55 protein-coding genes (1 of these 55 only partly in view) are annotated in these 57,671 nt (G+C 50.1%); 40 read left to right on the top strand and 15 right to left on the bottom strand.

All coding sequences use genetic code 11. The features are described 5' to 3' along the window. From Q0499_RS02325 to Q0499_RS02290, 8 genes are all read right to left on the bottom strand, one after another. A protein-coding gene (locus tag Q0499_RS02325) for an AMP-binding protein (protein WP_299195619.1) crosses the window boundary here: on the bottom strand, positions 1–1,502 show its 5' portion. The gene continues 190 nt to the left of window position 1, outside the view; only the first 1,502 of its 1,692 coding nucleotides appear in the window; it begins with the start codon at positions 1,500–1,502; the stop codon falls past the left edge of the window. Positions 1,503–1,588: 86 nt separating this feature from the next. Beyond that, positions 1,589–2,167, bottom strand: a complete 579-nt coding sequence (locus tag Q0499_RS02320; protein ID WP_299195616.1) for a peroxidase-related enzyme — start codon at positions 2,165–2,167, stop codon at positions 1,589–1,591. A gap of 159 nt (positions 2,168–2,326) precedes the next feature. Continuing rightward, positions 2,327–3,229, bottom strand: coding sequence for a hydroxymethylglutaryl-CoA lyase (locus Q0499_RS02315; RefSeq protein WP_299195612.1), 903 nt, complete (start codon positions 3,227–3,229; stop codon positions 2,327–2,329). A gap of 2 nt (positions 3,230–3,231) precedes the next feature. Continuing rightward, complete coding sequence (locus tag Q0499_RS02310) at positions 3,232–5,223, bottom strand: acetyl/propionyl/methylcrotonyl-CoA carboxylase subunit alpha (protein WP_299195607.1); 1,992 nt, start codon at positions 5,221–5,223, stop codon at positions 3,232–3,234. 5 nt (positions 5,224–5,228) lie between these two features. Beyond that, entirely contained in the window at positions 5,229–6,032 is an 804-nt protein-coding gene (locus tag Q0499_RS02305; protein ID WP_299195604.1) for an enoyl-CoA hydratase/isomerase family protein, read from the bottom strand. A 14-nt stretch (positions 6,033–6,046) separates the two neighbouring features. Then, a complete protein-coding gene (locus tag Q0499_RS02300; RefSeq protein ID WP_299195601.1) occupies positions 6,047–7,654 on the bottom strand; it encodes a carboxyl transferase domain-containing protein in 1,608 nt (535 codons plus the stop codon). Positions 7,655–7,835: 181 nt separating this feature from the next. Continuing rightward, positions 7,836–9,002, bottom strand: coding sequence for an isovaleryl-CoA dehydrogenase (locus Q0499_RS02295; RefSeq protein ID WP_299195598.1), 1,167 nt, complete (start codon positions 9,000–9,002; stop codon positions 7,836–7,838). A gap of 137 nt (positions 9,003–9,139) precedes the next feature. Continuing rightward, on the bottom strand, positions 9,140–9,535 hold the full coding sequence (locus Q0499_RS02290) for a MerR family DNA-binding transcriptional regulator (protein WP_299195595.1): 396 nt from the start codon (positions 9,533–9,535) through the stop codon (positions 9,140–9,142). A 287-nt stretch (positions 9,536–9,822) separates the two neighbouring features. Here Q0499_RS02290 and Q0499_RS02285 point away from each other — a divergent pair, with 287 nt between their 5' ends. From Q0499_RS02285 to Q0499_RS02255, 7 genes are all read left to right on the top strand, one after another. Next, positions 9,823–10,647 (top strand): ABC transporter ATP-binding protein, encoded by an 825-nt coding sequence (locus tag Q0499_RS02285; protein WP_299195593.1) that lies wholly within the window; start codon positions 9,823–9,825, stop codon positions 10,645–10,647. Beyond that, positions 10,644–11,354 carry an ABC transporter ATP-binding protein gene (locus Q0499_RS02280; RefSeq protein WP_299195591.1) on the top strand — a complete coding sequence of 237 codons (711 nt, stop codon included), beginning with the start codon at positions 10,644–10,646 and terminating at the stop codon, positions 11,352–11,354. The genes Q0499_RS02285 and Q0499_RS02280 overlap by 4 nt, the downstream gene beginning before the upstream one ends. Positions 11,355–11,435: 81 nt before the next feature. Further along, on the top strand, positions 11,436–12,653 hold the full coding sequence (locus tag Q0499_RS02275) for an ABC transporter substrate-binding protein (protein ID WP_299195589.1): 1,218 nt from the start codon (positions 11,436–11,438) through the stop codon (positions 12,651–12,653). A gap of 89 nt (positions 12,654–12,742) precedes the next feature. Further along, positions 12,743–13,630 carry a branched-chain amino acid ABC transporter permease gene (locus tag Q0499_RS02270; RefSeq protein WP_299195586.1) on the top strand — a complete coding sequence of 296 codons (888 nt, stop codon included), beginning with the start codon at positions 12,743–12,745 and terminating at the stop codon, positions 13,628–13,630. 9 nt (positions 13,631–13,639) lie between these two features. Next, positions 13,640–14,566 carry a branched-chain amino acid ABC transporter permease gene (locus tag Q0499_RS02265; protein ID WP_299195583.1) on the top strand — a complete coding sequence of 309 codons (927 nt, stop codon included), beginning with the start codon at positions 13,640–13,642 and terminating at the stop codon, positions 14,564–14,566. An 83-nt stretch (positions 14,567–14,649) separates the two neighbouring features. Then, positions 14,650–15,831: an acetyl-CoA C-acyltransferase gene (locus tag Q0499_RS02260; RefSeq protein WP_299195580.1), complete on the top strand. Its 1,182-nt coding sequence runs from the start codon at positions 14,650–14,652 to the stop codon at positions 15,829–15,831. Positions 15,832–16,340: 509 nt separating this feature from the next. Next, the gene (locus tag Q0499_RS02255) at positions 16,341–17,978 is read left to right on the top strand and encodes a hypothetical protein (RefSeq protein WP_299195577.1); all 1,638 of its coding nucleotides are present in this window, start codon (positions 16,341–16,343) and stop codon (positions 17,976–17,978) included. 329 nt (positions 17,979–18,307) lie between these two features. Here Q0499_RS02255 and Q0499_RS02250 read toward each other — a convergent pair whose 3' ends face one another. Further along, on the bottom strand, positions 18,308–18,460 hold the full coding sequence (locus Q0499_RS02250; RefSeq protein ID WP_299195574.1) for a hypothetical protein: 153 nt from the start codon (positions 18,458–18,460) through the stop codon (positions 18,308–18,310). 116 nt (positions 18,461–18,576) lie between these two features. Between Q0499_RS02250 and Q0499_RS02245 the strand changes: the two genes are divergently transcribed. The 11 genes from Q0499_RS02245 (at position 18,577) to Q0499_RS02195 (ending at position 26,482) form a co-directional block, all read left to right on the top strand. After that, entirely contained in the window at positions 18,577–19,119 is a 543-nt protein-coding gene (locus Q0499_RS02245; RefSeq protein WP_299195572.1) for a hypothetical protein, read from the top strand. Between the two features lie 590 nt (positions 19,120–19,709). Continuing rightward, a complete protein-coding gene (locus Q0499_RS02240; protein WP_299195570.1) occupies positions 19,710–20,042 on the top strand; it encodes a hypothetical protein in 333 nt (110 codons plus the stop codon). Positions 20,043–20,160: 118 nt separating this feature from the next. Next, on the top strand, positions 20,161–20,733 hold the full coding sequence (locus tag Q0499_RS02235) for a YdeI/OmpD-associated family protein (protein ID WP_299195566.1): 573 nt from the start codon (positions 20,161–20,163) through the stop codon (positions 20,731–20,733). A 213-nt stretch (positions 20,734–20,946) separates the two neighbouring features. Then, positions 20,947–22,494, top strand: a complete 1,548-nt coding sequence (locus tag Q0499_RS02230) for a sensor domain-containing diguanylate cyclase (RefSeq protein ID WP_299195563.1) — start codon at positions 20,947–20,949, stop codon at positions 22,492–22,494. 266 nt (positions 22,495–22,760) lie between these two features. After that, positions 22,761–23,090: a rhodanese-like domain-containing protein gene (locus Q0499_RS02225; protein WP_299195561.1), complete on the top strand. Its 330-nt coding sequence runs from the start codon at positions 22,761–22,763 to the stop codon at positions 23,088–23,090. 41 nt (positions 23,091–23,131) lie between these two features. Then, positions 23,132–23,479, top strand: coding sequence for a DUF1801 domain-containing protein (locus Q0499_RS02220; RefSeq protein ID WP_299195559.1), 348 nt, complete (start codon positions 23,132–23,134; stop codon positions 23,477–23,479). Between the two features lie 254 nt (positions 23,480–23,733). Continuing rightward, positions 23,734–24,141 (top strand): hypothetical protein, encoded by a 408-nt coding sequence (locus Q0499_RS02215; protein WP_299195556.1) that lies wholly within the window; start codon positions 23,734–23,736, stop codon positions 24,139–24,141. A gap of 506 nt (positions 24,142–24,647) precedes the next feature. Beyond that, positions 24,648–24,998, top strand: a complete 351-nt coding sequence (locus tag Q0499_RS02210; protein ID WP_299195554.1) for an antibiotic biosynthesis monooxygenase — start codon at positions 24,648–24,650, stop codon at positions 24,996–24,998. Between the two features lie 5 nt (positions 24,999–25,003). After that, on the top strand, positions 25,004–25,588 hold the full coding sequence (locus Q0499_RS02205; RefSeq protein WP_299195551.1) for a hypothetical protein: 585 nt from the start codon (positions 25,004–25,006) through the stop codon (positions 25,586–25,588). An 11-nt stretch (positions 25,589–25,599) separates the two neighbouring features. After that, complete coding sequence (locus Q0499_RS02200; protein ID WP_299195548.1) at positions 25,600–25,953, top strand: MerR family transcriptional regulator; 354 nt, start codon at positions 25,600–25,602, stop codon at positions 25,951–25,953. A 130-nt stretch (positions 25,954–26,083) separates the two neighbouring features. Next, positions 26,084–26,482 carry a carboxymuconolactone decarboxylase family protein gene (locus Q0499_RS02195; protein WP_299195545.1) on the top strand — a complete coding sequence of 133 codons (399 nt, stop codon included), beginning with the start codon at positions 26,084–26,086 and terminating at the stop codon, positions 26,480–26,482. 66 nt (positions 26,483–26,548) lie between these two features. Here Q0499_RS02195 and Q0499_RS02190 read toward each other — a convergent pair whose 3' ends face one another. Then, entirely contained in the window at positions 26,549–27,145 is a 597-nt protein-coding gene (locus Q0499_RS02190) for an XRE family transcriptional regulator (protein ID WP_299195542.1), read from the bottom strand. A gap of 274 nt (positions 27,146–27,419) precedes the next feature. Between Q0499_RS02190 and glnT the strand changes: the two genes are divergently transcribed. From glnT to Q0499_RS02100, 18 genes are all read left to right on the top strand, one after another. After that, the gene (gene glnT / locus Q0499_RS02185; protein WP_299195539.1) at positions 27,420–28,751 is read left to right on the top strand and encodes a type III glutamate--ammonia ligase; all 1,332 of its coding nucleotides are present in this window, start codon (positions 27,420–27,422) and stop codon (positions 28,749–28,751) included. 40 nt (positions 28,752–28,791) lie between these two features. Then, a complete protein-coding gene (locus Q0499_RS02180) occupies positions 28,792–29,697 on the top strand; it encodes a glutamine amidotransferase family protein (RefSeq protein ID WP_299195536.1) in 906 nt (301 codons plus the stop codon). A gap of 11 nt (positions 29,698–29,708) precedes the next feature. Beyond that, a complete protein-coding gene (locus tag Q0499_RS02175) occupies positions 29,709–30,392 on the top strand; it encodes a protein glxC (RefSeq protein WP_299195534.1) in 684 nt (227 codons plus the stop codon). Between the two features lie 22 nt (positions 30,393–30,414). Further along, a complete protein-coding gene (locus Q0499_RS02170) occupies positions 30,415–31,743 on the top strand; it encodes an FMN-binding glutamate synthase family protein (protein WP_299195532.1) in 1,329 nt (442 codons plus the stop codon). A gap of 184 nt (positions 31,744–31,927) precedes the next feature. Next, entirely contained in the window at positions 31,928–32,797 is an 870-nt protein-coding gene (gene purU, locus Q0499_RS02165; RefSeq protein WP_299195530.1) for a formyltetrahydrofolate deformylase, read from the top strand. A 9-nt stretch (positions 32,798–32,806) separates the two neighbouring features. Continuing rightward, positions 32,807–33,670 (top strand): bifunctional methylenetetrahydrofolate dehydrogenase/methenyltetrahydrofolate cyclohydrolase FolD, encoded by an 864-nt coding sequence (gene folD / locus Q0499_RS02160; RefSeq protein WP_299195528.1) that lies wholly within the window; start codon positions 32,807–32,809, stop codon positions 33,668–33,670. Between the two features lie 77 nt (positions 33,671–33,747). Continuing rightward, positions 33,748–34,992, top strand: a complete 1,245-nt coding sequence (locus Q0499_RS02155; protein ID WP_299195526.1) for an FAD-dependent oxidoreductase — start codon at positions 33,748–33,750, stop codon at positions 34,990–34,992. A gap of 10 nt (positions 34,993–35,002) precedes the next feature. Next, positions 35,003–35,320 (top strand): sarcosine oxidase subunit delta, encoded by a 318-nt coding sequence (locus Q0499_RS02150; protein WP_299195524.1) that lies wholly within the window; start codon positions 35,003–35,005, stop codon positions 35,318–35,320. Next, positions 35,317–38,217, top strand: coding sequence for a 2Fe-2S iron-sulfur cluster-binding protein (locus Q0499_RS02145; protein WP_299195522.1), 2,901 nt, complete (start codon positions 35,317–35,319; stop codon positions 38,215–38,217). The genes Q0499_RS02150 and Q0499_RS02145 overlap by 4 nt, the downstream gene beginning before the upstream one ends. A gap of 2 nt (positions 38,218–38,219) precedes the next feature. Next, positions 38,220–38,897, top strand: a complete 678-nt coding sequence (locus Q0499_RS02140; RefSeq protein ID WP_299195520.1) for a sarcosine oxidase subunit gamma family protein — start codon at positions 38,220–38,222, stop codon at positions 38,895–38,897. 204 nt (positions 38,898–39,101) lie between these two features. Further along, entirely contained in the window at positions 39,102–39,896 is a 795-nt protein-coding gene (locus tag Q0499_RS02135; protein ID WP_299195518.1) for a hypothetical protein, read from the top strand. A 40-nt stretch (positions 39,897–39,936) separates the two neighbouring features. Then, a complete protein-coding gene (locus Q0499_RS02130) occupies positions 39,937–40,182 on the top strand; it encodes a GlsB/YeaQ/YmgE family stress response membrane protein (RefSeq protein WP_299195516.1) in 246 nt (81 codons plus the stop codon). Between the two features lie 46 nt (positions 40,183–40,228). Beyond that, complete coding sequence (locus Q0499_RS02125) at positions 40,229–41,173, top strand: glyoxylate/hydroxypyruvate reductase A (RefSeq protein WP_299195514.1); 945 nt, start codon at positions 40,229–40,231, stop codon at positions 41,171–41,173. 93 nt (positions 41,174–41,266) lie between these two features. After that, on the top strand, positions 41,267–42,034 hold the full coding sequence (locus Q0499_RS23645; protein ID WP_363317764.1) for a DUF1456 family protein: 768 nt from the start codon (positions 41,267–41,269) through the stop codon (positions 42,032–42,034). Positions 42,035–42,039: 5 nt separating this feature from the next. After that, on the top strand, positions 42,040–42,669 hold the full coding sequence (locus Q0499_RS02115) for a 3'-5' exonuclease (protein ID WP_299195512.1): 630 nt from the start codon (positions 42,040–42,042) through the stop codon (positions 42,667–42,669). Positions 42,670–42,707: 38 nt separating this feature from the next. After that, positions 42,708–43,124: a hypothetical protein gene (locus tag Q0499_RS02110; RefSeq protein WP_299195510.1), complete on the top strand. Its 417-nt coding sequence runs from the start codon at positions 42,708–42,710 to the stop codon at positions 43,122–43,124. A 501-nt stretch (positions 43,125–43,625) separates the two neighbouring features. Then, positions 43,626–43,871, top strand: coding sequence for a hypothetical protein (locus tag Q0499_RS02105; RefSeq protein ID WP_299195508.1), 246 nt, complete (start codon positions 43,626–43,628; stop codon positions 43,869–43,871). Between the two features lie 244 nt (positions 43,872–44,115). Continuing rightward, positions 44,116–45,096 (top strand): GGDEF domain-containing protein, encoded by a 981-nt coding sequence (locus tag Q0499_RS02100; protein ID WP_299195506.1) that lies wholly within the window; start codon positions 44,116–44,118, stop codon positions 45,094–45,096. A 9-nt stretch (positions 45,097–45,105) separates the two neighbouring features. Here the strand turns inward: Q0499_RS02100 and Q0499_RS02095 are convergent, their stop codons facing one another. Further along, positions 45,106–45,936 carry a helix-turn-helix transcriptional regulator gene (locus Q0499_RS02095; RefSeq protein WP_299195504.1) on the bottom strand — a complete coding sequence of 277 codons (831 nt, stop codon included), beginning with the start codon at positions 45,934–45,936 and terminating at the stop codon, positions 45,106–45,108. Positions 45,937–46,051: 115 nt separating this feature from the next. On the opposite strand from Q0499_RS02095, the gene Q0499_RS02090 reads away from it, so the two are divergent. Beyond that, a complete protein-coding gene (locus Q0499_RS02090) occupies positions 46,052–47,236 on the top strand; it encodes an MFS transporter (RefSeq protein ID WP_299195502.1) in 1,185 nt (394 codons plus the stop codon). Between the two features lie 85 nt (positions 47,237–47,321). On the opposite strand, the gene Q0499_RS02085 is transcribed toward Q0499_RS02090, so the two are convergent. The 3 genes from Q0499_RS02085 to Q0499_RS02075 form a co-directional block, all read right to left on the bottom strand. Continuing rightward, complete coding sequence (locus Q0499_RS02085; RefSeq protein ID WP_299195500.1) at positions 47,322–48,656, bottom strand: Na+/H+ antiporter NhaC family protein; 1,335 nt, start codon at positions 48,654–48,656, stop codon at positions 47,322–47,324. A 371-nt stretch (positions 48,657–49,027) separates the two neighbouring features. Continuing rightward, positions 49,028–50,965, bottom strand: coding sequence for a sensor domain-containing diguanylate cyclase (locus Q0499_RS02080; RefSeq protein WP_299195497.1), 1,938 nt, complete (start codon positions 50,963–50,965; stop codon positions 49,028–49,030). A gap of 293 nt (positions 50,966–51,258) precedes the next feature. Next, a complete protein-coding gene (locus tag Q0499_RS02075) occupies positions 51,259–53,157 on the bottom strand; it encodes a PhoX family phosphatase (RefSeq protein ID WP_299195495.1) in 1,899 nt (632 codons plus the stop codon). Positions 53,158–53,570: 413 nt separating this feature from the next. On the opposite strand from Q0499_RS02075, the gene Q0499_RS02070 reads away from it, so the two are divergent. Continuing rightward, a complete protein-coding gene (locus tag Q0499_RS02070; RefSeq protein WP_299195493.1) occupies positions 53,571–54,140 on the top strand; it encodes an NnrU family protein in 570 nt (189 codons plus the stop codon). A 23-nt stretch (positions 54,141–54,163) separates the two neighbouring features. Here the strand turns inward: Q0499_RS02070 and csiR are convergent, their stop codons facing one another. Continuing rightward, positions 54,164–54,865: a DNA-binding transcriptional regulator CsiR gene (gene csiR, locus Q0499_RS02065; protein WP_299195490.1), complete on the bottom strand. Its 702-nt coding sequence runs from the start codon at positions 54,863–54,865 to the stop codon at positions 54,164–54,166. 318 nt (positions 54,866–55,183) lie between these two features. On the opposite strand from csiR, the gene glaH reads away from it, so the two are divergent. Both glaH and lhgO read left to right on the top strand, forming a co-directional pair. Next, positions 55,184–56,134 carry a glutarate dioxygenase GlaH gene (gene glaH, locus Q0499_RS02060; protein ID WP_299195487.1) on the top strand — a complete coding sequence of 317 codons (951 nt, stop codon included), beginning with the start codon at positions 55,184–55,186 and terminating at the stop codon, positions 56,132–56,134. Positions 56,135–56,284: 150 nt separating this feature from the next. Continuing rightward, a complete protein-coding gene (gene lhgO, locus Q0499_RS02055; RefSeq protein WP_299195485.1) occupies positions 56,285–57,493 on the top strand; it encodes an L-2-hydroxyglutarate oxidase in 1,209 nt (402 codons plus the stop codon). Positions 57,494–57,671 lie beyond the last annotated feature (178 nt).

Genomic DNA, 57,671 nt, shown 5'->3' with positions numbered 1-57,671 from the left:
TTCACCCAGGCGATCAGTTCCTCGCCGTATTTCTTATCGGGTACACCGGTCACCTGAACATCGATAATGTTCGGGTGGGTGTAAAGAAACTCTTCAATCTCTTTCGGATAGACGTTTTCGCCGCCCCGGATCACCATATCTTTGATCCGGCCGACGATCTGGATATAACCCTCTTCATCCATGGTCGCCAGATCGCCGGTATGCATCCAGTGGTGTTCGTCGATGGCACCTTTGGTGCCCTCTTCGTTGTTCCAGTATTTGATCATCACACTGTAACCCCGGGTGCACAGTTCGCCAATCTCGCCCCGGGGCTGTATCCGTCCGGTGAGCGGGTCGACAATTTTGCTTTCCAGGTGTGGCTGGGTGCGACCCACCGTGGTGACCTGCTTTTCGAACGGATCATCCGCCCGGGTCTGGGTCGACACCGGGCTGGTCTCGGTCATGCCGTAAGCGATCTGCACCTCTTTCATATTCATCTTGGAGTTAACCGCTTTCATCACCTCAGCCGGGCAGATCGAGCCTGCCATAATGCCAGTGCGCAGGCTGGAGAGGTCATATTTGTTAAAGTCGGGATCGTCCAGTTCGGCGATAAACATCGTCGGCACACCATACAGCGCGGTGGCTTTCTCTTTTTCGACCGCTTCCAGTACCGCTTTAGGCTCAAAACCTTCGGTGGGGTAGATCATGGTCGCGCCGTGAGTCATACAGCCCAGATTGCCCATCACCATGCCGAAGCAGTGGTACAGCGGCACTGGAATAATCAACCGGTCTTTATGGGTAAAGTTCTGACTTTCGGCAACAAAGAAACCATTGTTAAGAATGTTATGGTGACTCAGGGTGGCCCCTTTGGGGAAACCGGTCGTGCCGGAGGTGTACTGAATATTGATCGGGTCATCAAACTGCAGGGTCGCCTGAATATCTTTAACCTGTTGCAGATCGACTTTATCGGCCTGTTCGACAAAGGCGTCCCAGCGCCACATACCCGGATGTTGTTCATCTGCGAGGTTGATGATGCATTCCAGGGTTTTCAGTTTTGCCGATTTCAGCTTGCCGATTTCGCAGCTGCTCAACTCTGGCGCCAGCTCCAGCAGCATCGCTGTGTAGTTGGATGATTTGAAACTGTCGGCGGTCACCAGAAACTTAGTGCCTGATTGATTCAGTGCATATTCCAGCTCGTGCAGACGATACGCCGGGTTGATATTCACCAGAATCGCACCGACCTTAGCAGTCGCAAACTGGGTGATTGTCCACTGGGCGGTATTGGGCGACCACATGCCGATACGGTCACCGGGCTTAACACCGACGGCCAACAGTGCGCGGGCGCACTGCTCGACCTTTGCTTGCAGTTCGGCGTAGGTCCAGTGAATATTCTGATAATGAACGATTAACGCATCGTTATCAGGATAGGTGGCACAGATCTCATCAAACTTGTCGCCGATGGTCATGCCAAGCAGAGGGGTGTTACTGGTACCACTGGTATAACTGGGTTGTGCATTACTCATTGCTTCATCCCTTCATTATTTTTATATATCGAGGGTTTAAATGTCCGTGCTGTCAGCCTGATCAGCCCGTACATCCGCTTATTTATTTAACGTGCCTGAGAGTGATATTCAGGGTTGGGTTGCATATCTACCGCACCAGCAACCCGGTTGGTCATGTTGTAAAAACCGACCACATTGGCGATATCCCAGATATCCCGGTCACTGAACCCGGCATCCCGCAGCGCCTGACGATCACTCTCTTCGATGCAGTCTGGTGACACAGTCATCTTAACGGCGAAGTCCAGCATTGCCCGGTGACGTTGTGACAGCTCAGCTGCGCGGTAGTTAATGGCGATTAGTTCGCCGAGCGCAGGGTCGCCGGAGTAGTTTCTCACCGCAGCACCGTGGGCCGCGATACAGTAGAAACAGTGATTCTGAGACGAAACGGCCACGGCTATCATCTCCCGTTCCAGGGTGGTCAGATTGCTGTCGCCAAACATCAGTTCGTTATAAAACTTAGAGAAAACTTCCAGCTGAGCAAGATTCTGGCTGTAAGCTTTCAGCACGTTCGGTATCATGCCCAGCTTTTCATTACAGATATCGAAGTATCTTTTAACATCATCCGGCAGTTCGTCACGTGACGGATAGTGCAGGTCCAGCGCGGTAATATGATCAGGTTGAGACATGGTATTACTCCGTATTATTTTTGTCCGTCAGCGCCAAAAAACAAAGGTTTGTAAAACGACTAATCTTAATTTCCATCATATACTAGGGTAAACCCTTATTTTCTTTCAAGAGGAAAGTGTAAAGATAGAAATTAACCTCTGTATCGCACTGTTCGTGTTTTATTTACAACCCATTGCCAGGGCTACTTTAGAGCCGCTGGTACGCCCCAGTTGGGCGGTAATCCAGTGGCCCGTCTGCGCCAGCTTTTGCAGATCGACGCCGGTTTCGATACCGAGGCCGTTCAGCATATAAAGCACATCTTCTGTTGCCACATTACCTGAAGCGCCTTTGGCATAGGGGCAGCCACCAAGACCGGCAACCGAGGCATCAATCACTGCGATACCTTCCTCGACCACGGCATACAGATTAGCCAGGGCTTGTCCGTAAGTGTCATGGAAGTGTGCTGCCAGCTTCTCTATAGGCACTTGCTTGCTCACCGCTTCCAGCATCCGCTTGGCTTTAAGCGGAGTGCCCGCGCCGATGGTGTCACCCAAAGAGATCTCATAGCAACCCATATCCAGCAACTCACGGCTAACCGCTGCCACCTGCGCAGGGTCTATCTCGCCCTCGTAGGGGCAGCCCATCACTGTGGAAACATAGCCCCGCACCCGGATATTGTTTGCTTGCGCCAGTTTGATCACCGGCGCGAAGCGTTCCAGGCTCTCACGGATAGAGCAGTTGATGTTTTTCTGCGTGAAGGCCTCTGAGGCGGCGCCAAATACGGCGACTTCGTCCGCACCGGCTGCAATCGCGCCTTCAAGCCCTTTCAGGTTGGGTGTCAGAGCTGAGTAGGTAACCCCACTTTTACGCTTGATACCATTCATTACCTCACTGGCATCGCCCATCTGCGGCACCCATTTGGGCGATACAAAGCTGGCCGCTTCGATATGGGTCAGCCCGGTCTCGCTGAGCCGGTTGATCAGTTCGACTTTAATTGCAGTATCAATCACCGCCCCGGGTTCGTTCTGGAGGCCATCTCTGGCCCCCATTTCAAACAGGCGTACATGCTTGGGAAACGCCATAGTTATGCCTCCGCCACGTCCAGGGAGATGAGTTCAGCGCCGTCTGCAACCAGGTCGCCTTCAGCGAAATAGATCTCGGCCACCGTGCCATCATGGGGCGCTTTCAGACTATGTTCCATCTTCATCGCTTCCATAATCACCAGGGTGTCTCCGGCTTTAACGGTTTGTCCCGTTTCAACCAGTACCGCAACCACTGCACCATTCATCGGCGCGGTCAGACTGTTGTCAGCGGCATGATCATCGCTGCCAAAGGTTGCCCGATGCTGCTCACAGATAAACTGCTCGCCTTCGTGGAACAGGGTTAACTGATCGGCATCGTTATACAGGTGTACGCTGAGACGGTGGCCGTTGATTACGACATTCAGCAGGTCATCATTCAGCTGTGCGATGACATGATAGCTGGCATCATCAATCTGAACCTGATACTGGCCTTTGTTGCCACCTTCAAGAATGCTTAGCTGATATTCGGTGTCAGCATGAATAAGCGTCAGCGGTCGGGCATACTCAGAGTTAAGCCGCCAGCTGTTCTGATAACCAAAAGGAGAGTGAGGGTCATCCGGGTTATTGGCTTGCTGTTTGGTTTTTTCGCTGAAGAAACACGCCGCCATCACCAGACAAAACGCGCTGTTCAGATTGCTTGCGGGGAACAGCAGGGCTTCATGTTTCTCAATAAAGCCGGTATCCAGATCCAGCGCCTTAAAGGGGGCGCTGCCTGCCAGGTTGCGCAAGAAGCGCAGGTTGGTTTTCAGACCGCTGATGCGGTACTCCTCCAGTGCCTGCTCCATCCGCGCGATGGCGCGATCACGGTTATCATCCCAGACGATCAGTTTGGCGATCATCGGGTCATAGAACACGCTGACCTCATCGCCTTCAACCACGCCGGTATCAACCCGAACATGCTGGCTCTCCTGCGGGGTACGCAGGTAACGCAGGGTGCCGGTGGCGGGCAGAAAGTCATTATCAGGATCTTCCGCATATATCCGGGCTTCGAGTGCATGACCGTTGATGCGGATCTCATCTTGCTGCAGGGGTAGTGGTTCGCCACTGGCGATCCGCAGCTGCCACTCCACCAGATCCTGTCCGGTAATCATCTCAGTAACGGGATGCTCTACCTGCAGTCGGGTGTTCATCTCCATAAAATAGAACGAACCATCGACGTCATAGAGAAACTCGACCGTACCGGCGCCGACATAATCAATTGCCTGAGCCGCACGGACTGCCGCTTCACCCATCGCTTTACGGGTTTCATCGGCGAGGTTAGGCGCTGGCGCTTCCTCAATTACTTTCTGGTGACGACGCTGTACTGAACAGTCCCGTTCTGCCAGATAGACGCCGTTACCCTGTTTGTCACAGAACACCTGAATCTCGACATGACGCGGTTGGGTCAGGTAGCGTTCGATCAGCATATCCGGATTGCCAAAGGCATTTTTCGCCTCACGGCAGGCGGATTTCAGCGCTTCATCAAACTCATCAATCGAGTTAACCACCCGCATCCCTTTACCGCCACCACCGGCAACCGCTTTCAGCAGTTGGGGGAAGCCACAACGGACTGACTCCTCTTTGAGTACGGCAGGGTCCTGATCTGCACCGTGATAGCCGGGTACCAATGGCACTGCGGCATGCGACATAATCTCTTTGGCGGCGGATTTTGACCCCATCGCCTCGATAGCCGCAGTCGGTGGTCCGATAAATTCAATGCCGTTATCAAAACAGGACCGGGCAAACTCAGCGTTTTCTGAGAGGAAACCATAACCCGGATGGATCGCCTGAGCGCCAGACTTTTTTGCGATCTCAAGAATTTTGTCACCGCGCAGGTAACTTTCACTGCTGGGCGCAGCGCCAAGCAGAAATGCTTCATCCGCCATCGCCACATGACGCGCGTTTTTGTCAGCTTCAGAGTAGACAGCGGCACAACGTATACCCAGACGGTGAGCGGTCTGAATTACTCTGCAGGCGATCTCCCCCCGGTTGGCAATTAGAATTTTATTAAACATGCCGTTTACTCCTGAATCCAGTTAGGTTTACGCTTCTGCAGGAAGGAGCTGAGTCCCTCCTGGCCTTCGTCGCTGACGCGGATGTCTGCGATGCGACGGGCGGTGTCATCGATCACTTCGCTGGTGATCTCTTTCTGGCTTACGGCATAGATAAGCTGTTTAGCGGCTTTCATCCCCTGAGGGCTATTTTTCTGCAGCGAGGCGACAAAGCGGTCGCAGGCGTCGTCCAGTTGCTCAACGTTTTCCACCACCTCATGCACCAGGCCAAACTGCTGTGCAGCACTGGCACTGAACAGCTCTGCCGTGAGGAAATAGCGGCGTGACTGCCGTTCGCCAATGGCGCGCACGACATAGGGGCTGATAACCGCAGGAATCAGTCCGATTTTGACTTCAGAGAGGCAGAATGAACTGCTCTCGGCGGCAATTACAATATCGCAGCAGGCGGCCAGGCCCACGGCGCCACCGTAGGCGGCTCCCTGAATCAGGGCGATGGTCGGTTTGCTATGGTTGTTCAGCAGCTCCATCAGTTTTGCCAGACGGCCAGCATCCACCATGTTTTCTTCATGGCTGTTGTTAGCCATCCGCTTCATCCAGCCCAGATCGGCACCGGCGGAAAAGTTCTTACCACGGGAGCGCAGCACCAGCACCCGCACTTCTGGGTCTTCGTTAGTGGCTTCAAGGCTGCGGATCAGCTGTTCGATTACTCCGTCATCAAAGGCGTTGTGTACCTCAGGACGGTTGATAATCAGTTCGGCAACACCGTTGGCGCTTTTTTCCAACAGCACCAGTTGTTGTGTATTAATCGTCATCGTCTGATCCTCCATTACATCCGGAATACACCGAAGCGGGTTTCACCCACCGGCTTGTTGAGTGCGGCAGACAGACTCATACCGATCACATCGCGGGTTTGTTTTGGATCGATGACACCGTCATCCCAAAGCCGGGCAGAGGCATAATAAGGGTGACCCTGATGTTCATAAGTGTCGATAATCGGTTTTTTGAATGTCGCTTCATCTTCAGCAGACCATTCCTCTCCGGTGCGGTCCATATTATCCCGCTTCACGGTCGCCAGAACGCCAGCAGCCTGCTCACCACCCATCACAGAGATACGGGCGTTAGGCCACATAAACATCAGGTTAGGGCTGTAGGCCCGGCCGCACATGCCGTAGTTGCCGGCGCCAAAGCTGCCACCAATGAGAACGGTGAACTTAGGCACATCGGCACAGGCTACTGCCATAACCATCTTCGCACCGTGTTTAGCGATGCCCTCTGATTCGTATTTCTGACCGACCATAAAACCGGTGATGTTTTGCAGGAACAGCAGAGGGATTTTGCGCTGACAGCACAGTTCAATGAAGTGTGCGCCTTTCTGCGCGGACTCACCGAACAGAATACCGTTGTTGGCAATGATGCCGACCGGGTAACCATGAATATGCGCAAAACCAGTGACCAGTGTGGTGCCATAGAGTTTTTTGAACTCATCGAACTCAGACCCATCAACGATACGGGCGATGACTTCGCGAACATCGTAAGGCTTTCTCAGATCGGTGCCGACAATGCCGTACAGCTCATCAGTTGGATAGAGAGGCTCTTTTGGTGCCTGGGTTTTAATGTTGATCTCTTTGCGACGGTTCAGGTTTGCCACACAGGTGCGGGCAATCTCCAGCGCATGGTGATCGTTTTCTGCGTAATGATCGGCAACACCCGATACTCTACAGTGCACATCAGCACCGCCGAGGTCTTCAGCACTGACCACTTCGCCAGTCGCTGCTTTTACCAGAGGAGGCCCTGCGAGGAAGATAGTGCCCTGATTGCGCACGATGATCGACTCATCTGCCATAGCCGGAACGTAAGCGCCGCCAGCAGTACAGAGACCCATAACGACTGCGATCTGTGGAATCCCTTTAGCGGACATGCGCGCCTGGTTATAAAAGATACGGCCGAAATGGTCACGGTCGGGGAATACATCATCCTGTTGTGGCAGGTTGGCACCACCGGAATCGACCAGATAGATACAGGGCAGGTGGTTCTGTTCAGCAATCTCCTGCGCCCGCAGGTGTTTCTTTACTGTCAGCGGGAAGTAAGTGCCGCCTTTAACGGTGGCATCGTTGGCGATGATCATACATTCAACGCCGCTGACACGACCGATACCGGTAATGATGCCCGCAGCGGGTACATCATCATCGTAGACGTTATAGGCTGCCAGTTGTGACAGCTCTAACAGGGGTGAACCTTCATCCAGCAGTGCGTTGATCCGTTCCCGGGGCAGTAGCTTACCGCGGGATAGGTGGCGTTCCTGATACTTGGCGCCGCCACCCTGATGAATATGGGCTGCTTTATCGCGCAGATCACCGACGACGGCGTCCATGGCGTCATAGTTAGCGCGAAACTCTTCTGCGCGAGGGTTAATTTTTGTTTTTATCGTTGCCATTGTTTCTCTCCGGCGTCACTTTTAAGACTTCACTCTGAATCGTTGGATAGAGTGCTTATCCATCACAACAGCCTGAATTAATGCTAAAAGACGCCTTGTCTGAATTCGTCATTAATCACAGTGAAAAAGAGGGGAGGTGCAGAACACCGTTCCCCATAAAGTCCACTGATGGAAAACGGGTTTACTTATTCAGGAACAGCTCACGTCCGATCAGCATCCGGCGGATCTCAGAGGTGCCGGCACCGATCTCATACAACTTTGCATCACGCAGCAAACGGCCAGTGGGGAACTCGTTGATATAACCGTTGCCGCCGAGCAGCTGGATCGCATCCAGGGCGATTTTGGTCGCCATCTCTGCGGTGTAGAGGATGACCGCAGCGCAGTCCTTACGAGAGGTTTCGCCGCGCATCGCTGCATTGGCGACGGTATAAGCGTAAGCCTTGGACGCGTTCATCAGGGTGTACATATCGGCTACTTTGCCCTGTACCATTTCGAACTCGCCAATTGCTTTACCAAACTGCACGCGGTCACGGGTATAAGGAATAGTGATATCCATTGCCGCCTGCATAATACCCAGAGGGCCACCGGCGAGTACCAGACGCTCGTAGTCCAGGCCAGACATCAGTACTTTAACGCCGCCATTCAGTTCGCCAAGGATGTTTTCTTTGGGTACAGGGCAATCCTGGAACACCAGTTCACAAGTGTTAGAACCGCGCATACCCAGCTTGTCCAGCTTCTGATGACGGGAGAATCCAGGGTAGTCACGCTCAACGATAAAGGCGGTGATCCCTTTAGGGCCAGCGGCCAGATCGGTTTTCGCGTAGATAACGTAAGTGTTGGCATCCGGACCGTTGGTGATCCACATTTTATTGCCGTTCAGCAGGTAGTGGTCACCGTTATCACGGGCAGTCAGTTTCATAGAAACCACGTCGGAACCAGCGTTTGGCTCAGACATCGCCAGCGCGCCGATATGCTCACCGCTAATCAGTTTTGGCAGGTATTTGATTTTCTGCTCATGGGTGCCGTTACGGTTGATCTGGTTCACACAAAGGTTAGAGTGCGCACCGTAAGACAGGCCTACAGAGGCTGAAGCTCGGCTGATCTCTTCCATCGCGATCATATGAGCCAGATAGCCCATCTCAACGCCGCCGTACTCCTCTTTAACCGTAATGCCCAACAGACCCATGTCACCGAATTTACGCCACAGATCGTTAGGGAACTCATTGTCATGGTCAATCTGTTCGGCGCGTGGGGCGATCTCGGCTGCTGCAAAGCTGTTTACGTGCTCTCGCAGCATATCCAGAGTTTCACCGAGTCCGAAATTAAGTGAGCTATACTGTGCAATCATTTTCTGTCCACCTGGCTTAGGGAATCGATAGGGCCGCTTTATGTTCGCAACCTCTACCGTCTCCGGTTTGTGTTTATTGTTGTTGGTTCGTTGTTTACTAATCTTTATCCATTGACGCGCGGCAAAGTCGCAGTGACCTATACTGTTTTCTCAGTCAGGTCGTTCATCGCTTCACGGCAACGGCTTTCTGCGCTGTCCAGCTCCAGCTGAACCATCGCAATGTCATTTAACTGCTGTTCAAGGGCGGCCTTCTTTTCGTCGATCTTGGCCATCAGCAACTGCAGCTGTTTCATGCTGCCGGTTGGTGTTTCGTCCCACAAGGCGAATAGTTCACGGGTTTCTGCCAGTGAGAAGCCTAATCGCTTGCCCCTGAGTATCAGTTTTAACCGGACTCTGTCCTGTGCACTATAGATGCGGGTTTGCCCCCGGCGAGTCGGGAACAGCAGTTGCTGGTCTTCATAAAAGCGAATGCTGCGCGTGGTGACATCAAACTCACTCGCCAGTTCGCTGATAGAAAAAGTACGTATGTTCATAACCTGCTTCCTGATCTCGTATGCTGCTTAATGTAGCGGAAGTTTACGTAAACGTAAAGTCATGATGGAACGGCATGTTATTTGTTACATTTTGTAGGAATGTCTTTAACTTGATGAAAGTAAAGTGTTTTTATGTAAAACGTATGACTATGGTTAGCTGTATTAGACTAAAGTATTACTTGTTAACCTGTAGGGGAAATTGCTAACTTGGTCGCAAGCTGATGTGGGCAAAGATGTTTTTTGTCCACCTGAAAATAAAAACAAATAAAAAGTGGGGCTGGTTCTGCATGAGTGCTGACTACGTTCTCGAGACCAGAAATCTGGTTAAGGAATTCAAGGGCTTTACCGCCGTTGACGATGTAAATCTTCAGGTTGAGCGGGGCACAATACACGCGCTGATCGGTCCTAACGGTGCCGGTAAGACAACTGTATTTAATCTGCTGACAAAATTTCTTACACCTACCCGAGGCACTATTCTATATAACGGTAATGATATTACCTACATGAAATCTGCAGCGATTGCCCGCAAGGGTATTGTGCGTTCGTTTCAGATATCTGCTGTCTTTCCACATCTTTCTGTATTAGAAAATGTGCGTATCGCCCTGCAACGCAATGAGGGTAATAGTTTTCACTTCTGGAAATCAGAAAAAGTGCTCGACAAGCTCAACGATCGCGCTCTCGAACTGCTGGATGAAGTTGGCCTGAAAGACTACGCCAAAGCCATCACTGTCGATCTGCCTTATGGTCGCAAGCGGGCACTCGAAATCGCAACGACACTCGCTCTGGACCCTGAAATGCTGCTGCTGGATGAGCCAACTCAGGGAATGGGCCACGAAGACGTGGGAGTGGTTGCTGACCTGATCAAAAAGGTTTCCGCCAATCGCACTATTCTGATGGTTGAACATAACCTGCATGTGGTCGCACAACTGGCAGATAAGATTACCGTATTACAGCGCGGCGCTATCCTGACCGAAGGCGATTACGCAACTGTATCTCAGGATCCTCGTGTACGTGAAGCCTATATGGGCGTTGAAGCGGATGATGAGGTGGCGAATGCAATTGCTGCAGAAACTGCTGCTGCGAATGCTGCCAAGAAGGAGGACGTTGCATGAGCTCAACAGGTGAAAAGCTTCGTATCAGTGATCTGCATGCTTACTACGGCGAGTCGCACATACTTCACGGTATCGACATGACCATTATGCAGGGTGAGTTGGTGACTCTGCTTGGGCGCAACGGTGCTGGTCGTTCGACAACTCTGAAAGCGATCATGAATATGGTCGGGCGGCGTACCGGCAAGATCAATATCAATGGTAATGAAACCATCGGTATGCCGGCACATAAGATCGCTCACCTGGGCGTAGGCTACTGTCCTGAAGACCGGGGCATATTCTCCAGTCTGAATGTCGAAGAAAATCTGATGCTGCCGCCCAACGTACGTTCTGATGGTATGAGCGTCGAAGAGATCTATGAATACTTCCCCAACCTGGCTGAACGTCGTTATAGCCAGGGGACTCGCCTGTCAGGCGGGGAGCAGCAGATGCTGGCGATGGCCCGTATTCTGCGAACCGGTGCAAATGTTCTGTTGCTCGATGAGATTACAGAGGGTTTGGCACCCGTTATTGTGCAAAAACTGGCTGAGGTCCTGGTGATGCTTAAAGAGCGTGGCCTGACCGTATTGCTGGTTGAGCAGAATTTCCGTTTTGCTGCGCCTATTGCTGATCGTCACTACGTTATGGAGCATGGTCATATCGTAGAAGAGGTTCAGAAGCATGAGTTGGAAGCAAAAACGGAACTGTTGAATACCTACCTGGGGGTTTGAAGCCCGGATAAAGGTTGTAATAAAAAAGCTCTAACAATGAAGTTCGATAAAAATAAAAAGTTCTCAAGCAGGAGTGACCCAATGAAAGCAATGAAAAAGACCCTATTAGCTGCAGCGATGAGTGTGGCAGCTGTTACTGGTGTACAGGCCGCAGGAATCTCTGATGATGTCCTTAAAATCGGTGTGCTGGGCGATATGGGCGGTGTTTACGCTGATATAGCAGGTCAGGGTAGTGTAGTTGCCGTGCAAATGGCGGTTGAAGATTTTGGCGGCACTATATTGGGTAAACCAATTGAAGTGGTTTCCGCTGATGATCAGAACAAAGCGGATGTTGGTTCCAGTATCGCGCGTAAGTGGATCGATGATGAGAAAGTTGACGTTATCAACGGTGCTGTTGCAAGCTCGGTAACCGGTGCCGTCACTAAGGTTATGACTGAGGCTGAAAAGATTACTCTGATTGCCGCTTCTGCCAGCCATGCATTTACAACCAGCCAGTGTTCTCCATTTAACGCTCACTGGACTTATGATGTGGTCGCTATGGCCAACGGTACTGTTAAGCCGATGGTAGCGAGCGGCAAAGAGAAGTGGTTCTTTATTACCGCTGACTACGGTTTTGGTCATGCACTTGAAAAAGTAGCGACCGGCGTCATCAATGACAATGGCGGAACCGTTGTGGGTGGCGTGCGCGCTCCACTGGGTACCACCGACTTCTCCTCTTATATCCTTCAGGCTCAGTCTTCAGGTGCTGATGTTATCGCTCTGGCGAATGCCGGCGCAGATATGGTTAACTCACTGAAAACCGCTGCTGAATTCGGTGTTACCGAAATGATGGATGTAGCAGGTCTGCTGGTATTTACGCAAAACGCTCAGGCGCTTGATCCCGCTATTGCGGGCGGCATGAAGCTGACGACTGGCTTCTACTGGGATATGGATGATCAGACACGCGCCTGGTCTAAGCGTTACATGGAGCGTATGGACGGCAAGATTCCTTCAATGGCGCATGCCGGCGCATACTCCTCTACCATGCACTATCTGAACGCCGTTAAAGCTGCGGGTACCGATGAAGGTAAGGCGGTTATGGCGAAGATGAAAGAGACCCCTGTAGAGGATTTCTTCTCTCGTAATGGCTACCTGCGTAAAGATGGACGGATGGTTCATGACATGCTGCAGGTACGCATCAAAACTGCTGACGAGCGCGCCAACGCTAACGATATCTTTGCTATCGAAAAAGTTATCAAAGGCGACGATGCTTTCCTAGAGTTGAGCAAAGGTGGCTGTGAATTCGCTCTGGCGAAGTAATACGCCCGCTTAAGTAATACTGATGTACCGGCCGCCCCATCCGGGGTGGCCTCTATAACTAGAACGGCATGAATCACTAGGGTGCGACTATGGCGACCTTTTTTGGAATTAATCTATTCGCTCTTTCGGGCCAATTGCTGGTTGGCCTGATCAATGGCTCATTCTATGCATTGCTCAGTCTCGGTCTGGCGATTATTTTTGGTTTGTTAAAAATTATTAACTTCGCGCAGGGCGCGATGTATATGCTCGGTGCTTTCTTTGCCTGGATGGCTCTGAACTACATGGGTATCAACTACTGGGCTGCGCTCATACTGGTGCCGATTGTAATCGGTTGTATCGCAATTCTTATCGAGCGCTTTCTGGTACGCCCGATTGCTGGCGAAGATCACCTCTACAGTTTGTTGCTGACGTTTGGTATCGCGCTGGTATTGCAGGGCCTGTTTACACATCTATTTGGTTCTTCAGGATTGCCTTACAAGATTCCTGCCGAGCTCACAGGCGGCACTAAGTTGCCGTTTATGTATCTACCTAATTATCGTGCCTGGATTATCGTGATCTCACTGGTAGTGTGCGGCAGCACCTGGTGGGTTATTGAAAAGACTAAACTGGGTGCTTACCTCCGTGCGGGTACTGAGAATCCTCAGCTGATGCAGGGCTTTGGTATCAACGTTCCCCTCATCACCACGCTGACCTTTGGTTTTGGTGTGGCACTAGCCGGTTTTGCCGGGGTGCTGGCAGCCCCTGTGTACTCTGTTAGCCCGGATATGGGGTCGAATATCCTGATCGTTGTATTTGCCATCGTCGTTATTGGTGGTATGGGGTCTATCGGTGGAGCGATTCTTACCGGTTTATTGATGGGGGTGATAGAAGGGCTGACTAAGTACTTTTATCCGGAAGCCTCCGCTACTGTTATCTTCCTGGTCATGGTGATCGTGTTGCTGATAAAGCCTGCCGGTCTGTTTGGTAAAGAGGCGTAGGAGTTGACCATGAAAATTAATAAACTTTATCTGGTATTGTTTCTTTTAGCGTTGGTAGCACCGATGGTTTTGTATCCGGTGTTCCTGATGAAGGTGTTGTGCTTCGCATTGTTTGCCTGTGCCTTCAACCTGTTATTGGGTTATGTTGGCCTGCTGTCTTTTGGTCATGCTGCTTTTTTGGGGACGGGGGGATATGTGACCGGTGCCATGATGTTGCATACCGGTATGGGACCTGAGATCTCTATCCTTGTGGGTACTGTGGCTGCGGGCGTATTAGGGGCGGTTTACGGCAAGCTTGCGGTGAAGCGCGAAGGTATCTACTTTGCGATGGTAACCCTGGCATTAGCCCAGCTGGCATTCTTCTTCTATCTGCAATCACCGTTTACCGGGGGTGAGGATGGTATGCAAGGTGTGCCTCGCGGTTCTTTGTTGGGCATGATTGATCTGTCCGATAATACCAACATGTACTACTTTGTGCTGGCGATCTTCATCTTCGGATTCTGGGTAGTCCACCGCACAATTCATTCACCTTTTGGCCAAATTCTGAAAGCGATTCGTGAAAACGAGCCACGGGCAGTATCGTTGGGATACAACGTTAATGACTATAAGTGGGTTGTCTTTATCATCTCTTCTGCTCTGGCAGGTATGGCCGGTTCGACTAAAACGCTGGTATTCCAGCTTGCCTCCCTGACCGATGTCCATTGGCATATGTCTGGCGAAGTTGTACTCATGACTCTGCTAGGGGGTATGGGTACTATCTTCGGGCCTGTTGTGGGTGCTGGTGTGGTTGTTACTATCCAGAACTACCTCTCCGGCGGTGAGTTGGGTAATTACATACACATCATCATGGGCTTCATCTTTATTGTCTGCGTGCTGGCCTTCCGCAGCGGTATCGTGGGTGAGCTCCAGAAGATTATGAAGAAAAACTTTGGTTAACTATTATTAAGTCAAAAAGGGACGCTAAAGTGCGTCCCTTTTAGTTTCATTTAGACGATATGACAGTGGGTTTGGAGAGAAATATGAGTCAGGATTCAATTGTAATTGTCAGTGCAGCCCGTACCCCGATGGGAGGCATGATGGGCGCATTAAGCGAAGTGCGTTCTCCCGATCTGTGTGCCACCGCGATTAAAGCCGCGATTGAACGAGCCGGTCTGCAGGGCAGTGATATTGATGAAGTGATTATGGGCTGTGTCCTGCCGGCAGGTTTGGGCCAGGCACCTGCACGTCAGGCGGCGCGCGGCGCAGGCATTCATGATGCAGCAGGGGCAACCACCGTCAACAAAATGTGTGGTTCCGGCATGAAAGCGGTGATGCTGGCACACGATCAGCTGAAAGCGGGGCAGGTGGATATCATGGTTGCCGGGGGCATGGAAAACATGAGCCTGTCACCCTACCTGTTGCCTAAAGCCCGTGCCGGTATGCGCATGGGGCATCAACAGGTGATCGACCATATGTTTTTCGATGGCCTGGAAGATGCCTATGAAGGTGGCCTGATGGGTAGCTTCGCGCAGAAGAGCGCCGATGATTTCAACGTCACCCGCGAGGCGATGGATGATTTCGCTATCGGCTCACTGGACAAGGCGCTGGCGGCGATTGAGAGCGGTGCATTTAAAGATGAAATCGCCCCGGTGACCGTCAAGTCCCGCCGTGGCGATACCGTTGTTGATACCGATGAACAGCCGGGTAATGCCCGCAAAGATAAGATCCGTCAGCTTAACCCGGCATTCAAAAAAGATGGCACCATCACCGCAGCAAACTCCAGTTCAATTTCTGATGGCGGTTCTGCACTGGTATTGATGCGTGAATCCGAAGCGCAAAAGCGCGGCTTGCAGCCGCTGGCCCGAATCGTCGCGCATTCAACCCACGCGCAACTGCCCGCCGAATTTACCATTGCGCCGATTGGTGCGATTGATAAAGTACTGACCCGCGCAGGCTGGAGCAAGGACGAGGTTGATCTCTATGAAATCAACGAAGCCTTCGCCGTCGTCACCATGCTAGCGATCAGCGAGCTGGGGCTGGATGCGTCGAAAGTCAACGTCAACGGCGGCGCCTGTGCACTGGGTCACCCCATCGGCTCATCCGGTTCCCGCATCCTGGTAACGCTGCTGTACGCACTGAAAAACCAGGGCAAGAAAAAGGGCGTTGCATCCCTGTGTATCGGTGGCGGTGAAGCCACCGCGGTTGCGGTAGAGATGCTTTGATTTTTTGAATTAAGTTTGGTTGTTTGAAAAGGCTGATGCAGAGATGTGTTGGCCTTTTTTATAAAGCTGAGAAAGTAGCTAGATCGCGGCTGCGCCGCTGGCTAGTGGTCAGAATGTCACACAAAGCGTGACTTGCTCGTCGCTCGAGCGTCAAAAGCAGGGTGTCGTTAGCGCCCTGGATTAGGGAAAGTGAAGATCTTTAAAACAGTGGCTTAATGCGCTTTTATCCTATCGTTTTCTATGTAACTATTGATCAGTCAAGGGGTAACAACACCTCAGCTCAGGGAGTCAGAGTGAGAATAAATCTTATTAATGGCCATTGTGTCGCCTTTCTGCACATATACGACAGGCTGTCGTGTTTCCACACAGTAAAATCTACGTACAATCTTTTAAAATTCAGAGAGTTGTCTGAGTTTTGTGATCTGACAAGAAGCGGTGATATACGACAACTTGTCGTATTTCTCCAAATCCACTGTCGTATATTTAGCTGTTAGGCCAAAGAATAAATTATGAGTGAATCACAAAATACAACCATTGAGGCGATTAAAATAGTTACGGAATTTCTTTCGAACAATTCCATTGCTATTGTATTACTTGTTTTAATAATCATTAATCGAGTCGCTATTTCGGGTTTTATATCTAGGCTTACCTCGTTTACCTTTAAGAGAGGCGATTCTACACTCGGGATGGAGGCAGTAGCTCCTCCTGATGCCAAAGAAACTATTAAAGAGATTCCTAGCGCTGATGAAAAGCCTTCCTCCGAAGAGAAGGGTACTCAAGTAAACGAGGTTGAGGAAAAAGAAGGCCAGTGGTTCTCCGAGATGCATAAGGCCTTTTCTGAAAGACGATTTAATGACGCGGAGACAATATTTAAAAGGTACGCAGTAAACGAAAATGATGATATTCAACTAGAAAAAAACAAAGCCTTATATCTGTATTTTAGGTTTGAGAAAGCTAAGGATAATAAGTCTATAGAAGAACTTAAAGATCTTGCGCGCATGGCAAAGTCAGAAGAATCGAAGTTTAATACTCTAACTTGGCTTTCTTTCTGCCTTAGCGATAGCATGCAATACGGAAAAGAAGTTGAGTTGTGGCGATCAGTATTATATGAAACGCAAACTGAAGCACTAAAAACAAGAGCTGCAGTAAATTTGGCATATGCTTTAAATAAAGATGATAAATCAATTGAAGCTAAAAATATACTAGTCAGCAGATTATCAAAGGCGGTTGATCATGCGCAGAAATCAAGTCTGTACGAAGCCCTGTCTTCAATTGAAAAAACTCTAGGAAATAAATCGATATCAATTTATTGCAAGGATAAGTCTCTGGAGTTTGATGTAAATAACAGAGATGAACTATTTAATTCTGCTTATGCTGCAAGCGATGAAGATATAGATGAAATATCAATAAGTAACTATATAACGCTCATCCAAATTGATGGCGATAACTCTACAGCACTAAATAATTTGGGCGTAAGAGCGCAAGAGGCAGGGTTAAAAATAAAAGCTGTTGAGAACTACAAAAAATCATCGAGTTATAACAATACGCTTGCTATGGCTAATCAAGGTTATTTGCTCTTAGGTGCAGGATTTACTGATGAAGCGGAAAAGATAGCAAAAAAAGCACTTGAGTCAGATGATCCCCATAAAAATGTACACAGCCTAATTGCTGCAATTGATGAAAAAAAACAAGAACAAAATACAGAATGGGATAAGTTAAAAGAAAAATCCCTCGAACGGCAAAAAAACATTAGAAAATACACCGAACAATATTACACTGGGAATTCTGAATCACTAAAGGGAGATTGGCTGGTTAGTAATACTTATCCAACAACTATAACAATAGAGAATGATGCAATTAAAGCAACTTGGTCTGAGACATCTCTAGGTCTTGGCGGTAACAGTACCTACGAAGCCGAATTAAACGGTGAAGTTTCTGGCTCAACTTTTAAAGGGAAATATACAAGAAAGAAAAAGGACAATAGCCCGAATACGCTTCTAGGTTTAGCTGGGAACACTTCTCAGTCGTGTATTGCCTATATTTCTAACGATGACAATCAAATTAATCTAATTTCTACAAAGCTAAAGGATGATTTTTCTCTATGTCTTACGAGAGCGAAAGAGAAAGATAGGACAGGCACTCTTTAAGTACCTATAAGCCGGTTACTTGCAACGTACCTAAAACAGCTAGAATGTCACAAGAAGCGTAGCTTGCTCGTCGCTTGGGTGTCGAAAGATAGTCCGAAACGAATCAACAGGGTCAGAGTCATTGATCCAGCTTCCTTAACCGGATCAGTTCTTTTCTCTGTGTGCTCTGTGGTAAAAACGCTTTTGAATCGACAGGGCAGAGTAATTGATCCAGGTACGTTAACCAGAGCTTATTCCAGGGGGCAAGGGGTCAGGTCTTGCGTTTTGCAGAACGGCAACTTAACTGAATAGTCGTTAGTCATCGACATGCATAATACAAGACTTTACCCTCATATTTCTCCAGCCATGCGAACCAATCGCTCTCCTGCGCCAAGTATCCGGAAACCGGGGGCACCCAGAAAAACGCAGGCAAAATGTAATAATGCCGCGCAACCGCTTGCTATTGCCGCTACCATTAGCAGAACATTCGGTGAATTTTGCATAGAGAGATCCTTGTTGTGTTTAACATCTGCAATCCGTACAGGCCGACAGTGAAAATGAATATTCAACTGGTCAACATGGGGCCGGTTAATTTTATGAGACTGAAATGAGTTATCAAATGGGTTGGCCAATTTTTTCGTTGTTTGGTAAAAGGGATGAAATGATAAGAGAGCTGACTACCCATAGGCACAACAGAGGCGCTACTTTCTTATGTCGGTTGGGACTCTACCTTAGCATCGCGCTGGTTGCCGGTTGTGATGTTGTGCAAGTGGAGGGCCAGGGCAGTCAGCTGGAAAGCCTTCAGATCGTCGCTCTGCCCGAAGCCAACGATCAATCATCCACAGCGGTAGACTTGGTTTTTATCTACAGCAGCCGTGCTGCAACATTGTTACCCAAGGAGACCGGAGAGTGGTTTGCTGCAAGGGATGGCCTGAAATCGATACTCGGCCTTCAGGCTGACTTGGTCTCCCTTGAGATACCTCCTGGCGACATTGTCGAGGCGGTTGCTTTACCCGAGAGGCATCGGTCTGCAATCGATGTTGTGGTGTACTCGAACTACCTGAGCAAGAGAGGGCAGCAGCGTGTGTCTGTCTCGGGTTTTCATAACCTCCAAGTGGTTTTGAAAAACGATCATATTGAGTATTTTGAGATGATGGAGTGAGTGGCGCTATTTGAGTTACAGGGCACAAATCAGCAGGGTCCAATCAACAGAGAATCAACAGGGTCAGTGTGAAGCTCCCCAGCTTAGCGGATACTTTAAATGCCTTTAAATTCAGCGGTTGCCGTCGAGATGCTTTGATGATTCTGACACGGCCGGATTCCGTATCGTCGTCAATGGAGCTTTGGCTAAGTGCACATAGCAGTTGCGTCAATCGGGATGTTAATAAGTTCGCGCTTATGACTCGGTCTTTATGTGAAACGATAAGCCTAAGGTTGGTATGACAATATTTGAGTTCATGATGGCTATTAGCGGGTTGGGGATAGTGGTTCTTTTCGTTGCTTCCCTAATTGGCGCCTGTTGCAGCAAGCAAACAACTAAAAACGTATTAGAAACAGTGTTAGTGGGTAGTAACGAAGACGTTTATAAGAAGAAGTGGACAGTCTATATAAACGCCGTCTTCTGGGGTGTCTTTATTCTCGGCCTTCTAGGGAATTTGTATGCCATATAGCAAAATCGCCCCCGGGCTTGGGCCATCGCTGGGCTCCGGCTCTTGATGTTGGGCGCTATGCCCTCAAGGAGAATTGAGTCATATGCTTAATGAACTGGAAATTGAATTGGCTGAAAGGCTGGTCAGGTTGCACGATGGGAAAAATTATAGCGCACTCCAGGAAATGTCTATGCCGCCTGCAGACCTGAACGATGACGGAAAGATAACAGAGGAAATGTACATCCAAATGTGCAGTGACATAGAGAATGAAATGGGTGATATAGAGAGCATCGATCCCATAGACGTTTTAATGAGAGCAGACTCGAAGCTGACACTCTGGAAGGTAAAATACAGTAAAAGTGACTTTATGGCGTTTTGGGCAATAGGTTTTGATTTAGAGACCTCAAAAGTTCAAGACGTCTTGGTTCAGTGGTAAGCTCATAATATTTCGTAGCAATCAGACTTGGGGGGCTGTCTTTTTTTGTTTCCGTAAACAGTATGCCAGCCCCCCAAAAAAACTTCTGCCAGGGGTATACCTTAGAGAATCTAATCTGATGCCTGAATCTGATCCATTGAGAATCATGACATTTGCAACTCCGAAAGATCTCGGCCAGTGGCTCAAGCTTAATCACGCCACTGAACGTGAGCTATGGGTGAAAATATTCAAGAAACATACTGGAGTTCTGAGCGTGACCTGGAATGATGTCGTGGTCGAGGCGCTATGCTGGGGTTGGATCGACGGTGTTAAGAAGTCAATCGATGACCAGGCCTACCTTCAGCGTATTACTCCCAGAAAAGTGCGAAGCAACTGGTCTAAAAGGAACACGGAACATGTGGCTCGTTTGATAAGTGAAGGCCGGATGATGGAATCAGGGCTCGTGTATGTTCGTGCTGCAAAAGCGGACGGTCGTTGGGGAAACGCCTACGTAGTCAGTGAAATGGACGTGCCCGAGGACTTTCTCGCTGCACTGGAGAACAATCCGAATGCTAAAGCGTTTTTTGAAACACTCAATAAATCGAGCCGTTATGTTATCGCGCACGGATTGATAAGTGCAAAGCGATCCGAAACCAGAGAAAGGTTTGTAAAATTCATGGATATGCTTGTTCATGAGGAAAAGCCTAAGTGAAGTGGAATGTGCTATTGCTTGCTTCGTCAAATGATGACTGATCTAAGATAGTTGCATCGCATCGTTCTTGCTTCTCCAAAATGCTGTACATTGACCGTTTTATGATTTAACTCAGCGCCCGAGTGGGCTGGCCAGCTTATTATATTCAAAGCGATTAAATAATTGCTATGGAAGGCCTGATTTGCTTCAGAGATATATACACCGGAGGTCAATATGGATCGCAGTACTCCCTACAGTATCTCCATCCTTAACCGGCTGAAAAATAGTATTGTAGTCATTACTGTTATCATATTAATGTTGTTGATTGCGGCAACCGTCTACCAGATTAGTAAAGATAAGCAGGATGAGTTGCATTATGCCTCCAAGTCTATGCAGTCAATGGCGAGTATTCTCAGTAAAGAGACTGATATGATGCTAGGCCTGGCATCAACGATATTGAATGATGTTGTTTTAGATGTGAATCTTGGTCAGCCAGCCTCGTTTGACAATACTAAGCTGCTGCATGAGGCGCTCATCAAAAAACGGCGAAGTATTCTTGCCTCCTCAACATCATCAAGTTTCCAGCACCTGTTTATTCTCAATAGCGACGGCATCAGTGTCGCAAACAGCGTCAGTTTTCCGGTTAAAAAAGTCAATGCATCGGATCGGGAATATTATAAAGATCATTTAAACAACGCTCATACGGGGGTGCGTATCAGTCAGCCTTCCCGCTCAAAGGTGACTGATGAGAGAGTTATCTACCTGACAAAACGGCTTGAGACACTTGATGGAGCATTTGCGGGAGTCATTGGCATCCAGTTGAAACTTGCGCATTTTGATTATCTGTATAATGAACTCCAGCTTCCCCCTGGCGGAGCGGTAACGGTCATTCGCAAAGATGGACTTGGAGTTTACCGATACCCACTGGATGACTCATTTTTTAATCAGAATGTTATGAACTCTCAGGACTTCACTAAAATATTTTCTCTTCGCAGAGGGCACGCTGTTTTAGTCAGCCCTATTGATCATCAGCTTCGTATTGTCGGATTTAATGCGAGTGACTTTTACCCCGTTATCAACTTGATTTCAGTGACTGAGAGTTCAGTTCTGGATCGCTGGCAAGGAAAAGCGATTAATATGCTGATTCTTGCATTTTTTGCTGGAGTAATTTTACTGCTGGCCAGTGTGTTTACCAGTCGGCAGTTAAAACATCTCTCTATTGCCCTGTTTGATTCGAGTCACGATGGATTGACCAGTCTCTATAACCGTCGTTCATTTGATCAGCGCCTTAAGGAAGAGTGGCGTAGGGCGATCCGAAAGCAGCGGACTATCTCGCTATTATTTATCGATATTGATCACTTCAAAAACTATAACGATTTTTACGGACACCGACGAGGGGATGGCTGTTTACAGAGGGTTGCTAACTATCTTCACGAAGGCGGTCTTCGAGAGGGAGAGTTAGTCGCGCGATACGGTGGCGAGGAGTTTGTTGTTCTTCTTCCTGATACAGAAGCGGCAGAAGCGGCTGAACATGCTGATCGACTAATCAGGGGAATACAAAATCTGGACATATTTCACCCGGACTCTCCGGTTGCCGATATTGTCACTGTCAGCATTGGTTATGCATCACTGATTCCATCAGCAGACAGAACCGAAACTGAGTTGGTTGAAGCCGCAGATGAGGCTGTTTACAAAGCAAAAGATCAGGGGCGGAATAGAGCTGTTCAGGGGGAAGTTAAACCGCGGGAATTAAAAGGGGCAGAGCCCGTTCCACATGGATAAGATACTTTATCCGCCGCAGTCTCCTCTGTGTGCTCTGTGCCCTCGGTGGTGAAACACGCTCTTGAATCAATCTCAAAGCCCTTTTTTCATTTAACTGGGTGGTATCTAACTGAACTCAAATGAGTTGTGGATCGAACTTGATGAAATCCATAAAATGGCAGGGTTTAGAACCTGGTAAGCTGATCTTACGGATGCATTCCCTATGCTCAAATTACCCGGCAATGGTGTCATTGCAGGCTAGTCAATTTTTAACGAAGGATTAAACTATGTACTTTAAAGCGCTGAGTCGTATGTCATGTTTCATTGTTTTGATGTGTTTCAGCTTAATGTCGAATGCTGACACGGTTTGGATTGATGTGCGAAGTGCTGTCGAACATAGCATTGACAACATTAAAGGGGATGTTCGTATTACCCATGATGAAATTGTTCAGGGAGTGAGTGAAATGTTCCCCGATAAAGATACGGAAATTGCTCTCTATTGCCGCAGCGGAAATCGGTCGGGAAAAGCACTGTCAGCGCTGCAAGCTGCCGGTTATACAAATGTATCTAACGCAGGTGCAATTGATGATGCGCGCAGAGCGCGGGGCCTTAATTAAGGTTCATTGTGTAAACGGTTCTGACCTTGGGGGTACTTGTCTTGAAAGCGGAGGAACCCATTAAGCCTGAAATACAGGCCAAATTTATGACGTACCCCGCTGAAGCGCAAACACAGCTTAACGCCGTTCGCTGTCTTATTCTTGCTGTTGCGCAAGAAAACGGCCTGGCTGCAGTTGAAGAAACTCTTAAGTGGGGTGAGGCTAGCTATCCCGTAAAAGGCGGCAACACAATTCGACTGGGCTGGAAGCGAAGAGATCCGGACTCTATAAAGGTATTTTTCCATTGTCAGACCAGCTTGACCGAAACCTTCAGGGTGATATATCGAGATGAGTTTGAATATGAGGCTAAACGAGCAATTATTGTGCCTCTGGACGCTCCTATCAAATAAGCGCCACTAGCTCATTGCCTCCAAATAGCATTGAAGTACCTGCGCTTGAAACATCGGCCTTTGCTTGGCGCTTGAGATGGCCAACATATCTAACTAAGCCATTAAGTCCGCTCCCTTCGGTTGCCGCACCTGGTTTCTCCCGAGCGTTTATAGCGGGCATTAACCCGATAATAATTAACGGATTCTCCTTTCCCCTAAACACCAATCGGTATAAGTTAGATTACAGTCAAATTAAAACCACAAGGAGCCCTCTCATGAACAGACATACATTGTTGGGTTTAATTGCAGGAGTGATGCTTTTCGCAGGTAATGTCGGAGCAAACGAGATAAGTCTCGACACGGGAGAATCATACCGTCAGGGAGACCTCACCGTCACTTGCGGTCAACCGTTAACTGATGATATCCCCCTGGCCCTCAATGACTGTCAGCACTGGGACAATTTTAATAAAAAGTGCCTGTTTGAAAAAACCACCTACACATACGAAAAGCTCGAATGCGTTGAAGAGTGTCAGCACTGGGATAAGTTCAACAGCACCTGCTATTATCAGACAACGTGTTCTTTCTTCCCGTCACAGAAGCTATTTGTGCAAACCACATGCGATAAGTTTGATGATTTCGACAATGCCTGTTTGAAAAAAAGTGACAAAAAAATAGGTCCCTGATGCAACTAATAGGGCCGGTTATCGGTAACGACTTGAATATTTTTTCGACCTGAAAAACTCGTCTGGGCATACGTTATCCAATCAACAGGGTCAGCAATCAACAGGGTCAGAGTAATTGATCCAGATACCTTAACCTGTACTAATTCAGACTGGATCTGTTATTTTCTCCGCGTCCTCTGTGGTAAAACCATTCTTGAATAAATTCAGTCATATTTTTTAATATACTGATTTAATTGATTGATTTTATTGGGAAGCCTTGTAAAAACTGTCGAAAACACGTCTGAGCCAGTACCTCCCGTTGTGGTTATATCGTATCCATTGCCACAACAGGATGAGTATTATCACCTTTGTTTCTGCCGGTCTTAGCGAGGCAGATTGTTTTTTGATCATTATCTGAGTTGTGGGTAGCGGAATAGATTATTTATCGTAACAACTCTCAGTGAGTTTCACGTTGCCCCGGTTTTCATCTACTATCTCTCCACTTATCCAAAAACAGAGGAAAACCGATGACCAGCCGTGTATATGTCTTAGCCCAGTTTAAGCCGAAACCCGGAAAAGAAGCCGAACTGTTTGAGGTATTAAAGGCGCTTGAGCCGGATTCTTATCGGGAAGAGGGCTGTATTCAATATATGCTGACGCGCCAGATTGATCACCCAAGCGCCAGCCGCAATGAATACCCGATAGTCTTTAATGAGATTTGGGAAGATGCAGACGCCTGGTCTGCTCACGGTCGCAGACAGCAGATTCAGAACTTCTTTCAAACCCAGGTTGAAGCCGATACCGGATTGGTTGCGGATGTTATCGTCACGGCCTATACCGATGAAAGTGCCGATTACGACGCGCCTGTTTTCGAGTAAAAATAATGAAGCTAAATGTACTGCTTTTTGCCGCGCTGTTGACTCATGGGGTGGCTGCGTTTGCTGAAGGTGATCATTCAGCGATGACGCACCATGACCATTCCATGGGAGCCTCTGCAACCGTACTGACCGAGGCGGGGAATGATGCTTTCGGCACTATTCAGGAGGTGATTGCACGGTTGAATAGCGATCCGGATACTGATTGGAGCAAAGTAAATATTGAGGCGCTGAGGCAACATTTAGTGGATATGAATGAGATGACCCTGAATGTAGAGGTGATCTCTCAAACACCGATTGCACAGGGCATGGAAGCGATAGTGAAGCCGTTAACGGCCCGGTCTGCTGCAGCGCTTGAACGGGTTTTAAAGGTGCACCCTGCGCAATTACAACGGGAATCCGGATGGGTGATGCAGGTCGTAAAAAACGCTGACGCTTATCGTCTCATCATTACAACCAAAAATTCTTATGAGATCAGTAAAATCAGGGGTTTGGGCTATATCGGTGTGATGGCGTATGGCACTCATCATCAGCTACACCACTGGGCGATGGCCAGCGGTGAAAATCCACATGCGCAACATCATCTTCAGTAAAATAACCTATTGTGAACATTTCAACGTTTTCAGAATTGACTGGGCTGTCTTCGCATACTCTGAGGTATTACGAAAAGATCGGCTTGTTGTCGAATATATCCAGAAATGCCAGTGGGCATCGTAGCTATTCGGCGAAAGATGTCGAATGGGTTCGGTTTATTAACCGGCTGCGAGACACCGGCATGCCGTTGGCGAAGATCCGTCACTATGCTGATCTGCGTGAAGCGGGTGATACCACCTTTGATACGCGCTGCACATTATTAGAGCAACATCGCGATGCACTCAAACTGCGTTTGGAAAAAGAGCGTGAACACCTGCAGGCGCTGGACGCTAAAATTGAGTATTACCAGTCACATAAGCCCTGAACTATTGGGTTCTGAACTATTAAGCCTTGAACTATTCAGCCCTGAATTTTTAAACGCTTGACTTAGAGCATACTCTAACCCTTAGCCTTGTTCCGTAAACTCACACAGGACTCATACAGGAGCAACGGAAATGGCTTTAACGCGATATGAAACAGGTTTAGCAAAACTCACTGAGATCGATGGTGACGCCGGGCAAAAGGTGATTGATAGCCTGCAGGCTATCTGTCCCGATCTGGCTCGCTACACTATTGAATTTCCGTTTGGCGATATCTATCAACGCCCGGGACTGGATCTGAAATCACGGGAGATTGGCACCGTTGCTGCACTGACGGCGCTGGGTAACTGTGCGCCACAGTTAGCCGTTCATATTAATGGTGCACTGAATGTCGGTTGTTCGCCTGAGGAGGTTATTGAGGTGATACTGCAGATGGCGGTGTACGCCGGTTTCCCCGCGGCCTTAAACGGTATGTTTGTCGCCAAAGAGGTTTTTCTTACTCGAGGGTTGGTTCAGGAAACAGCGGCCAAATAGAGTGACAGGCCCCGCGGTATTGCGGGGCCTCTCTTTATCTGTGTTCAGGCAGCCGCTCAGTCACTCTCAACTTTTATCATCATAATGAATAATCGAAAGTAGTTTGATCGGCACCTCCAGCAGCTCTTCCGGGCCATGGGGGATCTCGGCATCAAAGGTCAGGCTGTCGCCGGCTTCCATATTATAAAGGTGATTGCCGTGGCGGTAGACGATCTTGCCACTGACGATATGGATAAACTCTTCTCCGGGATGGGAGAAGGTGGGAAATACTTCAGCAAGGTCATCCATGGTAATCAGAAAGGGTTCGAAGGATTTCTTACCGCCACGCTGATAGGTGAGCAGTTGGTAGGTGTGGCCTTTCTCGGTTCCGCGTCGAACCACTTCCAGCCCGGTTCCGGATTTGGTGAATTGTGCACCACCGTCGGGCCGGTCAAAATCATTAAACAGTTTGGAGATCGGCATTCCCAGCGCTGAACAGAGTCGGCTCAGGGTTTCCAGACTGGTGGATACCTGGGCATTCTCTATCTTACTGACCATCCCCTGACTGATGCCGGAGATACGTGCCACATCGGTTATTTTCAATCCCTCTTCCTGACGGGCTTTTTTTACTTTCATACCGATGTAGTGATCGAGTTCGAACTTCTGACCTTTATTTTCTGCCATCTGATTGCCCTTTCTTGGGGCGCTGTGAACCAGCTTTGTGCGCCTGTCCATGCGGCCTGTGACTATTTCTGATACCCCGTATATTCCCACAAAGAATTTTTTTTTACCAGATCCATACAAATCAACAAGTTATCCTCTCAGGAAATAAATATTCATAAAAAGAACTTTTCTGGCACAGGGGTTGCTTTCTCTATAAGCATAAAAAATTACTGTTAAGAAATTTATAGATCTGCTCCTTATCAGAGCAGGGCTTAGCATCAGACGGAGGGCTATCATGCCACAGGATTCAGAAAAGTTTATTGCGGATAACGACATTAAATATGTACTGGCTCAGTTTGTTGATATCCACGGTGTAGCCAAAACTAAATCAGTGCCGGCGAACTGCCTGATGGATGTTGTTGAAACCGGTGCAGGTTTTGCTGGCTTCGCTGTATGGGGTATGGGGATGGAGCCGCATGGCCCTGACTTCATGGCCCGGGGTGATCTCAGTACGTTGTCGGCGGTGCCCTGGCAGCCGGGTTATGCGCGTATTGTCTGTGAAGGTTACGTCAACGGTGCCCCTCACCCGTATGACAGCCGGGTGGTGCTGAAACGTCAGTTGAAACTGCTGGAAGATAAAGGCTGGACGCTGAACACCGGGCTTGAGCCGGAATTTTATCTCTTCGAACGGGATAGCAATGGCGGCCTGAAGACCGTCGATGATACCGATACGCTGGCTAAGCCTTGCTATGACTACAAAGGCTTGTCCCGTTCACGGGCGTTTCTGGAAACTCTGGTTGAATCTCTACAGGCGGTGGATTTCGATGTTTATCAGATCGACCACGAAGATGCTAACGGTCAGTTTGAGATCAACTACACCTACGGTAACGCACTGGAATCTGCCGACCGTTTCACCTTTGTGCGTATGGCCGCCGGTGAGATCGCCAATGATATGGGGATGGTCTGTTCCTTTATGCCAAAGCCTGCCTCCAATCGCACCGGTAATGGAATGCACTTTCACCTGTCGATTTGCGATGACAGTGGTAAAAACCTGTTCAACGACGACAGCGATGTGAATGGTATGGGCCTCTCGAAAATGGCCTACCACTTCACTGCGGGTCTGCTGCACCACGCGAAGGCGCTGTGTGCGTTTGCAGCGCCAACGGTCAACTCTTACAAACGTCTGGTGGTGGGCGGTTCCGCGTCCGGTGCGACCTGGGCACCTGCCTACATTGCCTATGGTGACAACAACCGTTCGGCGATGGTGCGTGTACCTTATGGCCGCCTTGAGTTCCGCCTGCCGGATTCCGGTTGTAACCCTTACCTGGTTCACGCCGCGATTATCGCTGCGGGTCTCGATGGTATCGAGCGTGAGCTGGACCCGGGTAAGCCTGAGAACATCAACCTGTATGCCCTGACAGAAGCGCAACGTAAGGAAAAAGGCATTGAGATCCTGCCACAGAACCTGAATGACGCCATCACCGCCCTTGAAGCTGACACTGTTTTGACAGAGCGGATGGGTAAAGAGATTGTGTCTGAATTTATCAAAATTAAACGCGATGAGTGGATCGATTACAGCCGGCATGTGTCCGACTGGGAAATCAACCGTTACGCAGAATTCTTCTAAGCCCGGAAGGCTTACATTGTCGATTTAAGAGGACATAACTATGTGTGGAATTGTTGGCCTTTACCTGAAGAACAAGGCTCTGGAAAGTCAGCTGGGGGCGCTGTTTGAACCGATGCTGATCGCCATGACGGATCGTGGTCCGGACAGTGCCGGTTTCGCTATCTACGGCGATGAAGTGGCAGACGGCAGCATCAAGCTGACCCTGCGTCATGCGGATGAAAACTATGACTGGGCTGCGCTGGCTGACAGCGCCAAGGCTGAGCTGAATACCGCTGTTGAGTGGTTTAAAAACAGCAAAGTGGCGGTCTTTAAAATTCAGTCCAGTGCGGCTATCGCTGAAGCGTTTATCGCTAAAGCCGCACCTGAGGTGTTGATCCTCAGTGCGGGCCAGTCGATTGAGATTCTTAAAGAGGTGGGTCTGCCGGTGAATATCGCTGAGACCTTCAACCTGAAAGGGATGAAGGGTAGTCATATTATTGGCCATACCCGTATGGCGACTGAATCTGCGGTCACCATGGAGGGCAGCCATCCGTTCTCAACCGGTATGGACCTCTGTCTGGTACACAACGGTTCACTGTCAAACCACAACCGTCTGCGGGAAAACCTGAAACGCGAAGGGATTGTGTTTGAAACCGAAAACGATTCAGAAGTGGCGGCGGGTTATCTGACCTGGCGTCTGCAGCAGGGCGATACCCTGAACGAAGCGCTGACCAATTCACTGAAGGATCTGGATGGTTTCTTCACCTTTACTATCGGTACCCGCGATGGCTTTGCGGTACTACGTGATCCGATCGCCTGTAAACCTGCAGTAATGGCTGAGACTGACGACTATGTTGCCATGGCCTCTGAGTATCAGGCACTGACAACCCTGCCGGGCATTGAAAACGCCAGAATCTGGGAACCAGAGCCAGCCACTATCTACGTTTGGGAACGCAGCAGCCATTAAGGAGCAGAATGATGAAAACGATTAATTTATCCGAACAGACAGTACGCGACCTTAACCAGGCGCTGCACGATCAGGCGATTGAGTGTACCGAGCGCGAATGGGAAGTACTCGAACCTAAAGGCCAGCACAACATTGCCTGCGGTCTGGATCAGAATATCTCTGTCGATATTAAAGGCCCGACCGGCTATTACTGCGCCGGTATGAACAAAAAAGCGCACATCACCATTCACGGCAATGCCGGCCAGGGTGTGGCGGAAAACATGATGTCCGGTAGCGTACGGGTGAAAGGCGATGCCTCTCAGGCTGCCGGTGCAACGGCTCACGGTGGCTTACTGGTCATCGAAGGCAATGCGGCGGCGCGCTGTGGTATCTCCATGAAAGGGGTGGATATCGTGGTGAAGGGTAACGTTGGCCACATGAGCTGTTTTATGGGGCAGGCCGGATCTTTGGTTGTCTGTGGTGATGCGGGCGATGCGCTGGGTGATTCTCTGTACGAAACCCATATCTATGTGAAAGGCGAAGTGAAATCTCTGGGTGCTGATTGTATCGCCAAAGAGATGCGCGAGGAGCATATCGAAGAGCTGACTGAGCTGCTCAACCGTGCTGGCGTTGATGAAGATCCAACGGCGTTTAAACGCTACGGTTCTGCTCGCCAGTTATACAACTTTAAAGTGGATAACACTTCCGCTTACTAAGGCTGATTTCGAGGACAAGACGATGAGTGAAGATATTAAAGTTAAAGATGGTCTGCGCGAGTCAGCAACATTTGACCGCATCACGATGACGGAAATCCGCCGTGCGGCTGAGACCGGTATCTACGATATCCGTGGTTTTGGTGCTAAGCGTAAGCTGCCGCATTTTGATGACCTGCTGTTCCTGGGCGCGAGTATGTCCCGCTACCCGCTGGAAGGCTACCGCGAAAAATGTAATACCTCAGTGACCCTGGGTGACCGGTTTGCCAAAAAACCGATTGTGCTGGATATTCCGGTCACTATCGCCGGGATGAGTTTCGGTGCGCTGTCAGCCAATGCTAAAGAAGCATTGGGCCGTGGTGCATCGCTGATGGGCACCTCAACCACCACCGGTGATGGTGGTATGACCCCCGAAGAGCGTGGTCAGTCAAGCAAACTGGTGTATCAGTACCTGCCATCCCGTTACGGAATGAACCCCGATGACTTGCGTAAAGCGGATGCCATCGAAGTGGTGCTGGGGCAGGGTGCCAAGCCTGGCGGTGGCGGTATGTTGCTGGGTCAGAAGATTACTGACCGGGTGGCAAAAATGCGGACTCTGCCGATGGGTGTGGATCAGCGTTCCGCCTGTCGTCATCCGGACTGGACCGGCCCTGATGATCTGGCGATCAAGATTCAGGAACTGCGCGAAATTACCGACTGGCAGGTGCCGATCTATATCAAAGTGGGCGCTACCCGTACCTACTACGATGTCAAACTGGCGGTCAAAGCCGGCGCTGATGTGATCGTCGTTGACGGGATGCAGGGCGGGACGGCGGCAACCCAGGATGTATTTATCGAACACGTGGGTATTCCGACACTGGCGGCAATTCCTCAGGCGGTGCGTGCACTGCAGGAGATGGGCATGCATCGTAAAGTCCAGCTGATCGTCTCTGGCGGAATCCGTAACGGTGCTGACGTGGCCAAGTGTATGGCGCTGGGCGCGGATGCGGTGGCTATCGGTACTGCGGCACTGGTGGCGCTGGGTTGTAACCATCCTATGTACGAAGAGGAGTACAAGAAGATCGGTTCGGCGGCAGGTTTCTATGATGATTACCATGAGGGTAAAGACCCGGCGGGTATCTCTACTCAGGACCCTGAGCTGATGAAACGTCTTGACCCGGTTGAAGGGGGTCGTCGTCTGGCGAACTATCTCAACGTACTGACCCTGGAAGCACAGACCCTGGCCCGGGCCTGCGGTAAGAATGATCTGCGTAACCTGGAACCGGAAGATCTGGTCGCCCTGACCGTTGAGTCTGCCGCAATGGCGAATGTACCACTGGCGGGAACCAACTGGATTCCGGGCAAGGGATACTAAGAGGCGTGACTAAAAACGCGGTTCAGCGTTACTAAAGAGCTTTCCTTAAGAGCTTTCTTAAGAGCTTTTTTAAGAACTTAATAACTGAAAGCAGAATCCGCACAGGATGCATCAGCATCCTGTGAATGGATCCCCTTTGCCTGAACAGATGAATAACGAATCGGAGACTATGGAGTCTGTAATCATGAGTAAGCACGAAGCAGATAATGAGATTGTATTAAGAGCCAGCTGTGTTGCTGGTAGCGGTATCGTTGCTAAGGTGACGACTTTTCTAGCCGAACGTGGCTGTTATATCAGCGAACTGGCACAGTTTGATGATGAGGACAGCGGTAACTTCTTCATGCGTGCCCGTTTCCATGTCGAGAGCGGTGGTTATCTGATCAGTGATTTGCAGAGTGAGTTTCCTGAAGTCGCTGCCAGCTTTGATATGACCTGGGAAATGGTGTCGGTTAAAGCACCGATGAAAACCCTGATTATGGTGAGCAAGTTTGATCACTGTCTGGATGACCTTCTGTATCGGCTGCACAAGGGCGAGATCAATATGGAGATCACCGCAATTGTATCCAACCATAAAGATTTGCGGCCAATGGCTGAGCGCGAAGGGATCCGCTTTATCCACCTGCCGGTGACCAAAGAGAACAAGCTGGAGCAGGAAGCGGCGCTGATGGAGATTGTCGAAGAGACCGGTTCTGAACTGATTGTGCTGGCGCGCTACATGCAGATTCTCAGTGACGGCCTGTGTCAGCAACTGAGTGGTCGGGCGATCAACATCCACCACTCATTCCTGCCCGGTTTCAAGGGTGCCAAGCCTTACCATCAGGCGCATGCCCGCGGCGTTAAGCTGATCGGTGCAACGGCACACTATGTGACCTCTGATCTGGATGAAGGCCCGATTATCGAGCAGTCAGTACAGTTGGTAGACCATACCTTTACCGCTGATGCCTTGGTTGCCGTTGGCCGTGATACCGAAACCGTGGCGCTGGCCCGGGCGGTGAAACTGCACACCGAGCGTCGCGTGTTCCAGGATGGTAATAAGACCGTTGTTTTTAAATAGGTACTGAATATGACCCGTTTAATCGATGGAAAAAAAATCTCCGCCTCGGTGGTGGAACAGCTGGCTCTGGACACCCGTCAGTTTATCGCTGAGTTTGGCGTGACACCGGGTCTGGCGGTGGTGCTGGTGGGTGATGATCCCGCCAGCCATGTGTATGTGCGCAATAAAGTGAAGCAGGCCACTGCTGCAGGGTTTAACTCTACTGAGCATCGCTTAGCTGCAGATACCGATCAGGCAGAGTTGAATGCCCTGGTAGAACAACTGAACAATGACCCGTCGGTCCATGGAATTCTGGTGCAGCTGCCGTTGCCGCAACAGCTCAGTGAACCGGAAATCATCCGTCTGATTGCGCCGGAAAAAGATGTTGATGGGTTTCACCCGCTCAACGTTGGCGCACTGGCTTCCGGTGATGCTGATCTGATTCCCTGCACGCCGATGGGCTGCATGATCATGTTGGAAAAGACGCTGGGTGATCTGTCAGGTAAACACGCGGTGGTCGTGGGACGCTCTAATATCGTCGGTAAGCCGATGGCAGCCCTGCTACTGCAGGCCAACTGCACGGTAACGATTGTTCATTCCCGCTCCCGGGATATCGAAGCGATCTGTCGGCAGGGGGATATTCTTGTGGCTGCGGTAGGGCGTCCGGAGATGATCAAAGGCAGCTGGGTGAAACCGGGTGCAACGGTGATCGACGTGGGTATCAACGCGGTAGAGCAAGGTGGCAAGCGACGCCTGGTAGGTGATGTGGCATTCAGCGAAGCGGCAGAGGTTGCCGCTGCGATCTCTCCGGTACCCGGCGGTGTCGGACCGATGACCATCGCCTGCCTGATGAAAAACACCCTGACTGCGGCACGTAAACAGGTTTCTGAATAAGCGTCTCATGAACAGGCCTATGCGAAATCGCCTGTGAGTCAATTCAGAAGATGCGACATTGAATGGAGGAGAGGTTAATGCCTTTCTCGTTACTGAAATACGGTCTGAATAAAGACTACCCGTTTGAAAAGAATGCGGATCTGCCGGCACCGTCGGCGCTGAAGCCTCACTACGATGTAGTGATTATCGGCGGTGGCGGTCACGGTATAGCGACTGCGTATTATCTGGCCAAATACCACGGTATTACCAATGTCGCGGTGCTGGAGAAAGGCTATCTGGGCGGTGGTAACACCGCCCGGAACACCGCGGTAATCCGCTCCAACTATCTGACCTCTGAAGGGGTAAAGTTCTACAGCGAATCAGTCAAACTGTTTCAGGAACTGTCCAACGAATTCGATTTCAACATTATGTATTCCCGTCGGGGGCAGCTGACGCTGGCGCACTCCGATGCGGCGGTGCGGGGCTTCAGGCAGCGCACCGAAGTGAATAAACATTTCGGTGGTAAAACCGAACTGATCGATCCACAACAGATTCGTGAGCTGGTGCCCACCCTGAATATGAACCCAGCAGATCAGCCGGTATTGGCAGGTCTGTGGCATATGGATGGCGCTACCGCGCGTCATGATGCGGTGGCCTGGGGCTATGCAAAAGGGGCTACGCAGCGCGGTGTGGAACTGCATCAGCTGACCGAAGTCACCGGTGTCAATGTCGAGCATGGCAAGGTGACCTCGGTAGACACCAACCGCGGCAAAGTCAGCTGTGGTTGTGTGGTGCAGGCGGTGGCCGGTATGAGTTCAGTGGTGGCCGCGATGGCGGGTATCCGTATGCCAATCACCACCTATCCGCTACAGGCGATGGTGACTCAGCCGGTTAAGCCGTTCCTTGATCCGCTGGTGAGCTCACCGGCACTGCACTGTTATGTGCAGCAAACCGGTCGGGGCGAACTGGTATTTGGTGGCGGCTCTGACCCATATCCACTGTACAGCACCCGCTCCACGATGGACCTGAAAGAGAGTCTGCTGGCCCATGCGGTTGAGTTGTTTCCTTTTATGGCCAATATGCGATTGATGCGCCAGTGGGGCGGCCTGACCGATATGACCTCTGATTACAGTCCCATTATGGGGTTGAGCCCGGTTGATAACTACTATCTGGATGCGGGGTGGGGCACCTGGGGCTTTAAATCAACACCGATCTGCGGCAAAACCATGGCTGAGCTAGTGGCGACGGGCAGGGTTCCTGAACTGATCGAACCGTTCTCTATGGCGCGGTTTGATAGTTTCCGTCAGGTTAATGAGATGGGCGCTACGGCGGCCAGTCACTGAGGAATCTGCAATGAAAATTATTAATTGTCCGCTGAACGGACCCCGAAACAGCAGTGAATTTGTCCACGGTGGCGAGCTGCGTCAGATGCCAGACCCGAACAACTGCACCGATAAAGAGTGGGCAGATTACGTGTTTTATAGCGATAACCAGATCGGTGTGATCACCGAGTGGTGGCTGCATGCGCCGTCCGGTTATTGGTTTATTGCCGAGCGTCATACCGGCAGCGATGAGATTTTGCGTACCTATGACCCCTCTGAAATTTTCACTCACAGGGTCGACTTTGCCGAGAAAGTTGAGAGTGGTCAGCCTGAGGAGATAAAAGCATGAGCAGCGAGATGCGCCTTAAAGCCCCGATGGGGTTGCTGATCGATCGGGAAAAACCGCTGTCGTTCAGCTTTGAAGGTAAGCAATACCGAGGTTTTGAAGGCGACAGCATCGCCAGTGCATTGCTGGCAAACCAGCAGTGGCTGATGTCGCGTTCGTTTAAATATCACCGTCCCCGTGCACCGCTGACAATGGCGGGTCAGGATGCGAACACTTTAGTGCAGCTGGGCGGAGAACCCAATGTGCTGGCTGACCGCGAGATGATCCGTGAAGGGATCAGTGTCGAGGGGCAGAACTATAATGGCACCCTGGAAGGGGACAAAGATGCCTATCTGGGACACTTTGGCCGTTTTATGCCGGTCGGCTTCTATTACCGCAGCTTCTTCAAACCGATGGGGGTGTGGGACAAGTGGGAAAGCTTTATCCGCGAGAAAGCGGGTCTGGGAAAGCTGGACCTTGAGTTTAAGCCGGAATACTACGACAAAAAATACCTGTTCACCGATGTCGTTGTCATTGGCTCTGGCCCGGCGGGGATGAGTGCTGCACTGAAAGCCGCTGATGCCGGTGCCAAAGTGTTATTAGTCGAAGAGATGCCGCTGCTGGGTGGTGCGCTGACCTATAACCGTTTCGATATTGACGGTCTGCAGGCGGATAACCTGCGTCAGCAACTGATCGAAAAAGTCACCGCCCACAGCAATATTGAGGTGATGACCGACGCCGTCTGTAACGCCTGGTTTACCGAGAACTATCTGCCACTGATTAAGGGCAAACGGATGTATAAGCTGCGGGCTAAGGAGTGCATCGTTGCATCCGGTTCCTATGAGCAGCATGTGGTGTTCCGTAATAATGACTTGCCCGGCATTATGCTCTGTAGCGCGGCGACGCGGCTGATGAAACTCTACGGGGTTAAGCCCGGTAGCACCGCGGTGGTGTTGACCGGTAATGATGATGGCTATCTCACAGCTCTGGAATTGCTGGCCAACGGTGTCTCGGTTGCCGCGATTGTAGACCTGCGTAAGGAACACCCCTGGCCGGAACTGTTAGGGGCAGTGAAACAAAAAGGGGTGCAGGTTATCCAGAACAGCACCGTCTATGAAGCGTTACCCACCAAAGGTAATAAACATATTCGTGGCGTCGATATCCGCAGCATTGTTGCTGAGGGTGAGGTGAGCGAAATGGCGACCCTGCTGGATTGTGATCTGCTGTGTATGTCTGCGGGTTATATGCCGGCGTATCAACTGCTGTGCCAGGCCGGTGCTCAGCTGAGCTACAAAGATGAGCTGGCAGAGTTCAAACTGTCTGGCCTGCCGCAGGGCGTGCATATTGCCGGTTCTGTTAACGGTTTACATACACTGGATGCCGTACTTACCGATGGCGCTAACGCGGCGATCCGTGCGCTGCGCAATTTGGAATTGAGTGATGAAGCGGAAACCGAGCTTAATTGTCAGGCCAAACCTAACTTCGGCTGGCCGATCTTCAGCCACCCTAAAGGCAAAGAGTTTGTCGATTACGATGAGGATCTGCAAGCTAAAGATATCGTCAATGCGACCCGGCTGGGCTACCGCGATGTACAGCTGGTTAAGCGTTTCTCTACTGTCGGTATGGGGCCATCACAGGGCCGTCACTCGGCACTGCCAACCGCTCGTCTGGTGGCGAAATCAACTGATCGCACGGTGACTCAAACCGGTGTAACAACCGCACGGCCACCCTTTGCCCCGGAAAAACTGGCGCATCTGGCGGGGCGTATCTTTGACCCACGGCGACACACGGCGATGCATCATCGTCATCTGGAGCTGGGTGCGAAGATGATTCCGGCGGGCAACTGGCGTCGGCCTGCCTATTATGGTGATGCCGCGCAACGGGATCGCTGGATTCGCGAAGAGGCAGAGCATGTGCGTGCCAAAGTGGGCCTGATCGATGTCAGTACCCTGGGTGGCATCGAGGTGCGTGGCCCGGATGCCGCCGAGCTTATGAACCGTATCTACACCTTTGCCTTTTTGAAACAACCGGTAGGCAGAACCCGTTATGCGGTGATGACCAATGAGCATGGTGTAGTGATCGATGACGGTGTTGCTTGTCGCATCGCTGAAGATCACTTCTATGTCACGGCCACCACCAGTGGTGTCGAGCGGGTTTATCGGGAGATGACTAAGTGGAACGCCCAATGGCGTCTGCAGGTAGATATTCTTCATGTCACTTCGGCCTTTGCTGCGGTCAACCTGGCGGGCCCAGATTCCCGTAAAGTGTTGGAGACGCTGGTGGACGATGTTGATCTGAGCCCGGAAGCGTTCCCCTATCTGGCCTATCGCGAAGGCAAGGTGGCCGGTATTCCTGCACGATTGCTGCGGGTCGGCTTTGTCGGTGAGCTGGGGTATGAGATCCATGTGCCAACCCGCTATGGCGAAGCGCTCTGGGATGCACTGATGGCGGCGGGTAAAGCCTTTGATATCCGACCGTTCGGGGTCGAAACCCAGCGCTTGCTGCGACTGGAAAAGGGCCATCTGATTGTCAGCCAGGATACCGACGGTATGAGTCATCCCGGCGAGCTGGATATGGCCTGGGCGGTGAACCGCAAGAAACCGTTCTTTGTTGGCTGTCGTTCGGTGGATATCGTTATGGCGCAACCACAAACCCGCAAACTGGTTGGCTTTACACTACCGCCTGACAGCACTAAGCCGGAAGAGGGCCATCTGGTGCTGAAAGGGGATAAGATCGCCGGTAACGTGACCTCCTGTGAGTACTCGTCGGCCAGTCAGTCGATTATCGGTCTGGCGTTCGCGGATATCGCTGACAGTGAGCCCGGCTCGAAAATCAGTATTCGGGTTGATGGTGAAGAGATTCTGGCAGATGTCGTCAAGCTGCCGTTCTACGATCCTGACAACCTGAGACAGGAGATGTGACCATGACTGTGATTAAACCTGAACTGTTTAACAGCCGTAGCTTTATCTATCGTACTCATCAGCAGGCGGAGTTTGCCGAAGTGGCAGGTGCTGCCCAGGTGCTCAGCTATGCGCAACAGGGGGATCCGACCACCGGCCTGATCGATCTGTCGGTGCGCCCGCGTATCGGTCTGCGTGGCCCAAATGCGGAAGAAGCGCTGCTGGCTTCAGGACTGTTGCATCCGCAACAGCCAAACACCCTGACAGTCTCCGACGAGGGCGTCATGGTGTTGCGCTTAGGACGCACCGAGTACTGGGTGCTGGCATTGCCAGGAGCCTCCGCCGACCTCGATCTGGACGCACTACAGCAACAGCTGAACGGCCCCGGTATCTACCCGGTCTACTGTCACGACAGCTATACCTGGCTGGCGCTGGCGGGCGAGAATCTGGCGGATATCATGGCCAAAGTCTGCGCGGTCGATCTGCGAGAGGAAAGCTTTGCCCCCGGTGATCTGGTGATGACTTCGCTGGCCCGGGTGGGCGGCATTATCTGTCATCATCAGATGGCAGGAAAAACCGTCTATTCAATCTTCAGTGACAGTGCGTCAGCGGGATACCTTTGGGAAGCGCTGCTGGATGCGATGGCTGAATTTGATGGTGCACCTGCGGGACAAAATCTGCTGCTGGTCGCTGATGAATAAACAAGATTAACGAGCAGGGACAGTTCAAAACGCTCATTAAAAGCCCTGTTTAACATTTCCATCACCCCAAAAACCGGCTGGCATCTCCTCCGATGCCACTGGTTTTTTTATATCCCGCCATTTTTCGCTTTCTAACCGTTCCTATTGTCAGACTTTGAGGTAAAGTTAGCGCTTTCACTGGGCTTATCAGGATGCGAACCATTGATGCAACAAACCGATATTGAGGCTGCCGCGCAGGCACTGTTAACCCGGCGTCTTAATCAGCAGATTACCGGCCCGTTACCTTCTGAACAACGTCCTGCAACAGTCGAGGAGGCGTTGGCGATTCAGCAATCACTGATTCAACAGATGGCGTTAGCCGGGCAGGGGGTCGGCGGCTGGAAGTGTGCCTTGCCTATCGCTATTGATGGGCTGGAAAATGTCCCGGTGATTGCACCGATTTTTAGCAGCACTCTCTACACCGGCTCACCCTGTCCGATTCAGCCAGATCAGGGGGTGTGCAAAATTGAGCCGGAGATCGCATTTCGCTTCGGGCATGATCTGCCCCATAGAGGTGAGCCTTATAGCGAAGCGGAGATTCTCAATGCCATGTCCGGAGCACATCTGGCGCTGGAGTTGATTCTCAGTCGCTATGCTGAGCCCGACTCGGTCAGTTATCTGGAACATCTGGCGGACTGTCTGTTTAATCAGGGGCTGTTTGTTGGCCCGCAAATCACAGTTGAACAGGCCTGTGCAGCGTCAGAGATTCGATTTGTACTCACCGACGCTTCGCTGGACGAAGGATGCCGACAAATAGCCGGCAAGCACCCCAGTATCTATCCACAGTTACCCCTGTTCTGGATGGTCAACTTTCTCACCCAGCGGGGCATCGATATTAAAGCGGGGCAGCTAGTGATCACCAGTTCTTATGCGGGTGTTTTGGAACTGCAACCTGATGTGGATTTTTCCTTAGCGTATGAAAAATATGGAGAAATTTTGTTGCGGTTTAAGATAAACTGATCTTTTATAATAGTTTCGGAAACTGAAAAGGGGTGTGGCAATGGGGATTCTGTCCTGGATTATCTTAGGTTTAGTGGCGGGTATACTGGCAAAGTGGATTATGCCGGGTAAAGATGGCGGTGGTTTTATTATTACCACGCTGCTGGGTATTGCCGGTGCCTTTGTGGGTGGTTATCTGGGTAATCTGATCGGTTTTGGCACGCTCAATGGGCTTAGCCTTGGCAGTATTGCGACCGCAACGGTAGGTGCGTTTATTCTGCTATTTGCCTACAAACAACTGAAGTAAAGTTGCCCATTCAGTCATCCATCATCGAGCTTATCAGGATATCCGCATGCGCCCACTGATCCCCTTTGTCCATCAGCTTGATGATTATGAGGCTGAACAGTGGTGCGCAGCGTTGGCGGCACAGCTGCCAGATTGCGATATGCGTCTTTTTTCACAGCTTAGTGCAGTGGAGAAAATCCAGGTTGGGGTGGCTGTGGTGGCCAACCCTGCTGTGGATGATGTGGCTCAACTGACGCAGCTGAAGTGGGTGCACTCGGTGTGGGCCGGAGTTGAGGGAATCATGGCTAACCTTTCACATCAGCCATTTGAGATTGTCCGGCTAACCGATCCGCAGCTGGCACAGACCATGTCTGAGGCGGTGTTGGCCTGGGTGATGTATCTGCACCGAGATATGCCTCAGTATCGGCAGCAGCAGTCTGTCAGTGAGTGGCGGCAGCTCGCCTATACCGATGCAGCTGATCGGCATATTGCTGTGCTGGGACTGGGCAACCTGGGGCAGCGCAGTGCTTTACGACTGGTGGATAATGGCTTTCGTGTGTCAGGTTGGAGTCGTTCAGCAAAGCATATTGAGTCGGTGGCCTGTTATACCGGAGAGCAGTCGTTATCAGCACTGCTAAGCCAGGCCGATATCATTGTAAATCTTTTGCCGCTTACCCCTGATACCCAGGGTTTAATGGACCGGGCGTTCTTTCAACAGGTTAAAACCAGGGCAGCGCTGATCAACTTTGGCCGCGGTGCTACGGTGGTTGAATCGGCTCTGTTGGCGGCTCTGGATCAGGGGCAGCTCAGTCATGCGGTGTTAGATGTGTTCGCCCAGGAACCGCTGCAATCGCAATCGCCGTTGTGGGGACATGCCAATATTACCCTGCTACCGCATATCTCGGCGCCCACCAGCGTCACGACTGCCAGCCGCATTGTTGCCGCCAATATCCATCGTTATCTGACGCAGGGCATCATGCCTGAGAGCGTCGATAAAGCCCGGGGCTATTAAGGCTGTTGCGTTTAATCCTCAAACAATAGGCGCTGAATCAGGGCTAACTGTGCTAAAATGCGGGCCTTATTCTCCTCTGTCCGGACCCTTTTTGTGAACAATAACGATATTCTCCGCCGTCTGCGCTATACCTTTGATTTCAGTGATACCAAAATGATCGGCGTATTTCGTCATGCCGAACTGGCGGTAACCCGGGTGCAGCTAACCAGCTGGCTGAAAAAAGAGGAAGAGAGCGGTTATATCCGTATGCCCGATTTTGAGATGGCGAGCTTTCTTAATGGTCTGATTATCGAGAAGCGGGGACGCCAGGAGGGCGATCAGCCAGTTGCTGAAAAACGTCTGAATAACAACATTATCTTCCGTAAGCTGAAGATAGCGCTCAATCTTACCGCTGACGATATTCTGATAATTCTTAAACTGGCGGGTGTCAGGCTTAGCAAGCATGAATTGAGTGCTCTGTTTCGTAAACAGGGCCATCAGAACTATCGTGAATGTCAGGATCAGGTGCTGAGAAACTTTCTCAGCGGATTGCAGAGTCAGATGCGCGATAAAGCGCCTTCCGCTAAAGCGAATAAGCCTGAGCGAACCACGGCTACTGCCGTTGCCTCATCGGATAAACCGGTGCGTAAACCCTCTGCCGAAAAGCGTCAGGCTGCGGATGTCCAGTTTGTTGTTGATAAGCCCGCAGGTGAAAAGCGCGATGCGCATAAACATGAGATGAAAAAGCCCGCGCTGAGAAAAAGTAGCACAGATAAACCAGCGGCTAAAAAAGTTGTGACAGAAACAGCTGCTGAAGAGACTGTCATAGACACTAACTCTGTCTGGGCTAAGGCGTTGGCGAAAAGCACGAAGAAGAGCTGAGCTGAATGAAAGAGAAGCTGCTGCCTCCGACCCGGGATGAGATCGCTCTGTTTCCCCCGTTTTCGGGCATGGTGCTGGAACAGATACAACAACCCCGTGGCGCTGAGGCGCTGACATCCGCTCTTGAGGATCTGCTGAGTTGCAACTTTGTTGGCTTTGACACCGAGTCAAAACCGGTGTTTCGTAAAGATCAGGCCTCTGATGGCCCCCATGTGGTGCAGCTGTCGACGGCGACGACCGGCTATATTTTTCAGCTGCATGATCAGGAGGCTTACCCGCTTATCCGTCAGGTGCTGGAAGCAAAGCAGGTGGTCAAAGTCGGTTTTGGTCTGCAATCGGATCGCAGCCATATCCGGCGTAAATTTGGAGTTGAGATTCAGGGGATTCTCGATCTGGATGCGGTCTATAGCCAGCTGGGCTATCGGCGTCAGCTCGGGGTAAAAGCGGCTATCGCGGTTCAGTTTCAGCAGAAGTTTAACAAATCAAAACGAGTATCAACCTCTAACTGGGCGTTACCGAAACTGAGTGATGCTCAGTTACTTTATGCGGCCAATGATGCCTATGCTGCATTACGGATTGTGCAGGGTTTGCAGGACAGTGGACATGGGCAGAAAGTTGCTCAGCTGGTACGCTGAGACGACTGAGTCATAATCGTTTATAGGATATTTGCAGAATGATTTTAAAGAAATTTTCAGAACTGCCCGCACTGGAAACTGAGCCCGGCACCGACTGTTCCTTTATCAGTCACAGCCCGAAGGGTGAGTCAGTGCTGACCGTTGTCTATGCCACTAAACGGGATTTTCTCTCGGTGCCGAAAACCTATACAACGGTGCAGTTTAAAGGCAACGATACCATTCCGCTGGAGTTTCACTCTGTTTCCCGTAAAGACTATCTGGAACAGCTGGAGCTGGCCAACAGCTGGTTTAAATCCGGCGCCTACGAGATCGAAAGAACCAAGGACTATAGCATTGTGCTGTTGCTGACCAACGACCGGGCGCTGGAGATTATCTTCACCGGGTTTGAGCTGTTAGAGGACGCCTACCACGCGGTTGATTCTCAGACGGCTTTGATGTTGCGCATCAGCGGTTGAAAAAGAGCGCCGCAGCCCCACTTGCTTGATGCTTGCAAGACCTTCTTAACGGCTTCAGTGTCGTGTGACGTTAGTGGGTCTCATATTGAGTAATTATTCACACTAAACTATTTGTATCCCCTCAGTTTTTTTGTCAGTATCAACCATACATGGAAACACGATAGCCCGGTTTGCGAACCGGGTCACGTAACTGATCAATGAGTTTTACTCATTTTCAGTGGACGAGAATGAAGTAGCTACCGCTTAGCTTTTGTCTGAGTTTTATTGAAGGTTAGCAAGTGTATACCTTGAAAAGTCTGGACATTAAATCGTTATGTTTTTTGGTTGATAGTATTTGTATATTTTCGATAGATATTTTCCTGTTTATTTCAGGCAGTATCGATTTAAAGCAAACATAATGTTATCCAGACGAATAATAAACTCATGGGGATATATTTGTCCGACCTGGATCGAGTTTCAGTAAGCGTTGTTAAAATTGTGAATTTCTTATAAGGAAATAAGATGAAATCAATCATCGTTATCTTAGCCGGGCTGTGGACATCCTGGCGTTATACCAATCTGTACTCCGATCAGATACTGTTTAATACGATCGCCCCTTTAGGCGTCTTTATCTTTCTTATTTCATTGCTGCTGTGGCTGGTGCTGATGACTCCGCTGGGTGGCCGGGCTAGCAGAACGGACGGCTATAGTAATGACAGCAGCGATTTTGCGGGTGACTCCTGGGGTGGCGATGGCGGTGGTGATTGATGGCGCCTATCCGGCCTTCAAAGCTAAACTCATTTCAACCGCTGACAAAACATCTATATCAAACTACCGCAATACACTGATTAAAGTAACTGCCCTTGTGTAAGCGATACAACAGTGTAGAGGCATGCTGAGTTCTAAAGCATGCGAGTGCACAAATATATCTCTAAGTGGGGACTTATTCAGGTTACTTCTCTGACAATCAGATATATGGTCAAGAGTAGAATATTTGGCGGTAGGTATATCTATGCAGTCTTATAATAAAAAAAATATTATCCTGGGTTTGTGTGCAGCCTGTGTTATCGGTGTTTTGCCTTTTATCATATTGCGTCTGATGGACCAGCTCTGGCTGATGGTTGCGGTTGATTCTACTGCTTTAGTGGGGGCGGTCCTGATAGGGTGGTATGTCATTAAAAGCAATAAGTTACGCTTAGCCAGTATTATTCTCACCGCGTTATTTCTCGTTACGGTGGTCCTGGTGGTTAACATCAAGGGACCACTGCTTATCTATTGGTTCTATCCGGCCATGATTACCGGGTACTTCCTGCTCAAACCGGGGGAAGCGTTGATCGTAAATATTCTGGCAATGTTTGCGGTTTTTCCAATCATCAATACACAGCTGTTTATGATCGAACAGCTGAGTATTCTTTTTACGATTACACTGGTTAATGTTTTTTCATATATTGTTTTCCGGAGTATGGCGGGTCATCAGGATGTACTCGCGCAGCAGGCGACTCAGGACGGGTTGACCGGTGCGGGTAATCGTCGCTTGTTTGATTTTCATATGGAACAGTTTTTTTCCTCAGCAACCGAACAGCATACCCCCTTATCACTCATCATCCTCGATATCGATAATTTTAAAACCATCAACGATACCTTTGGTCATGCAAAGGGGGATGAGGCTCTCAGCGTTATTCTGAGGTTACTGAGTTCAAGACTCAGAAAGTTTGATACGATCTATCGTCTCGGCGGTGATGAGTTCGCTATCGTACTCAGTGAAGCCAGTCGCAATGCCGCCGTCACCAAAGCCGAAGAGTTATGTCGACTGGTGAGTAGCGACCAGTTTTGTTCTGACGTTAATGTAACCGTCTCATTCGGTGTGGCTGAAAGACATCCAGACGATGAGATCAAAGATTTGCTTGCCCGCGCGGACAGGGCTCTTTATCGGGCGAAAGAGGAGGGACGCAACCGGGTATGCGCTGATGAAGCGTCACCACTAACGTTTTAGTTGCAGTGCTCACAGCTCAAAATACCTCCCCGGCGTTTTTCCCAGTGCTTTGCGAAACATGGTGATAAAGGCGCTCTGACTGCTATAACCCAAATCCTGCGCAACGTTTGCAACCGCATCTCCCTGGGCGATGCGAGTCAGGGCTGCCAGTAGACGGGCCTGTTGTCGCCACTGGCCAAAGGTCATGCCGGTTTCCTGGCGAAAGTGGCGGGCCAGGGAGCGGGCGCTGGTGCCCAGTTCGGTTGCCCAGCTTTCCATTGAGCGCGGGTCGGCGGGGTCATCTCTCAACCGGCGAGCGATCTCTATTAGTAGTTTGCTCTGCGGGCGAGGCAAGTGCAGCGGAGCTTCCGGGATGACTTTCAGCTGGTCGAGGAACACCTGAACCATACGTCCCTGAGAACCCTGCTCATCATAGAGGGTATCAAAGGAAACCATCTCCAGAATCAGTTCTCGCAGCAGCGGTGTCACGTGGATTACCTGGCAGTGATCAGGCAGATCTCTGGATGCTTCAGGTGCAATATAAACATTGCGCATCTGTACCGGATGGATCGTGCGTGCATCGTGTTCGATGAATGCGGGAATCCATACCGCCCGTTGCGGAGGGACCACCCAGTAACCAATATCTCTGGCGGATACCTGAATCAGGCCGTCGGCAATAAACAGAAGCTGTCCCCAGCCGTGACTGTGAAAAGGGGAATAGAATCCTGCGTCATGATCCGCTTTACGAATGACCACCTGACGGGGGACATGCTCCAGTCGGTTGACCGGTTTACCTTTCAGGGTTACCCAATGTTTGGGTATTTCAGGCAGCTCTGTCTGTTTCTCGATATAAGTTGTCATGATTTATTGTATACGCCAGATTAGATCTTTTTTAAAGTAGCCTGAGACGTTAATTGAGTAAACAAGTCGGGTATTGCTGCTAAGTTGCCAATGTTCCGATCATTCAGGAATCATTATGTTGAATTTAATTCGCCGTCCGGAAATGTTTCTATTCCTGCTGGCGGGCGCGATGCCTCTGTCGATGGGGGTGTGGATGGCGCTGCTGAATAACTTTGCGATAGAGAAAGCCGCTTTTACCGGGGTGGAGATCGGTATTTTGCAATCGTTGCGGGAGGTTCCTGGTTTTCTCTCTTTTGGCGCAGTATTGCTGCTGGTTCTGATGCGTGAGCAGACGCTGGCGCTGGTCTCTATGTTGCTGCTGGGGTTGGGGACGGCGATGACCGGCTGCTTTCCCACCGAGATCGGTTTGTACTGTACCACTGTGCTGATGTCGATGGGGTTTCACTACTACGAGACGATGAACCAGTCGCTGTCACTGCAGCTTTTTAGTAAGGATGAGGCACCGTATCGATTAGGGCAGATGGTTGCCATCGGTTCGTTTTCCAGTCTGGTTGCTTTTGGTCTGGTATGGCTGGCATTGGATATCTCTGGTTTGGCGATGCAAACCGTCTATCTGCTGGCAGGCGGCATCACGGTCGCGATAACGCTGTTTTGCTGGCTGGCCTTTCCCCAAATGGAGGTGAAGGTTGAGCAGCACAAAAAACTATTGCTGCGAAAACGTTACTGGCTGTACTACGCGCTGGTATTTATGGGGGGCGCCCGGCGGCAGATCTTTATGGTGTTTGCCAGCTTTCTGATGGTGGAAAAGTTTGGTTTTACTGCGGGTGAGATCTCCATCATGTTTCTGGTGAATGGTGCGCTGAATATGTTTTGTGCGCCGCGCATCGGTCGGTTAATTGGCCACTGGGGCGAGCGTAAAACGCTTACCATAGAGTACATCGGTCTTGTTATTGTATTTACCGCCTATGCCGTTGTATCTGATCCCTGGATCGCGGTGGGTCTGTATATAGCGGACCATCTGCTGTTCTCCATGGCGATTGCGCAGAAAACCTATCTGCAGAAAATTGCCGACCCTAAAGATCTGGCATCCACCGCAGGCGTGTCATTCACTATTAACCATATTGCGGCAGTGGTGCTGCCTGCTGTGTACGGTATCTTGTGGATTATCTCTCCGGCGGCTGTTTTTCTGACCGGCGCGGCGATGGGGGCTGTGTCACTGGTGCTCGCACGGATGGTGCCGGAGAACCCCGGACCAGGTGAGGAAGTTGTGCCATTTTCGGGGAAAGCAGTGCAGGCTTAAAAGGTGCCAGACGTGGCGCGCCGCTTGCGGCAACGGCGCTCCGTGTCTGCTAGTGGCTGGCAGAGCCTGCTAAACTGAAATTGTGTTATGGCTTACTCGTCGCGAAATCACGGTCTTGAGACTGCTTTTTACCCAAGACAATCGTTCCGATAGCAATTACACCCAACAACCAGCTGTAATGGATATTGCCTATCACGACTAACGGTGAGAGTCCGGCGATGGAGCCCGCCAGCAATACCTGGGCACCATAAGGTAACAGACCCTGTATTACGCAGGAGAATATATCCAGCAGGCAGGCACTGCGACGCGGATCGACCTGTTGACGACCGGCGATATCTTTCGCCAGACCACCACAGATGATGATCGCTACGGTGTTGTTGGCGGTGCAGATGTTAGTGAGTGCGACAGCGGTGCTGATTGCAGCTTCACCTGCACGTGGGCTGGTTCTGGTGTTATCGCCTTTTGATGTCAATCGTTCAATCTGCCTGGCAAGAAACTCCAGTCCGCCCTGTGACTTCATCAGTGCGCCCAGGCCACCGATTAGCATCGATAGAATCATGATCTCCTGCATGCCTGTGTAACCCGCATAGATATCCCTGGAATACTGGGCGATGGAGTACCCTTCATGCCCTGTCAGGCCAATAGCGCCTGCCAGGAGTGTGCCGCTGAACAGCACCAGAAATACATTCAGTCCGCTGAGTGCCATCAGCAGCACTGCCAGGTAGGGCAGTACTTTGATCAGCTGATACTCGCTGCTCTGAGTAATACTGGCATCGGCTCCCTGCAGATAGAGCCAGCCCAGGGTGATCAGCGCTGCTGGCAGGGCAATTTTAAAATTCATGCGAAACTTGTCACGCATCTCACAGCCCTGTGAACGGGTAGCGGCAATGGTGGTATCGGAGATGATGGACAGGTTGTCGCCGAACATCGCTCCGCCAACTACTGCGCCGATGCAAAGGGGCAGCGACAGATCACTAACCTCGGTGAGTCCCAGAGCAATAGGTGCCATCGCGGCGATGGTACCCATTGAGGTTCCCATGGCCGTGGCGATAAAAGCGGTAATGACAAACAAGCCGGGCAGTACCAGCTCAGAAGGGATAATACTCAGGCCAAAACTGACTGTGGCATCAACACCGCCGACAGCTTTTGCAACACTGGCGAATGCACCGGCTAACAGGTAGATCAGACACATGGTGATGATGTTGCTATCACCAACACCCTGGATAAAGGTTTCCAGGCGCTGATTTAGCGTGCCTTTATCTAATAGCAGAGCCAGCACGATCGCGGGCAGAATCGCTACCGGCGCAGAGATCTGATAGAAGGCGTAATCGACATTGGCTGATTGGTAGTAAACGCCGCTGCCGATAAACAGGGCGAGAAAGAGTAATAACGGTAATAGTGCGAGTGGGTTAGCTCTCATTGCAGACTCCCGGAGTCAGAAAGTAATATGCTGAAACCGCAAGCAGAACCAGGGATATCGTCATAGGCTGTGACACAGTATTGCCAGACCAGGATAACTGGAGTCGGTTGCTGATTATATTCTATAGATAAGCAGAATTAGCATGAAAAAAGCCTGTCAGTCTTGTGGATTACAGGCTGAAATATAGCTGAGGAATGCACCAGGCAGGTAACCTCTCTATTTAAGGACGGAATTATACGCGTTGAGCGTTTCAGGGCTAATATTGATTTACTATAAATGTAGTATTTTGGTTATAACCAGGAAGGATCTAATAACTTTTTGATGACGACTCAATGGTTGTCCTGAGGCCGGTGAGTGTCATATTAGCGTAATCAGTTTTCGTCGACTTCGGCAAAGTAAAAACTGTTTACCTGTGTGCGTTTTGCTTCGTACATGGCCTGGTCTGCCTCATGCAATAGCGATTCCAGAGGCAGGCCTTTGAAGTGAATCGCAATACCTATGCTGATGCCTATACAAAGTGGCTGCCCATTGAAGATAAAGGGTTGTTCCATAACCGTTATAATTCGCTGGGCGATAATTTTCAGTTGTTCTTGATCCCCGAAGGAGGGCAGTATCGCAGCAAACTCATCGCCTCCCAGCCGGGCCAGAGTATCGGTTTCGCGGAGTATTTTTTTGAGGCGATAAGCAAATTGCTTTAAAACATAGTCACCCGCTTCATGGCCATACTTATCGTTAATGGGCTTGAAGTTGTCAAGGTCCATATAGAGCAGCGCTAACGGTTCTTTGGTCCGTTTGAAGTTTGCCAGTTGCAGCTCAAGAATCTGGATAAACAGGTTGCGGTTGCACAGTCCCGTCAGCATATCATGATGAGCAAGGTGCTCAATCTGCTGCTGAGCGATCAGGTTTTTTCGCTGAATTCTGAAATACAGCAGGGATCCCGCGCCCGTCACTGCCGCTGTCAGAATAAAAAACATTACCAGAGGGATAAGGATATTGTTGTACGCCAGGGAGATATCTTCAGGACTTGCGAGTGAGACTAGCTTCCATTCGGGCCAGCGCAGATCCGCCGCCAGTTTGTTTTGTGCAGCGCTTTCAGTCCCTGTTCGTCCGGTCGCAATGGTGGCAAAGATAAAATAACCGTAAGGTGAAGCAAAAGCACCTTTGTCATGGTCTCTGATCTGCTGCCAGATACCGGGATAATACTTCTCCATGGTTCTGTCTTTATATTCCGGGAACATAAATGCCCAGGCAGCTTCGCGTTCGTGGCCAAATAACCAGTAGCCATTCTCGTTCAGCAGCATCAGCTCGCCCGCTGTGTTTTCAGCATCCTGCTTTAACTGAGTGAACAGGGTTGAGGCATTCAGGTTGATAATGATGATGCCGCGCTTAACGCCCTGACGGTCGAACACCGGGGTTGCGGTACGCACAATCGGCTTATAAGGCAACTCAATTCGCCCATGTTCAATATTGAGGTCCATGGGGGAGATATAAATCTGACCGTAAGATAACTTGATTGAGTCCGTGAAGTAGTAGCGATTGAGTTTATTTTGCAAATTAGTCTGGTTGATGACAACGGGCCCAAGGGTGCCCTGATCAACGCGTATCATCTCAGTCCCCTGAGTATCGATGAAACGGATCTGCTCATAGACTGGCTTGATGGATGCCAGATTAGCATAGTCACGGGTCAGCCTGTGCAGTGCTTCGGTGTCTCCGTTAAGCAAAAGCTGCAGGTTTTCCTGCCGGGCCAGCATCAGCGTGTCTAGTGCTGCTTTGGATATCCGGTCGTTGAGGCTGTTTTTTATCAGTGCCAGCTGAGGCTCTTCCTGATCAATCGCATGGGTAATATAACTTTGGTGCTGTTGTTGGTACACATTGAGCAGTAACAGCAGGAATAAACTCAGGGAGGATAGGTAACAAAACAACAGAAAACTGCGTAAAGCAAGAATCTTGTCGATCAATGAGTGTTGATTAAGGGGGATTAGATTGGTCGGTTTTAACAGCAGGTAATGGATTAACAGGGTGGTTATGAGAGCAAAAAACAGACCATCTAAAATGAATGTTGTTAATCCTGTTGCGGATAATCTTACCAGAGGAATGATCAGCATCAGCATGACCTCTACGCCAAGAGCGATGATGCCTGTACGCAGTAACGTCGATTCAAGACTCAGATCTTCCCGGGCTATCAGTCTTTTCGATTTAACAAAATAGCGTACCAGAGCGACAGTAATAGCTGACACTATGGCCCCGTCAAGGAATATTTCCAGCCAGAATAAACTGCTTGTGATCTCCAGCTTCCGCATCGCTTGCATGATCAGCATCTCGGCTGACATCAGTAAAGTGAAGAGAAGCAGGTGGTATAACATGGTTTTTAAGAAGCCCTGTTCTGCGTTTTGCTAAGATAACCTCTACATGTGCCGGTGGCTATCAGCGCATTGGCTGGATTTAAAAACCGTTTACACGTGAATAAGTTATATTATTTTATCCATAAAATTGCGCTCATATTAGCAGAGGTTTGATGATGACAACAGTGACGATTGTCAGTTAAATCCAGAACATAAAAAAGCCCCCGAAAGGAGGCTTTAGTCTTTAGCGAGGCTAAACTTCAGGCGCCGATGATGCCGCCATCGATACGCTGAATCGCCATAATGGTTGAACGTGGCTTGCTGCTACCACCCGCAGGGAAGTTGGAAGGTTTGTCATCTTCACCCGGATGCTGCACACCGATGAATACGGTGCGCTGATCAGGAGTGAATGACATGCCGGTGATCTCACAGGCGACCGGGCCGGTGGCAAAACGACGTACTTCACCGGTTTCCGGATCAGCACAGAGCATCTGGTTATTGCCCATACCGGCGAAGTCGCCCTCGTTAGAGTATTTGCCGTCGGTCAGAATCCACAGTCGTCCAGCATTATCAAATCCCAGACCATCAGGGCTGTTGAACATATTTTCGTCGTTGATATTGGCAGAACCCGCGTAGAAGTCTTTGTGCACGCTTGGGTTACCGGCAACCAGGAACAGGTCCCACTTGAAAGTAGTAGCGCTGTTATCAGCATTGGTTTCGTTCCAGCGAACGATCTGGCCATACTTGTTGTTGGCTCGGGGGTTTGGACCACCAACAGGCTGGTTGTCTTTCTTACCACGGTTTTTGTTATTGGTCAGGGTGCAACAAACGGTTTTGGTTTTATGGTTGACGGCAACCCACTCTGGACGGTCCATCGTAGTGGCCCCCACAACGGTGGCTGCTTCACGGGCAAAAATAAGAACTTCTGCCTGACTGTTGAAACCGTTCTCTTTGGTCAGACCGTTTTTGCCGTAAGTCAGCTCAATCCATTCTCCGGTACCCTTAACTTCGCCCGCTTTAGCGGTGAAACGTGATACGTACAGGGTGCCTTCTTCCAGCAGGCTGCGGTTAGCTGCTTTATCCGCAGGGTTGTACTTGTTCTTCGACACGAACTTGTACAGGTGCTCACCGCGCTCATCATCGCCGAGATACACCACAACATGACCGTTGTCGGCAACGATTACTGCTGCGTTCTCATGTTTGAAACGACCCAGTGCAGTACGCTTCAGAGGAGTTGAGGTTGGATCCATAGGATCGATCTCTACTACCCAGCCGTGACGGTTAGGTTCGTTAGGTTCTTTGGTGATATCGAAACGCTGATCGAATTTGTACCATTGATACTTGCTGTCATCTTTTATGCCATAACGCTTCTCGTGGCCATTCAGTTCAGCGCCTGGCTTAGCAAAGTAACCGTTGAAGTTCTCTTCACAGGTGAGGTAAGTGCCCCACGGGGTTTCACCGTTAGCGCAGTTGTTGAACGTTCCCAGGACTTTGATGCCGGTGTCATCAGCGCTGGTTTTCAGAAGCGTATGGCCAGCAGCCGGACCCGTCAGCATCATCTCAGTGTTAGCGGTGATACGGCGGTTGTAATCAGACTCTTTGATGTATTCCCAACCATCAGCGGTGCGCTTGATTTCAAACACAGAAACACCATGAGCCGCTTGTGCTTTCTTTACATCATCGGCGGTCATCGCTTCGCCTTTGTGATCGAACAGCAGCTTGTAGTTGGTGTACTCGTTGTTGACTGCCAGCAGACCGTGGTCGTCAGACAGTGGGAAGAAAGACATGCCATCCGTATTGTCGCCAAACTGGCCCGCCTGAGCGCTGGAAGGTTGTTTGCCACTCTCATCAAACATCGGTGCGCCTTTCAGAATGGGGTCACCCCAAGAGATCAGCGGCTTGGCAACATAACCTTCAGGAACCACAAAGGTATCAGCCGTGCTGGTGGGCACTTTCGTAAAGCCCAGCAGCTTGCTTTCAGGGTTAGTCGTTGCCGCCACGGCTTTTGCCAGTGGGTTTGCCGCCAGAAACAGGCCCATGGCAGTTGCTCCACCCTGCAAAAAGCGTCGACGGCTCAAACCTGCATCGATAATTTTACTGAAATCAGAATCCTGTTCGGTGTGCAAATCTGAGTCAGCTTGCAGAAGATCTTTGTTCATTCTTGTGTTCCTAAAAACGGTAGTGGGTGGAAACGTTTAGTAGAAAGCAGACTAGACTCTGGTTATGTCGCTCAGATGACTTTAGTGTTACAGAATGATGACATGATGTCGGGGTAGCTTTGTTAGCTGCAGTCGCTATAAAAGATAGTTATTTGTAACGGTTCTGTGTTTAGCTACAGCACTATAATAAAAGGTTAGTTTAATCAGCTCATATGACCATGTGTGAGGTGGCTGTATTAACAGGCCGGTTTATGAGAGCGGGGCTAAAAAAACCTGTTTAAGGAACTATTTTTCAAAAGTGCTTACTTAAAGTACTTACTTACAAAAACAGTCTTAAGGGACAGCCTTAACGAGCTGTCTTAAAGATCAGTTTTAATGCACGTACATAAAAAGCTTACTTAAGGAACTTGTCTATGCTGGTTTTAGTGTTGGGTTTGATACTTTTTCTCGGTATTCACAGTGTCGCCATTGTGGCGATGCCGTTGCGTAATCGGGCTGTTGCCGCCAGTGAAATGGGTTGGAAACTGTTTTATGCAATTATCTCTCTGGCTGGACTGTGGCTGATCGCCAAAGGTTATGCGGCGTATCGGGTTGATCCGTATATCGTCTACGTTACGCCTGTCTGGATGCGTCACCTATCAGCGTTGTTACTGCTACCGGTCTTTATACTATTCCTTGCACCTTACTTTCCCGGACGAATTAAGCGGGTAACCGTTCATCCTCAGCTGATCGCGGTGAAACTCTGGGCTGTATCGCATCTGTTGGTTAACGGGACGTTGGCCGATCTGGTTCTGTTTGGCAGTTTTCTTGCCTGGGCCGTGGTTGACCGCATCTCAATGAAAAAACGTCAGCAACGACCACTGCCTGGTGCTCCGGCGTCTGCCTATAACGACGTGATTCTGGTTATCGTCGGATTAGCGCTCTATGGTCTAACCGTTGTCTGGGGCCACAAGTGGTTAATTGGTGTAGCGCCCTTCGGTTAATGCTTCACGAATATTGAATGCATTCAGCCTGCCAGCTCCTCCAGCCCGGGGGTTTGTTCCAGCGCCCGGCTGGGGCTGAGCAGGTGTTGTCTGATCAGTTCACGGGCGGTGTCGCCATTGCCTGCTAACAGTGCATCAATCAGCAGTTGGTGTTCTTTCTGGTTGGCATCAAACACTGCGCTGTTGGCCATATTTTTCTTCAACCAGAGGTTGCGGTAACGGGACGCTTTTTCATACAGTGAGCGGCGCACCTGCAATAGGGTAGGCGAGTTACAGCCCTGTGCGATTGCCGTATGAAATGCCTGATGACGACGTTCCCACTCCTGTGGGTCTTTATCGACCATATCACCGAACTTATGCATTGTGTGGGCGGCAGCCAGGATGCCCGCTTCCCATTCATCATCGCCTTTCTCTACCGCAAGACCGATACAGAGCGCTTCAATCTCGGCCCGGGTCGCATAGATATCAAGCATCTCCTCCCGTGAGACCGGGTGTACTTTAAAACCTCGTTGATTTTCGACCACCACCAGTTGCTCAATCAACAGTTGCGACAATGCTTCTCTGAGGGGGCTGACGCCAACCTGGTAACGTGCTTTCAGGCGGGTCATTTTCAGTTTTTCCCCGGGCTGAAAATAGCCTGTCAGGATATCCTGCTTCAGCTCACCTACCACTTTCAGGGCAGAGTTATCGCTGCTGTCAGGTACCGCTATTCTCGACTTTCTCATGGTTTTTCCGGTTTATTTGTCTGATTTTTAATGAATTTCTGAAGAACTCACTGCGCAGTATTTCTGTTCAGTGAGGGCTATTTTAATTTATCGATATTTAATAGTTAAGATAATTATTTAAAATATTGTTGACGATTAAGTAAAATGTCGACATTATTCTATTTCGTCGATGCAGGCGTTGATCCAGATCAGTATCTGGCTCGCCGATTTGCTAAGAGAACAAAAAATTTAACCAACCCTTTATCGAAGCTCGCGGAATTCAGCTGTGAATCCGTTGAGAGCGATAAACAGAACGAATACAGTTTTGGAGAGAAGAAAATGACTGCTCTGTTGCGTGAAGTTGAAACGACTCAACCTCAAGGTTTTTCTGTTGCCCCCTATGCTGCTAACAAGCGCCTGCAGGTGGTGACTCTGACGGCTGAAACAATTGCTGCGTTTGATGAGTCGATGGCTGAGTGGCCGGTACAGGCACTGGAATACAAGCCGTTCCTTCGCTATGCAGTGGCAGATAAGTTAGATGCAATCACTAACTACTCTCTGGGTAAGTTCCTCAATGCGACCATGCAGGACCGTAATGCCGGTGCTTTTCTGTTGCAATATGAGGGTCAGCCCGATATCGCAGAGGGCGAACTGCGCACCGAGTTTGATATTAAACTGTCAACAGCCATCTCTCATATTGTTGGTCTGCCAAATCATGATGCGATGTATGGTAAATACTATGCGCGTTTTACCGTACTCAATGATGACAACTCAGACAGCTATCTGCGTCAGGCTCACCGTCGGATGGAGCTGCACAACGATGGTACCTATGTCAATGAGCGTACCGATTACGTACTGATGCAGAAGCTGGGCGAAGCGCATATGGAAGGCGGGGATTCCCTGCTGTTGCACGTCGATGACTGGGCCGATCTGGACAAGTTCTATCGTCATCCACTGGCAAAGAAAAACATTGTCTGGGGGGCGCCTAAGTCTAAGAACGTAGACACTAAGATTGAACACGCGATCTTTTTTGAAGAGGACAAGAACGGTAAGCCGCATATGCTGTTTATTGATCAGTTTGCCGAGCCTCAGAATATGGCAGAAGGTATTTACCTGTATGAGATGGGCAAGTCGCTGGAAGAGGATGAAAATTTCTTCCGGGTTCGCTTGCCGGTGGGTACCATGCTGGTGATTCAGAATCACTGCTGGTTGCACGGGCGTGATAAATTTGTTGCTCATCCACAGCTGAGCCGTGAACTGCTGCGTCAGCGTGGCCACTTCACCAAGTAACAGGCTACCGATATACTACGGCGGAGTCGTTTAATCGACTCCGCAGTCTGTGTTTAAGAGCCGTCTGTATTTAAGATCCGTCTGTATTTAAGAGCAATCTGAGTTAATTAAGATAGTGCTCAATTGATTCTATGTTTTAGGGTGAAATGAATGACATACGATTACATCATCATCGGCGGGGGAATCGTCGGTATGTCGACAGGATGGCAGCTGCAGCAGCGTCTTCCTGAAGCGAAGATCCTGTTGTTGGAAAAGGAATCGGTTTATTCCAAACACCAGACCGGGCATAACAGTGGCGTTATCCATGCCGGTGTCTACTATGCGCCGGGCAGCCTGAAAGCACAGTTCTGTAAGGCGGGTGTTGCCGCCACGATGAAGTTCTGCGATGACAATAATGTGCCCTACAATCAGTGCGGTAAACTGTTGGTGGCGACTAATCCATTGGAAGCGGAGCGGATGACCGCGCTCTATCAGCGCTGTAATGACAACGGTATCGATGTAGAACTGCTGGACGCTGAGCAGTTGAAAGCCCGGGAACCCAATATTGTTGGTGTGGGCGGGATGCTGGTGAAAGACACCGCGATCGTAAATTATCAGCAGGTGACCACCAAAATGGCGCAACGTTTTGTCGAGCAGGGCGGCGATGCCCGGCTGAATCACAAAGTCGTTGGTTTGCAGGAAAGCGCGAATGAAGTGACCGTGGATGCGCTGCATAACGGGCAGCAGGTCAGCTTTAAAGGCAAGTTTCTGATCACCTGTTCCGGTCTGATGGCAGACCGGACCACCAAAATGCTGGGGATTAAAACTGATTTTCAGATCATCCCTTTCCGCGGCGAATACTATAAATTGCCGGAAAAATATAACAATATCGTTAACCATCTGATCTACCCGATTCCAGACCCCGACCTGCCGTTTCTGGGGGTACATCTGACCCGCATGATCGACGGTTCTGTGACCGTGGGGCCAAACGCTGTTCAGGGCTGGAAGCGTGAAGGCTATGGCAAGATCAATATCAGCCTGCGGGATATCTGGGATATGGTTACCTTCCCTGGGTTCTGGCGTGTGCTAAAGGATCATATCGGCACTGGTATTGTTGAAACCAAAAACTCCCTCTGGAAGCCCGGTTATCTGAAACTGGTACAGAAATACTGCCCCACACTGAAAGTGGAAGATCTGCAACCCTATCCCGCCGGGATTCGCGCGCAGGCGGTGATGAATGATGGTTCACTGGTGCATGATTTTCTGTTTGCCGAAAGCCCGAGATCGCTGCACGTGTGCAATGCGCCTTCGCCTGCGGCCACCTCCGCGATTCCGATTGGCGAGTATATTTGCGATAAGGTTGCCGAGCAGCAGCGCTGATCTTATTACTATAACAGGATGATAAACGCACCTGAAGGGGTCACCTTCAGGTGCGTTTTTTATCCGTTGTTAGTTCGCTATATAAACAGATCTCCTGTAGCCTGAAATCTCTAAGCATATTCCTTGTGAACTACCCGTCACATATCAAGCCATCTGCTATTCACTTAATCCGTCAGGA

The organism is uncultured Amphritea sp. (genome assembly GCF_937127095.1).
Taxonomy (GTDB): Bacteria; Pseudomonadota; Gammaproteobacteria; order Pseudomonadales; family Balneatricaceae; genus Amphritea.
Note: the sequence above shows the minus strand (reverse complement) of the source record. Positions and strands in the feature narration are given on the sequence as shown.

What these genes read in the sequence shown, in the direction of transcription:
- Q0499_RS02320 (WP_299195616.1), bottom strand. Translation starts at nt 2,167, where the DNA reads ATGTCTCAACCTGATCATATTACCGCGCTGGACCTGCACTATCCGTCA.
- Q0499_RS02260 (WP_299195580.1), top strand. Translation starts at nt 14,650, where the DNA reads ATGAGTCAGGATTCAATTGTAATTGTCAGTGCAGCCCGTACCCCGATG.
- Q0499_RS02255 (WP_299195577.1), top strand. Translation starts at nt 16,341, where the DNA reads ATGAGTGAATCACAAAATACAACCATTGAGGCGATTAAAATAGTTACG.
- lhgO (WP_299195485.1), top strand. Translation starts at nt 56,285, where the DNA reads ATGACATACGATTACATCATCATCGGCGGGGGAATCGTCGGTATGTCG.
- Q0499_RS02215 (WP_299195556.1), top strand. Translation starts at nt 23,734, where the DNA reads ATGAACAGACATACATTGTTGGGTTTAATTGCAGGAGTGATGCTTTTC.
- Q0499_RS02210 (WP_299195554.1), top strand. Translation starts at nt 24,648, where the DNA reads ATGACCAGCCGTGTATATGTCTTAGCCCAGTTTAAGCCGAAACCCGGA.
- Q0499_RS02310 (WP_299195607.1), bottom strand. Translation starts at nt 5,223, where the DNA reads ATGTTTAATAAAATTCTAATTGCCAACCGGGGGGAGATCGCCTGCAGA.
- Q0499_RS02075 (WP_299195495.1), bottom strand. Translation starts at nt 53,157, where the DNA reads ATGAACAAAGATCTTCTGCAAGCTGACTCAGATTTGCACACCGAACAG.
- Q0499_RS02150 (WP_299195524.1), top strand. Translation starts at nt 35,003, where the DNA reads ATGAAAATTATTAATTGTCCGCTGAACGGACCCCGAAACAGCAGTGAA.
- Q0499_RS02305 (WP_299195604.1), bottom strand. Translation starts at nt 6,032, where the DNA reads ATGACGATTAATACACAACAACTGGTGCTGTTGGAAAAAAGCGCCAAC.
- Q0499_RS02100 (WP_299195506.1), top strand. Translation starts at nt 44,116, where the DNA reads ATGCAGTCTTATAATAAAAAAAATATTATCCTGGGTTTGTGTGCAGCC.
- purU (WP_299195530.1), top strand. Translation starts at nt 31,928, where the DNA reads ATGAGTAAGCACGAAGCAGATAATGAGATTGTATTAAGAGCCAGCTGT.
- Q0499_RS02125 (WP_299195514.1), top strand. Translation starts at nt 40,229, where the DNA reads ATGCGCCCACTGATCCCCTTTGTCCATCAGCTTGATGATTATGAGGCT.
- Q0499_RS02230 (WP_299195563.1), top strand. Translation starts at nt 20,947, where the DNA reads ATGGATCGCAGTACTCCCTACAGTATCTCCATCCTTAACCGGCTGAAA.
- Q0499_RS02110 (WP_299195510.1), top strand. Translation starts at nt 42,708, where the DNA reads ATGATTTTAAAGAAATTTTCAGAACTGCCCGCACTGGAAACTGAGCCC.
- Q0499_RS02115 (WP_299195512.1), top strand. Translation starts at nt 42,040, where the DNA reads ATGAAAGAGAAGCTGCTGCCTCCGACCCGGGATGAGATCGCTCTGTTT.
- Q0499_RS02090 (WP_299195502.1), top strand. Translation starts at nt 46,052, where the DNA reads ATGTTGAATTTAATTCGCCGTCCGGAAATGTTTCTATTCCTGCTGGCG.
- Q0499_RS02225 (WP_299195561.1), top strand. Translation starts at nt 22,761, where the DNA reads ATGTACTTTAAAGCGCTGAGTCGTATGTCATGTTTCATTGTTTTGATG.
- Q0499_RS02295 (WP_299195598.1), bottom strand. Translation starts at nt 9,002, where the DNA reads ATGATTGCACAGTATAGCTCACTTAATTTCGGACTCGGTGAAACTCTG.
- Q0499_RS02245 (WP_299195572.1), top strand. Translation starts at nt 18,577, where the DNA reads ATGGGTTGGCCAATTTTTTCGTTGTTTGGTAAAAGGGATGAAATGATA.
- Q0499_RS02170 (WP_299195532.1), top strand. Translation starts at nt 30,415, where the DNA reads ATGAGTGAAGATATTAAAGTTAAAGATGGTCTGCGCGAGTCAGCAACA.
- Q0499_RS02135 (WP_299195518.1), top strand. Translation starts at nt 39,102, where the DNA reads ATGCAACAAACCGATATTGAGGCTGCCGCGCAGGCACTGTTAACCCGG.
- Q0499_RS02070 (WP_299195493.1), top strand. Translation starts at nt 53,571, where the DNA reads ATGCTGGTTTTAGTGTTGGGTTTGATACTTTTTCTCGGTATTCACAGT.
- Q0499_RS02180 (WP_299195536.1), top strand. Translation starts at nt 28,792, where the DNA reads ATGTGTGGAATTGTTGGCCTTTACCTGAAGAACAAGGCTCTGGAAAGT.
- Q0499_RS02315 (WP_299195612.1), bottom strand. Translation starts at nt 3,229, where the DNA reads ATGGCGTTTCCCAAGCATGTACGCCTGTTTGAAATGGGGGCCAGAGAT.
- glnT (WP_299195539.1), top strand. Translation starts at nt 27,420, where the DNA reads ATGCCACAGGATTCAGAAAAGTTTATTGCGGATAACGACATTAAATAT.
- Q0499_RS02095 (WP_299195504.1), bottom strand. Translation starts at nt 45,936, where the DNA reads ATGACAACTTATATCGAGAAACAGACAGAGCTGCCTGAAATACCCAAA.
- Q0499_RS02140 (WP_299195520.1), top strand. Translation starts at nt 38,220, where the DNA reads ATGACTGTGATTAAACCTGAACTGTTTAACAGCCGTAGCTTTATCTAT.
- Q0499_RS02275 (WP_299195589.1), top strand. Translation starts at nt 11,436, where the DNA reads ATGAAAGCAATGAAAAAGACCCTATTAGCTGCAGCGATGAGTGTGGCA.
- Q0499_RS02155 (WP_299195526.1), top strand. Translation starts at nt 33,748, where the DNA reads ATGCCTTTCTCGTTACTGAAATACGGTCTGAATAAAGACTACCCGTTT.
- folD (WP_299195528.1), top strand. Translation starts at nt 32,807, where the DNA reads ATGACCCGTTTAATCGATGGAAAAAAAATCTCCGCCTCGGTGGTGGAA.
- Q0499_RS02270 (WP_299195586.1), top strand. Translation starts at nt 12,743, where the DNA reads ATGGCGACCTTTTTTGGAATTAATCTATTCGCTCTTTCGGGCCAATTG.
- Q0499_RS02080 (WP_299195497.1), bottom strand. Translation starts at nt 50,965, where the DNA reads ATGCAAGCGATGCGGAAGCTGGAGATCACAAGCAGTTTATTCTGGCTG.
- Q0499_RS02280 (WP_299195591.1), top strand. Translation starts at nt 10,644, where the DNA reads ATGAGCTCAACAGGTGAAAAGCTTCGTATCAGTGATCTGCATGCTTAC.
- Q0499_RS02130 (WP_299195516.1), top strand. Translation starts at nt 39,937, where the DNA reads ATGGGGATTCTGTCCTGGATTATCTTAGGTTTAGTGGCGGGTATACTG.
- csiR (WP_299195490.1), bottom strand. Translation starts at nt 54,865, where the DNA reads ATGAGAAAGTCGAGAATAGCGGTACCTGACAGCAGCGATAACTCTGCC.
- Q0499_RS02265 (WP_299195583.1), top strand. Translation starts at nt 13,640, where the DNA reads ATGAAAATTAATAAACTTTATCTGGTATTGTTTCTTTTAGCGTTGGTA.
- Q0499_RS02190 (WP_299195542.1), bottom strand. Translation starts at nt 27,145, where the DNA reads ATGGCAGAAAATAAAGGTCAGAAGTTCGAACTCGATCACTACATCGGT.
- Q0499_RS02300 (WP_299195601.1), bottom strand. Translation starts at nt 7,654, where the DNA reads ATGGCAACGATAAAAACAAAAATTAACCCTCGCGCAGAAGAGTTTCGC.
- Q0499_RS02250 (WP_299195574.1), bottom strand. Translation starts at nt 18,460, where the DNA reads ATGCAAAATTCACCGAATGTTCTGCTAATGGTAGCGGCAATAGCAAGC.
- Q0499_RS02175 (WP_299195534.1), top strand. Translation starts at nt 29,709, where the DNA reads ATGAAAACGATTAATTTATCCGAACAGACAGTACGCGACCTTAACCAG.
- Q0499_RS02240 (WP_299195570.1), top strand. Translation starts at nt 19,710, where the DNA reads ATGCTTAATGAACTGGAAATTGAATTGGCTGAAAGGCTGGTCAGGTTG.
- Q0499_RS02085 (WP_299195500.1), bottom strand. Translation starts at nt 48,656, where the DNA reads ATGAGAGCTAACCCACTCGCACTATTACCGTTATTACTCTTTCTCGCC.
- Q0499_RS02145 (WP_299195522.1), top strand. Translation starts at nt 35,317, where the DNA reads ATGAGCAGCGAGATGCGCCTTAAAGCCCCGATGGGGTTGCTGATCGAT.
- Q0499_RS02105 (WP_299195508.1), top strand. Translation starts at nt 43,626, where the DNA reads ATGAAATCAATCATCGTTATCTTAGCCGGGCTGTGGACATCCTGGCGT.
- Q0499_RS02235 (WP_299195566.1), top strand. Translation starts at nt 20,161, where the DNA reads ATGCCTGAATCTGATCCATTGAGAATCATGACATTTGCAACTCCGAAA.
- glaH (WP_299195487.1), top strand. Translation starts at nt 55,184, where the DNA reads ATGACTGCTCTGTTGCGTGAAGTTGAAACGACTCAACCTCAAGGTTTT.
- Q0499_RS02195 (WP_299195545.1), top strand. Translation starts at nt 26,084, where the DNA reads ATGGCTTTAACGCGATATGAAACAGGTTTAGCAAAACTCACTGAGATC.
- Q0499_RS02205 (WP_299195551.1), top strand. Translation starts at nt 25,004, where the DNA reads ATGAAGCTAAATGTACTGCTTTTTGCCGCGCTGTTGACTCATGGGGTG.
- Q0499_RS02290 (WP_299195595.1), bottom strand. Translation starts at nt 9,535, where the DNA reads ATGAACATACGTACTTTTTCTATCAGCGAACTGGCGAGTGAGTTTGAT.
- Q0499_RS02285 (WP_299195593.1), top strand. Translation starts at nt 9,823, where the DNA reads ATGAGTGCTGACTACGTTCTCGAGACCAGAAATCTGGTTAAGGAATTC.